Source organism: Acinetobacter sp. YH1901141, from assembly GCF_013416935.1.
GTDB classification, from domain to species: Bacteria; Pseudomonadota; Gammaproteobacteria; order Pseudomonadales; family Moraxellaceae; genus Acinetobacter; species Acinetobacter towneri.
The window spans coordinates 1-57,671 of record NZ_VPEY01000008.1 but is presented as its reverse complement, the minus strand read 5'-3'; the positions used below and the strand labels follow the sequence as shown (position 1 = coordinate 57,671).

Below are 57,671 nucleotides of genomic sequence, written 5' to 3'. Positions count from 1 at the left end.
CCATTTCCTCTAAGGACTTATCATATACATCACTTAGGGCTTTGGCTACATACGGAACGTATTTTGGCTCATTTGTCTTACCGCGATATGGCACAGGTGCCAAATATGGACTATCAGTTTCAATTAAGACACGGTCTAAAGGTACTTGCTTAGCCACATCACGTAAATCTTGTGCATTTTTAAAGGAAACAATGCCTGAAAACGACACATAATAACCGCAATCTAACACCGCTTTGGCGGTTGCCCAGTCTTCAGTAAAGCAATGTAATACACCATGTGTCGATTTTTCTGCACGGATAATATCTACCGTATCTTGCTTAGCAGCACGGGTATGTACCACCACAGGTTTTTTTACAGCTTGTGACGCATGAATATGCCGTGCAAAACAGGCTTTTTGCTCTGCGACAAAATCGGTACTGTGAAAATAATCTAGACCTGTTTCGCCCAAAGCCCAGACTTTGTCTGCTTGTGCCAAAGCAATCAGTTGCTCGGTGGTGGCGCGTGCCATATTTTCAGCGTTTTCACAAGGATGCACACCCACGCTATAACCGACATCGGCATGACGTGCTGCAATTTTTGACAATGCAATATGATCGTCTAAATCGACAGAGATACCCATAATTTTAGACACCCCCGCTAGGCGTGCCTGAGCAATTGCTGCGTCTAAGTCACCATCATAAGGGCTTAAATCCAGCATCGTTAAATGACAATGTGTATCTACAAACACGATTTTTTCCTAAAAGCAAACAACCTACATAGTGTAACTGTTACGGTTGTCAGACTTAAGCCCCGCAAGGATTCTTTCGGCTTCAGATTTGTAATAAACGCCTTTTTCACCGCTCAGTTGAATGCCAAAGCCCTGCAATTTAATGCCATTTTGCTTTTGCGAAATCCAGATGACTTTTCCTGTAAGTGGAATTTTTTGTGATTGTTCAGGCAAAGTTGCAAGTACGAAGATTTCTTCACCCATTTTTACAGGTTGTTTTGAGGGTACAAATAAGCCACCACCCACAACGTATGGCATATAACTTAAATATAGCGTTTCGACATCAGGAATATTGGCCTGAATAATACCGCCCATACGTGGTTGCATCATGTTCCCCTTAAATATTCATTAACTTAATACATAGCTGATCAAGCACCAGATTACTTTGCACGTTTTGCTCAAGCATTGGCTTGGCTTGCTGTAATTCTGCATATAAACCAAACAGACTTTCCAAGTCATATTGTTCAGCCAAATGCTGCAAAGCGGTGCTTAAATCCAAATTTTTAATGCTTTGATTTAGCTTGACACAAATTAAATCACACAACAAGTATTCAAACATCTGACTAAAATCAGTAAAGCTCAGCGCCTTGTTCCACTTGGTTGCGATTGCCAGCGGCATATTTTTTTGCGTCACCAGTTTATACCAGTCTTTGAGAAAATCTGTACGCTGTTCTAGCCATTCCACCTGAGCCAACTGTAAAGCCTGCAACGGCATTTGATTAGATAAATTCATCAATAATTGCTGCTTTTCCGCATCTACATCAGGTAAATGTTGCTGCAAATATGCCGTAGCCTGTGCAGCATCAATCCGGTCTAAAGCAAAGTGCTGTAAACGACTGCGAATGGTTGCAGGCAATTTAAGATAATGATCTGCCAGCAAAATAATCACGATGCGATCACCCGGTTCTTCGAGGGTTTTCAACAACGCATTGGAAGATGCAATATTTAAGGCTTCAGCAGGTTCAATCACAATCACCCGCCAGCCATCTACCGTTTGCTGGACAAAAGGTAATAAATCACGGATCTTCTCGATCTTAATTTTCGCGTTTTGCTTTTTATTCTCTTCATCGGTGCTGATATAGACATAATTTGGATGTGTATCTGATTTTAACCACTGACAACTACTACATTCACCACAAGGCTGTGATTGCACATCACGCTGCTGGCACAAAATCCAAGCCACAAATTGCTGTGCGAAGGCTTCTTTACCACAACCCTGTTTGCCAAAAAATAACAAACCATGCCCCATTTTGGGAAATCGCCCTGTCAGGTTTTCCCAAACTTGTTGCTGCCATGGATATACTTGTCCAATTACATCACGTTGCATGGTAGGTATTTCACTTACTCAAAATGCGCAATATCCATTGCATTCAAACGGTCTAAGTCTGCTTGGGTATCTACACCCGGTGGTAAATTGGCTTCTGCAACTGCAATGGCAATACGATGTCCATTTTCCAATACACGCAATTGCTCTAGGCTTTCCAGCTTTTCCAATGTTCCCATTTCCCAAGTCACATATTCTTGTAGCAATTCCACACGGTACGCATACAAGCCTAAATGACGATAAGCATGTGCATGCAATTGTGGTGTCGCTGCTTTTGCACCATCGCGGTCATAAGGAATCGTGGCACGGCTAAAATACAAAGCCTGATTGTGTTTAGACATGACCACTTTAACAATGCTGTCGCGAGTAAATTCATCTAGTTGCTGAATCGGCTCACATAGCGTAGACATCGAGCATTCAGGTTGAGCTTCTAACAACTGCGCCACTTGTTGCACCAATTGCGCAGGCAAAAGTGGCTCATCGCCCTGCACATTGACGATAATATCGTTTTTATCCCAACCTTTAATGCGCGCCACTTCACTTAAACGATCTGTACCTGATGGATGGTCTGCCGAAGTCAGCACTACATCTACACCTTCGGCACGGCATAATTCTGCAATACGAGCATCATCGGTCGCCACACACAAGTCATCAAAACCTGCCACTTTTTTTGCCTGATCAACCACACGTAAAATCATGGCACGACCATGAATTTCCAGTAAAGGTTTGCCTGGCAGGCGTGAACTAGCATAACGTGCAGGGATAACAATGTGCTTCATAATTTTCCTTATCATGGTCTTTCAGGCAGGTTTAAACCCAATTGTTTCAATTGTTGATGTAAGGTGACATAGCAGGCCGATGACAATACTGCATCTACAGGTACAACCCAAATTTCACGCTGAAAATCTGGATATTGTTTTAACAGAGGCAATAACTTTACTGCATCTTTTTCTGTGGTAATAATCGGTTGCGAATCTTCAAACTGCAAATCGGTAATTTCATAGTCATGGTGGTCTGGAAACTCATGGCATTGAAATTGGGTCACACCCATCGACTCTAAAGTTTTATAAAACCGCTCAGGAAAGCCAATGCCCACGACAGCATAAAAATTTTGGGTCGGATCAAAAATTAATTCTTGTGCGGGATGCAATAAGTATGGCGCTGCAACGGCCAAATGCATATTTAATTCAGAACTCGGTTGCGCTGCATGTTCAATCACCGTGGCATGCTCTAATCGAGATTTTGGTTCACGCAAATAACCTTCGGGCAATATTTTCTCGTTACCCAAACCACGATTATTATCTAAAACAATCCATTCCAATTGACGGTTTAAAGCCAAATGCTGCAAACCATCATCACTAATAATTAAATCCAATTCATGCTGTGCAAGTAACAATTCAATACTTTTTTGACGATTTGGCCCCACAGCCATCGGTACGCCTGTAGATTGCACAATCAAAGTCGGTTCATCGCCCACTACGTCAACATTAGCGTCAATGCTGACATAGGCTGGAAATGGGCCTTTTCCGCCATAACCACGGCTAATCACGCCAACACGAACATCTAAACTTTGTAGATATTTGACCAAGTGAATCAGCAAAGGGGTTTTGCCGCTGCCACCCACAGTAATATTGCCAATCACCATCACAGGTACGGGCGCGGTATAAGCGGTTTTAATACCTGAACGATATAAATTTTGATTGAGCAAACTCACACCACGGTACAATAAAGACAAGGGTCTAAGCACAACCAGCCATTTGGCCTGTTGCTGCCAAGCGTCCTGAATAAATTGTGCCAAAGCCATGAGTTAATGTTCCTCGAAGTTACGTTGATGCAACTGGAAGTACGCGCCTTTTTGCGCTATGAGTTCCTGATGAGTTCCTTGTTCTAAAATACGCCCCTGATCCATCACCACAATACGGTCAGCATTTTCAATGGTAGATAAACGGTGTGCAATGACAATGGTGGTACGGTCTTGCATGGCCGCATCAAATGCACGTTGAATAAAGTATTCAGATTCATTGTCTAAAGCACTGGTGGCTTCATCTAAAATTAAAATCGGTGCATTTTTCAAGATTGCACGTGCAATGGCAATACGCTGTCGCTGACCACCCGACAAATTCAAACCTTGCGCACCTAATGCTGTGTCGTAGCCTTGCGGTAAAGCCATAATAAAGTCATGTGCATAAGCCGCTTTGGCTGCAGCAATCACTGCTTCATCACTCGCACCTTCAAGCTGACCATAGGCAATATTTTCACGCACTGTACGGTTAAACAATACCACTTGCTGATTGACCATAGCAATTTGTGAACGCAGGCTATTCAGCTCAATGTCACGAATATCATGCTGATCAAACAAAATTTGCCCTGAAGATACTTCCTGAAAACGTACCAACAGATTGACCAATGAGGTTTTACCCGCACCTGAACGACCGACCAAAGCCACTGTCTCGCCTGCTTTGACATCTAGATTGAAATCATGAATGGCATGGTGTCCATCGGAATACACCAAATTCACATTTTTAAATTGCAAATTGCCTTTTAGGTCTGGTGTAAGCGTCCCGTGATTGTCTTCTTCAGGCATATCGAGCAATTCAAAAACCGAATGCGCTGCTGCCAAACCGCGTTGTAATTTTTCATTAATATCGGTAAGGGCTTTAATTGGTTTGCTCAACATACCTGCGGCAGTAATGTAGGCTACAAACTCGCCTGCTGAAATATCACGTAGAATTTCTGGGCGTAAGGCAATCCAGATAATAATTGCCAAAGCAATGGACATAATGAACTGCACCACAGGGCTGTTCAATTGCTGCACTGCCACCATCTTTAAACCACGACGCAGGTTTTCTAAAGAGTTTTCTTTAAATCGGCTTTGTTCATAGGTCTGACCACCAAAACCTTTGACGACCAAATTACCATTCACCGTTTCTTGCACCACGTGGTTTACATCCCCCATGGTGTCTTGTACTTGAATAGATAAACGACGCATGCGTTTTGCAGCTTTACGAATCAGCAAGCCAATTAATGGGCCAAATACCAAAATACAGAGGGTCAAACGCCAGTTGGTATACAGCAAATAGCCGAGCAAGCCGAGTGTAATCAAACCCTGTTGTACCAATGTACGCAGCGATTCTGTAGATGCAGCGGTCAACTGCTCTACGTTATACATAATTTTGGCAGTAATGTGCCCACTGGTATTATCTAAGTAATACTGTGCAGGTAAACGCAGCAATTTAGCAAAGACTTCCTGACGGATATTGAATACCAAATTACGTGAAATCACTGCGGTATAGTAACCGCCAATAAAAGTTCCCAAACCACGGAAAAACATCAGTGCAATGACTAATAGCGGAAATAGTGTGGTGAAAGATTGGTCACGCTCCTGAATGGCATTAATAATTTTTTCCAAGAGTTTTGCCACAGATACTTCTGTGGCTGCATTAATGGCGAAACCGATAATCACCAAGATTGCCAAGCCCCAAAATGGGAGCAAATATCTCAGAAGACGGCGATAGACCTGTAAATCCTTCTTCACTAATAACCTCGAGTTGGGACTTTCGTACTGATATTGATGTTGACGAAACCAAGTTGTCCTGCGACATCCATCACTCGAATCACATCTTGATGAGTGGCTTTGGCATCTGCAGCAATGATAAACATTAAATCACGTCGATCTTGAGAAATTTGTTTAATTGCTGTGCTTAAATCTGCCACTTCCTTAGTCGAAAGTGCCTGACCATTGACAGAATAATGCCCTGAAGAATCTACCACGACTTCAATTTTATGTTCATAAGATTTTGGTGGTACGCCTTGCGCATCTGGCAAAGTTAAATTCATACGGCTAAATTGGTTAAATGTGGTCGAAAGCAACAAAAACACCAAGATGAACAGTAAACAGTCAATCATTGGAGTCAGGTTAATATGAATATCTTCAACTTGCGAGCGTTTGAATTTCATAAACTCACCTTAGCTTACTTTTTTCACATCTTGCACATCCGCATCAAGCTGATGAGGTTGACTCTGATGAAATAATCCTGCGTGAAACAAAGTCGCTTGCTGCTCTAACTCAGCAGTATATTCTTGCACCAAACGCTGAAAATAACGATAGGCAAATAAGGCTGGAATTGCAATTAACATACCTGCAGCAGTGGTAATTAAGGCTTTAGAAATCCCTGGAATCATTAAGGTTGGATTACTTGCACCCACATCAATCACTAAAAATGATTCAATAATCCCAAGCACTGTACCCAATAAACCCAATAATGGCGCAACTGCACTGAGCGTACCCAAGAAGTTGATATTTTTTTCTAAATAACCAATTTCTTGTGAAGCTGTCGCTTCCATTTGTGCACGCGCATAGTGTTCTGATTGTTGTTTGTTACGCGCACCCGCCTCAAAAATACGGCCTAATGTACTGTTTTTTAAGTTGGCACTTTGATTCAGTTGTTGCAACACAGTCGCTAAACTTTGCCCGCGGTTGAGCAACAACGCATTGGGCAAAATACCTGCTCTCTTTAAACGCATAAAACGCTCAATGGTAATTGCAACGGTAAATACCGAGCACAATACCAACGGCAGCATCAGCCAGCCACCTGCTTTTACCAATTCCCACATTCGCTTTTCCCCAATAAAATACGAATTAAAATTAATCGGACAGGCAAATATTTAAAATACCATCCAGCTCTTCCAGAGAGTGATAACTGATGGTCAATTTGCCCTTACCTTGCTTGTTATAATCAATTTTAACATCTGCACTAAAACGCTCAGAAAGACGTTGCGTGAGTTGTTGAATATCAGGCGCAATAGCCGTTTTCGGCTTTTCTTGTTTTGGCGCATTAAAGTCACGTACCAACTGTTCGGTTTGACGTACCGATAAATTCTTTTCAATTACATGCTGCGCGACTTTGAGCTGATCTTTAGCTTTCAAAGTTAAAATAGCACGTGCATGACCCATATCTAGCAAGCCTTGCTGCATCAACTCTTTAACAGGCTCAGCCAAAGTGAGTAAACGCAATAAATTACTGACCGTGGTACGTGCTTTACCTACTGTTTCGGCAATTTCTTGATGACTCAAGCCAAACTCATCGTGAAAGCGTTGCAGCGCCATTGCCTGATCAATCGGATTAAGATCTTGGCGCTGAATGTTTTCAATTAATGCCAAAGCAATCGCGACCTGATCGGTCAAATCACGCACAATTGCTGGAATTTCAGTTAAACCAGCCAACTGTGCAGCACGCCAGCGACGTTCACCTGCAATAATTTCATAAGGATGTAGTTCGTCATCAATAGGACGAATCACAATTGGCTGCATTACACCATGTTTTTCAATAGATGCCGCCAGTTCCTGCAAATCTTGTTCTTGAATAAAACGACGCGGTTGATATTCACCACGTTTTAATAAATTGACATCAATTTGTTTGAGCTGACCATGATCTAAAGATTGCACTTCAAGTTGTAATTTTTCTTTCTGGATTGACCCCAATAAGGCATCCAAACCACGACCTTTGGCTAATCCGCGTTTTTTTGTGGTCATGCTTTACTTCCTTTTTTCACTTTGCTTTTTTTCAACATTTCAGCTGCTAAATTCAGGTAGGCAACTGCACCCTTCGAGCTTTTTTCAAAATAAATGACGGGTAAACCGTGTGCAGGTGCTTCTGCCAAGCGTACATTACGCGGAATCACGGTATCGTATAATTTTTTACCAAAATAGTGCGATAATTCTTCAGACACGTCACGGGTTAAGGCATTGCGCGCATCATACATGGTGCGTAATACACCAATAATTTCTAAATCAGGATTGAGTGCTTGTTGAATACGGTCAATGGTTTGCGTCAGGTCAGCCAAACCTTCAAGTGCATAATATTCGCACTGCATTGGAATGATTACACTTTGCACTGCTGCTAAAGCGTTTACTGTAATTAAGCTTAAACTTGGTGCACAGTCGACAATAATATAATCAAAGTCTTTGGCAACTTCTTGCAAGGCATTGCGCAAAATAAACTCACGCCCCTCTTGCTCAGCAATCACCAATTCAACCCCAGCCAAATCACGATTGGCACCCAAAACTTTATAACCAACTTCTGCCTTGCTAATTGCAGTTTCAATCGGCACTTCGCCCAACAATACATCGGTCACTGAATACAGCAAATCATTTTTTTGAATGCCTGAACCCATGGTGGCATTGCCTTGTGAGTCCATATCGACCAATAAAATGCGCTTTTTCAAAACAGCCAAAGATGCTGCCAAATTTACTGCGGTTGTGGTTTTTCCGACACCACCTTTTTGGTTCGCAATCGCAATAATTTGTGCCATGATCACCCAAGTCCTTTGAAAATTAGATACGTTTTAATAAAAGTAAATGACGTTGTTCGTCTAAGCGCGGAACTTTAAGCTCGATAATTTCACAGCTGAATTCATCTTTCAATGCCTCTACTTCATCGGCAGGAATCAAACCTTTCATAGATGCAATAATACTTTGCTCATGCATAAATGGTTTTGACGCGGCTACAAAGTCAGTTAAAGATGCAAAAGCACGACTGGTAATTACATCAAACTGACCTAACTCGCGGATGCTGTCTTCATTTTCAACACGGGTCTGAACTGCCACGACGTTTTTCAGTTTTAAATCGGCAATAAACTGTTTTAAGAAACGAATCTTTTTACCATTCGAGTCCAATAACACGCAATCGCGCTCAGGCTGACACAAGGCAATAATCATGCCCGGCATACCACCGCCAGTACCAATATCCAGTAAACGACCTGCAGGCAAATCTTTGAGGATGCTCAGACTATCTAGCAAATGCTTCACTAGCATTTCTTTCGGGTCACGAATTGCAGTGAGGTTGTACGCTTTGTTCCATAGCACCAAAGCATCTTGGTATTTGAGTAATAAATTTAAAGCCTCATCACTGAGCTCTAAACCTAAAGCCTGACTACCTTGCTTGAGTTCCTGAAAAAACGAATGCATCACAATTCACATCTCGAAAAAGTTAATGGAAGTATACCGATTTATAGTTGCAGTCATAGGGGCGAATGCTTAGTGAATATGCACTTAAGCGTACACACCCTGCTGAATTTGTTGATCTAGCGTATTTAATCGTTCAGGAGTGCCAACATCCACCCAAACGCCCTGCAATTTCTGTGCAGAAATTTTTTCTTGCTGCATGGCTTGTTTCAACAATGGCGCTAGTGGACGCTTGCCCGATTCTAAACCAACAAACATTTGTGGATGCATCACCGCGACCCCACTGTAAGTCAGATTTTCACCTGACTGTGCTTGCTCAAAGGTATAAGCCTTATTTTCAGACAAGGTAAAATCACCTTGTGGATGCTGCACGGGATTTTCAACCAAAACTAAATGTGCCAAGTCGTCTTGAAGCTGCAGATTTAATAGTGGCGCGAAATCCATAGTCGTCCAGACATCACCATTCACCAATATAAAAGGCGCATTGCCTAATAATGGCAGCGCATTGATGATTCCACCTGCTGTTTCCAAGCCTTCTCCTTCATGCGACCACAAAATTTTCACACCAAATTGCGAACCATCGCCCAAAGCATCTGCGAGTTTTTCACCTAGCCATGCGGTATTGATAACAATTTCCTGCACACCAATTTTTTGCAATTTTTCGATGTGCCACACAATTAAAGGCTTACCACCGACTTCCAATAATGGCTTAGGCGTATGCAACGTTAAAGGACGCATACGATTACCCATGCCCGCAGCAAGAATCATGGCTTTCATTTAGGCAACCACCTCATACTGACCATATTTGGCTGTAAATTTTGGCATTACTGTATTGTGAATGAATTGCATAAATGGTTGTAATTCAGGATATGGCTTGCTTTCTTCAAGCAAATACCACATTACTCTAGGTAGATCTTTGAGATAACCCGACTTACCATCACGTTCAAACAAACGCACAAAAATACCTAAAATTTTGATATGGCGCTGAATTGCCATCATATCGGCATCTTTTTTAAATTGCTCAAAGTCACGATCTTGCTTAGATGCTGCTGGCAACAAGTCATAGAACATTTTAAACCAGCGATACACACGCTCAGCATTCCACTGTACATACGCATCTCGTGTAATTGAAATCAGGTCATAGGTGTCTGCACCAATCACAGCATCCTGAAAATCAATTACTCCTAACTCTGCATCATCATTAATTTTCATTAAGTTACGACTATGAAAATCGCGATGCACAATCACTTGTGGCTGCGCCAAAGCAGCATTTGCCAAAATCGCAAATGTACGTTTAATTAATGCACTTTCTTCAACCGTTGGCTGAATCTGTAAAGCGGGCAATAACCAGTCGGTGAGTAGTTCCATTTCACTGATCAGTTTGTCATACGAATATTCAGGGAAATGTGCCGTACCATCAATCGCTTGTAATTGAATAAGTTGCTTAAAGCACTGTGCATAATAGTCATCTACTGTGTGTTCATTTAATAAGGTCGATAACAGCACATCACCAAAATCTTCCAACAACAAAAAGCCTTGTGTCAGGTCTTTGGCCACAATTTTGGGCACACGCACCGCATTGGCAGCAAAAAATTCATCAATCGTGACAAAAGGACCACAATCTTCTTTTTCTGGTGGTGCATCCATGAGCATAAATGTTTTATTATTCAATTTGATTCGTGCGTAACGACGGAAACTTGCATCGCCTGCTAAAAAATGAGTTTCAAATTGATCTGAACCAAGTACAGATGTTATCCATGTTTGTATCAATTGTTCGCGTTGTGTATTCATTTGCAATAAATTCTAATACAGGCTGAGTTTTTAAAGTGTTAAGTGTAGCTACTTCTGCGCTTTTTCTCTATGATGCGACAATAATTAATTGCGATTAAGCACTCTTGGTTGATGAGATAAATGAAGCATCAGTTTAAATTTAATCCTTTAGCGACTGCGGTCTTAACTCTGTTATGTGGTCACTCTGTTTCCAGTTATGCACAGACAGCAGATCAGGCTTCATCGGTCAGTCATATTGACAACCAACGGCTTAAACAAAGTATTCAAGAGACTTACCCAGGTCAGCAATTCTTTGAGCAATATTATGTTGATAAAGCAACGCCCGAAGCGCAACAACAATTTGGTAACACAGCCAGCTCGGCTTATTGTAAAGGTGCTTGGCTGACACCTATCAGTTCAAATACAGTTGCTGTAGACGCTGCAGAAGCAACCTCTACCGTTACTGCCGATTATGGTCACTATGACCCAAATGGCGATTCCGTCTTAGAAGGCAATGTCCTGATTGACCAGCAAGGCCGTCAAATTCGCGCCGATAAAATTACCATTGATCAGACCCAAACCTTTGCCAAAGCCGAAGGTCGTGTTCAAATGGCACAAGCTGGTTTACTTGCGCAAAGTGATGAAATTAACTACAACCTTAAAACTCAGCAAGGCGATTTAAATAACAGTTTTTATATTGCTGAAGAACAGCATGCTCATGGCATGGCAGAAAAAATTGCACGTACCTCAACCAATACCATGGTACTCAATAACGCCACCTACAGCACCTGCCCGCCCGAGCAAGCGCCAACCTGGAAAATTCAAGCCAACGAAATTAAGCTCAATCAGGAAACTGGACGCGGTGAAACACGCGGTACAAAACTATATGTAAAAAATGTACCGGTCATGGCTGTGCCTTATTTTAACTTTCCGATTGACGACCGCCGCACGACAGGTATTTTGACCCCAAGTTTTGGTTTTACCAATGATGGTGGTGTCGAACTTTCTGTACCTGTGTATTTGAACCTAGCACCTAATTACGATGCAACCGTTAGCCCGCGTTATATTGGCGATCGTGGTGCAATGCTAGAGGGTGAATTCCGTTATTTAACTGAAAATTTTGGTTCAGGCCAAATCTGGGGTGGTTATTTAGCTTCAGATGCCAAATATGATGATCAAGACCGTAAAGACTTGCACTTTTTACACAACTGGCAAATTAACAATCAGTTTTCGACTAATCTTGAATACAACTATGCTTCAGACAAAGATTACTTTGCCGATTTAAATAATAACCCTAACTCCAAAACCGATCTTAATTTACGTCGTGCTTGGGAACTTAACTATCGCAATGGTATCCCTGGCTTAAAAGCTCAGCTCAAAGTTGAAGATTTCCAAACGCTGGATCAATCTATTGCCTATGAAAAACGCCCTTATGCACGTTTACCACAATTCTTGTTGAATTATAAAACAGGTAATCCTCAAGGTTTCCAAGTCGAGTTTAATAACGACACGGCTTACTTCAAAAAAGACATTGGTGCATTAGATGTAGGCGAACCAAGCGGCACCCGTATTTATAACGACTTTGCAGTGCGTTATAACTACCGCAATCCGTGGTCATTTGTTATTCCAGAAGTGTCTTTACGCAACATTAACACCGTCTATGACAAAGACACTCGAAATGCGTTGAATCAATATAACTCATCTAGTGAAAGTGAATCTGTCACTGTGCCACAATTTGCATTGGACACAGGGATTACCTTTGAAAAAAATGGTCGCTTCCTACAAACGATTACGCCACGTGCATTCTATGCCTATGCACCGTATAAAAATCAAAATGATCACCCTAACTTTGATTCTGCAACAGCATCAATCAATTATGATCAATTGTTCAGTCCAAACCGTTTCTATGGACATGACCGTTTAGAAGATAATAATTTCTTATCTTTAGGCTTAAGCTACAGCCTGTTTGATGAAATTGGTTTGGAACGTATTAAGGCAGGCATTGGTCAAAGTTTCTATTTTGAAGACCGCCGTGTCACACTAGAAAATACCAGCGATGATTTTGACACGCAAAGCCGTACAGGGCCAATTGTCAGCCTCACCAGCCAATTAAGCCAAAATCTCAGCATCGGTGCCAATGCTGCTTGGATGTCTAATGGCGACAATGCTCAGCGTAATGTAAATCTGCTTTACGCTGGCGATCAGGGTAACTTATATAACTTTGGCTATATTAACCGTCGTTATATTCCAAACCGCCAAGACCATTATGATCAAGTGGTTGCATCATTCATTCAACCCATTCACAACAACTGGCGTATTTTAGGTCACGCACAATATGACTTAGATAACAGTGTGGCACGTGAGTATTTACTGGGTGTAAATTACGAATCATGCTGCTGGGGTATTTCAGTCTATGGTCGCTCTTACTATAACGACTTGGACGATGTGACAGATGCAGGTGTTAAACCAAAACGTGCCATTATGGCAGAGCTAAATTTAAAAGGTTTAGGCAGTTTCAATAATAAACTTGCTTCTTTGCTTGAAAACCGTATTTTAGGTTTTAATAAAATTAATCAATCTTGGACACAACGTTAATGAAGACAGTACAGTTAAAACGATTTTTAAAAGCATCTACCTTGGCACTGAGCATGGCTGTTAGCCTGCCTGCATTTGCCGCTGCGAATGATCAAATTGTGGCTGTAGTTGACAATAGTGTCATTTTAAAAAGTGATTTAGCGCAAAGCGTGGTTGAACTTAAGCAACAGCTTGAAATGCCAAAGCGCCCTGTTCCACCTCAACAAATTTTAGAACAACAAGCCTTAGAGCAATTAATTGTACGTCAGGCTCAATTAGAACAAGTAAAACGCTATAACATTAAAGCTGATGAAAAATCCCTGAATGAAGCTGTGTTAAAAGTTGCACAGCAAAATGGAAGCAATAGCTTAGAGGCTTTTCAGCAAAAGTTAGATAAATCATCTCCTGGCAGTTATGCATTTTTACGTAATCGTATTGCAGAAGATTTGGCCATGAATCGTTTGCGTCAGCAAGTGGTGATGTCACGTATTCAAATTAGCGATCAAGACGTTGATAACTTTCTGAAAACCCCACAAGGTCAGGCCGCTTTAGGCAACCAAGTCCATATTTTGCATGTGCGTGTTTCAGGAAAAGAAAATGCAGCTCAGGTTGCGCAACAAGTCAAAGCTGAACTGGCGCAGAACAATGACATTCAAGCCATCAGTAAAAAATATACAGGCAACGGCATAACTGTTCAGTCTGCAGACATGGGCTTACGTAACTTGACCGATATTCCTGCAGAACTTGCTGCACGTATTACGCCATTAGATGTGGGGCAAACCAGTGAATTGATTGAAGTCCGTGATGGTATTCATGTCGTAAAATTACTGGAACGCAAAAGTACTGAGCAACGTGCACTAGTTCCACAATACCAAACTCGACATATCTTGATTCAGCCAAGTGAAGTAGTAAGCCCTGAAAATGCGAAACACATGATTGACAGTATTCACAACCGTTTAAAAGCGGGTGAAGACTTTGCAACCTTAGCTTCGACTTTCTCTAATGATGCTGGCTCTGCACGTGATGGCGGTAGTCTAGGCTGGGTGAATCCTGGCGTGATGGTGCCAGAATTTGAAAATCAAATGAAAAACACTGCAAAAGGTGAAATTAGCGCACCATTCCAAACCCAGTTTGGTTGGCATGTACTGCAAGTGACCGATACACGCCAGCAAGATATGACTCGTGAATACCAAGAACGTATGGCACGTCAAATACTAGGTGAACGCCAGTTTGATACTGAATTGGATAGCTGGTTACGTGAAACGCGCAACAATGCTTTTGTAGAAATTAAAGACCCAAGCTTAGACCGCAAGAAAAACTAAGCTTAAGTTTTCTGCTATTTCCAAAATTAAAACCAGTGTAGCAACACTGGTTTTTTATGCTTTTTTACCATATGCACTTCATCTTAGCCACTACCAAAATACGACTTTGATAAAAAAACCATAGACATAAAAAAACCTCTCATTTCGAGAGGTTTTTTAAGAAGATCAATTAACGGTTGTTATCGTCTTCTGAAGATTCTTCAAATTTAGAATCGTTGTCAAAACCGCCAGTTGCTTGACCGCCACCGAAGCCACCTTGACCACCGAAGCCACCTTGACCACCGAAGCCGCCGCCTTGACCACCGAAACCACCGCCTTGACCACCAAAGCCACCTTGACTACCGAAACCGCCACCTTGACCACCAAAGCCACCACCTTGACCACCGAAGCCGCCTTGACCACCAAAGCCACCACCTTGACCACCGAAGCCACCGCCTTGACCGCCAAAGCCAGCGCCTTGACCACCAGCAGGTGCACCAGCAGGACGTGGATTACGTGCAGGAACAACTGTAGAAATTGCATGTTTGTAAACCATTTGGCTTACCGTATTTTTTAATAAAACAACATACTGGTCAAAAGATTCAATATGGCCTTGTAGCTTAATACCGTTCACAAGGAAGATAGAAACAGGAATACGTTCTTTACGGAGAGAATTCAAGAACGGATCTTGTAAAGTTTGACCTTTAGACATGTTATAACTCCAAAAATAATTAAAAATCAGCGCAAAAACTATCTCTATTTTTCAATTAAAAATTATAAAAAAGACAGTAGGTAAATTTTGCTTTATCCGTAACAGTTTCGCAAGTCTTCTTGAGCCTGCTTTATCGTAAAATATGTGTGAAATTTATGCGATTCTTGCAACGATCTGAGCCAAGTATATTGACGTTTCGCGAGTTGTCGTGTCGCGAATAGCGCCTTATCCTCCATTTCCTGCATTTTTTCGCGACTTTCATCACCGTTTTGCAAAAACTCTAAAGCTTGACGATAGCCAACTGAACGCATAGAGGGTAAATTAGCATCTAAATCGTAATTTTCAATAAGATGTCGCACCTCATTCAAAAAACCCATTTCCCACATAATCTCTAAGCGTTTTTGAATACGCTGATGTAATTCTACCCGATCAGGCATCAAGGCGTGGTTATGAAAAGTGTAACGATATGGTACATTTTTGGGTTGTTCCGCCTGAAGCTGGGTAATTGGCGTTCCTGTTAATTTATAAACTTCTAGTGCACGAATAATACGTTGTTTATCTGATACCTTAAATTTTTCACCCGCCAGTGCATCTACTGCACACAACTCTGCATAGACCGCTTCCCAACCTTCGCGTGCAGCTTTATCTTCAATTTCTGCACGGACGTCGTAATTGGCACTGGGTAAATTGGAAGATAGTCCTTCAAGCAAAGCTTTAAAATACAGCATGGTTCCACCCACTAAAATTGGGGTTTTGCCACGCGCGTGCATATCATCAATTAAGGCACAAGCATCTTCCACAAACTGTGCAGCAGAATAAACTTCAAGCGGGCTGATAATATCAATCAAATGATGCGGATAACGCGCCTGTTCCGCTTTAGTTGGTTTGGCTGTACCAATATCCATATCTCGATAAACTAGCGCAGAATCGACTGAAATCAGCTCAAAATGCCCCATTTCATACAGCTCACATGCCAAAGCAGTTTTACCGCTTGCAGTTGGTCCCATTAAATTGATGACCGGCAATTGATTTGACATGTAACGCTACTCTCCTCGAGCAAAAAGTTTATCTAGTTGTGCCAATGGAAAGGCACGCCAAGTCGGGCGACCATGATTACATTGGCTAGCAAATTCGGTTTGTTCCATTTGACGCAATAAGGCATTCATTTCAGAAAGACTTAACATCCGATGTGCACGTACTGCACTATGACATGCCATTCCCGCCAAAATATGATCACGCTTTTGCAGTAACGCCTGCGCTTCATCATTTGGGTCTAAATCATCAAGTAATTCAGGAATTAATTCGGCAAAATCTGCCTTATGCAAAATCGCGGGCACACCGCGCACAATGACCTGTTCATCGCCATATTGGTCTATTTCCAAGCCCAGTCGTGCCAATTGTTCTTTTAAATCATCCACCCGCATGGCTTGCATGCGGCTAATGCTGATAACTTTGGGGATCAGCAATTGCTGCGAAGTCCAAAACTCAGGTTTATCCCAAGCGGCTTTCATCTGTTGCAACACAATTCGTTCATGGGCGGCATGCATATCTACAATAATCAAGCCTTCACTGTTTTGCGCCAGAATGTAAATACCATGCAATTGCGCAATTGCAATGCCGAGCGGATGCTCATCCACCGCAGGTGTTGTGTTTGTTTGCGTAAGATTGGCTGAGTCTTGATCTAGATCACGTAAAGGCGCGAGATAGCTTTTTAAAGCATTGTTGAGCTGTTGCGAACCTTGATAATTACTCTGCACAGGTCGGTTATATTGAACTGTCTGCGGCTGACTCTGATTAAAATCGGTAAGTAACTCACTTCCCGCTTGTGAAGCAGGCTGCATCGTGTACGCATCTACTGCATCGTCAGCGGAATTGTAAGGATTTGCCTCGGCATGTTTGTGCAGTAAAAATTGTTCCTGATAACGCGGTTGCACCACATAAGGCGCAGCTTGTTCGATAGGATCGGCTTTCATGGCCGTAGCTAAATCTGCAGTTGCAGTTTGAAATTGCGCTAAGGTTTCTTTGGCGTAATGTCTTACAAACTCATGAACTTCTCGCTGATTTAAAAAGCGAATTTCATGCTTGGTCGGATGCACATTGACATCAATATTTTCAGGTTCTACTTCTAAAAATAGCAAATATGCAGCATGTTGATGTCCATGCAAAATACCTTCGTATGCCATACGCAAAGCATGGGAGATGGTCTTGTCTTTTACAATACGTCCATTCACATACACATACTGTAAATCGGCTTGTGAACGTGCATCGGAAGGATGCCCCAACCAACCCGATAAGCGCATGGTGACACTATCAGCATCAATCCAATAGGCATTTTCGACAAAGTTTCGTCCTAAAAGTTGCTGCACGCGCTGAAAACGCAATTCGCCACTGTCTGCAATGGGTAAATTCAGTTTAATGCTGTCGTTGTGTTCCAAAACAAAACGAATATCAAAATGTGTCAGCGCCAAACGACGGACAATTTCTTCAATATGTCCAAATTCTGTACCTGCTTTTTTCAGGAACTTACGTCGTGCAGGCACATTAAAAAATAAATCCTGCACCCGAATATGTGTGCCTTTTTGTGCAGCAACGGCCTGAATATCTTGATGGTCAAAGGCAGTGCCATTGACTTCAACCTGATAACCAACACCATCTTCAGTTTGGCTGCTGACCAAAGTCAAACGCGATACTGCTGCAATTGATGCCAGTGCTTCACCACGAAAGCCTAAACTGACAATAGCATGTAAATCATCAGCCGTTTGAATTTTACTGGTCGCGTGACGAGTCACCGCCAAAGGCAAATCTTCAGCATGAATGCCACGACCATTATCAATAATTTCAATGAGTGTACTGCCGCCTTGTGCCACCCGAATAATTAGCTCGGTTGCACCTGCATCAATGGAGTTTTCTAGTAGTTCTTTGACCACAGAGGCAGGACGTTCAATCACCTCACCTGCAGCAATTTGGTTGGCTAAGGCAGGTTCAAGCGTGTGGATCCGACGTAGATTTAACACATCATTAGGCATGATTAAATTGTTGCTCCAAAGCTTGTTGTAATGCAACCGAAGACGAACTTAGCGTTGCAGTACGGCTTAATTCATCTTCCGATTTTTTAATTTCAATGATCAGGTCTGCGGGCGGAATTTCATCGCCACCTTTTGATGGCCATTCAAATAAAAACAAGGCATTTGGGGTTTCTAAATAATCACGAATGCCCATCAGCTCTAATTCATAAGGATCATTTAAACGATATAAATCAAAATGAAAAATATCTTGTCCTTGTATTTGATAAGGTTCCACCAAGGTGTAAGTCGGGCTTTTAACCGCGCCCTGATGCCCCAAATGCTGTAGAAAATAACGCGATAAAGTGGTTTTTCCTGCGCCTAAATCACCAATTAAATAAATCACACCCGACCGAAAATGCGTTGCCAAAACCTGCGCCAGATTTTGGGTATCTTGCTCATTATTTAAAGCCAAATTAAATGAATACTGCATAACGCTCACGACATGATTCAAAAGACCAATTATGATAGCATCGCACTGCTTTAAAGCCTATGTACTGATGGATAAAACTGTGTAAATGTGGACAATTTATAACAAGTTTAGACAAGGCAATGAATCAAGATTATTAAGCTTAGCACCCAAACTGCTTAGGCTATTTTCAATATGATGAAAAAGAAACTCTCCCACCTGAATATGAGCAATTTGCAGATGAAGTCGACTCATCCCAACACCTTTGTTCCACCCATGCTAGATGGTGTGAGCGCCAGCAAATTGCATTTACCCAAATTAAGCACACAGCCTGAATCAATTTTTCGTTATTTATGTGCCCAGTTTGCCCATATTTCTGCACAGGAATGGCTGCAACGCTTTGAGGATGGTCTGGTTTATGATGCCGAAGGCAAGCGTTTAGATTTAGATACACCTTATAGCGCACATCAGGATATTTTTTATTATCGTTTTTTAGCGCATGAAGTTGCCGTGCCTTTTCAGCATCAAGTTTTATTTGAAAATGAACACTTATTGGTTGTAGATAAACCACATTTTTTGACCATGAGCCCTACAGGGCAATATGTACAAGAAACCCTATTAGTACGCTTAAAAAAACAAACACAGAATGAGCAGCTCACACCTATTCATCGTTTAGACCGCGAAACTGCGGGTGTGGTGCTGTTTTCCAAACAACCAGAAACTCGGGCGGTGTATCAGCAATTATTTGCAGAACGTCAGGTGCAAAAAACCTACCATGCCATTGCGCCTTATCAAGCTAATTTGTCACTACCATGTACTGTGCAATTACGCATGGAAAAAGGTGAACCTTTTTATTTGATGCACGTCGTGGCAGGCACACCTAACAGCGAAACAGAAATTCGTTTGCTTGAACATAATCAAACATGGGCAAAATATGAATTAAAGCCTACAACAGGCAAGCAGCACCAACTGCGTGTGCATTTAAATAGCTTAGGTATTGCGATTAAGAACGACCCGTTTTATCCCATTTTACAGCACAAACAAGCAGATGATTTTTCTGCACCGCTACAATTGCTTGCCAAGCATTTAAGTTTTTTTGACCCGATTAGCCAGCAACAATTCCACTTTAGCGCACAGCAAGAATTGACATTGTAATATGTTTGTCATTACAAAATAGTGGATTTTCGTTGTAGTCATATTGAAATTACAAATGAATTGTTTACAATATTGCTAAAATTTAAATCTACTTCCTTCTATTAAAAATTATGAGAAAAACTGAAGTCTATCAAGTACGCTTGGACTCTCAAGAGAAAAAACAAGCCTTTGCTGTGTTTAAACAGTTGGGGATTACGCCTGCGCAAGCGGTACGTTTGTTTTTTAAGCAAGTCGTGCTGACTAAATCAATTCCCTTTTCAATTGAAAATCAGAATATTAATCTGGAACAATTGATTAAGTTACGCAAATTAAAACAAGAGCAAAAAGCAACGCTAGTGGATGCAACCCCAAGCAATGAAGCATCTGTAACTGGCAATAATAGTGTTGAAGATTTTGAACTGGATGATGAACATCTAGACTTGTTTGATGAACTCAATGCAATTTTGGGTGAAACTGACAAAAATTAACAGTGTTGCATTTTTAAACAATTCTTTAAAAATTTACTTTAAAAACTTAGCTATGCTTCATGCAAGGACAATAAAAAAGCATGGAGTATCGTAATGATTGTAAGACGTGCCACTTTAGAAGACTTAGACCAGCTTGCTGTATTGTTCGATGAGTATCGTCAGTTTTATGGTGCATCCTCGAATTTAAGCCTTTCAGCAGCATTCTTAAAACAGCGTTTTGAAAATCAGGAAAGTGTGATTTTCATTCATATCAAAGATCAAAAAATCACTGGATTTGTATTACTTTATTTAGGCTTTTCTTCGGTTGCCTGCTCGACCTACTATATTTTAGATGACGTTTATGTCACCCCTGTTTTTAGACGACAAGGTTCGGCCAAACAGCTCATTGATACTGCAATTTTATTTGCACGACATGAAAATGCGCTACGGATTAGCCTTGAAACACAGAAAAGTAATTACCAATCCCACCAATTGTATGAAAAGATGGGTTTTGTCAAAGATGATGAATTTCAAACCTATCACTGCTTTTTAAAATAGTCATCTGATCTGACGATTGCAGAGTTAGACAATGGATTTAAATTTAACCTAGCCCAAGCCATTGCTCATAAGCTATTGATGAAAGCTCAGCTAAACTCATGTTATTCCATACGGCTTTTTGCCAACTCGACATGTTCAGGGCTTAAATACATCCATTCACCCACATCTAAAGCCAAATCAGTCAAGTTTAATGCACCAACTTGCTGACGATGTAATTGTTCTACTTTATTGCCCACTGCTGCCAGCATACGTTTAACTTGGTGATAAACACCTTGATGAATGGTCATCTGCAATTCATGTTCAGCAAGCTGTTGTACCTCTGTTGCAGCAAATGTCCCTGATTCATTGCGCAATGCGACACCCTGCTCAAGTTGCTGGATTTGTGTTGCATTAATCGGGTCTGCGGTGTGCATAGCATACACTTTTGCCACATGCTTTTTAGGATGGGTCAATGCTTGTAAAAACTGTCCATCATCCGTCAGCAATAACAGCCCTGTGGTGTCCTGATCTAAGCGTCCAACACACTGCAAACCACGATTCAGCAATACATCATCAAACAAGTCAAACACACTAAAATGATGGGTCGCCTGATGCGAACACTCATAGCCTTGTGGTTTATGTAAGGCGATATAGACCTTTTCACGATATTGATAATTTTCCCCATACACCGAAAATTGCAAAACCGTTTCAGGCGCAATTTTTATCGCGAATTTAGGATTGGTCTGGGTTTCGCCCATAATGGTGACTGCACCATTTTTAATGAGTTGTTGGCAATGTTTACGTGATCCAAAGCCTTGTGATTGCAACATTTTTTCCAACAACATGATGAGCGACCTAATGATAAAAAGTATAAATATATTTGCTGCTATTCTAAACCAAATACACCGTAAATTCTGAACACATTGCGTACCTTGCCCGCTTGTAGTTCAAAACAGTTACAATAACTGCACTTTTCCAATTTATTTCCCCTTTTATGGATCACCATGCTCTCTCAATTAGACCTTAACCTGATGGTGCTGATCGTTCTACTCGCATGCGGTATTTTTAGCCAAAATACGGCTGTGACCATTGCCGCAGCAGTACTGATTGTTTTTAGAATTACGCCGCTAAGTGAATTTTTCCCACTATTGCAGCAGCATGGCTTAAATCTGGGCATTATCATTCTCACCATTGGCGTACTGACACCCATTGCCAGTGGCAAACTTCCAGGCGAAGCAATTCTAAAATCTTTCCTGAGTTGGAAATCTTTACTTGCGATTGCAATTGGTGTTTTTGTGGCATGGTTAGGCGGGCGTGGTGTCAAGCTCATGACCAATCAGCCTGATGTGGTCGCAGGCTTATTGATTGGTACAGTCGCAGGTGTTGCTGTGCTACGTGGCGTGCCTGTGGGACCACTGATTGCAGCAGGAATTCTCACCTTGTTTATTGGCTATTCTTAACATAGATTTAGGGACGCTTGGTTTAGATGGTTTTGCTTGAATTCATCGTCTTGTATCAACCAATTTCAATAAAAACCATCCAAATCTAAGCCACTTTGCGAAACAAGATAGATGTTAATATCATTCCCATTGCAGATAAAACGGCCATTAAAATACCAACCCAAAGCCATGTTCCTGTGGCAGATACGATAGCTGCGACCACAGGCGGCAATAAAAATTGTGAAATTGCCGAGCACTGCAACACCAAACCTACGGTGGTACTAATCGCAATCGGTTGTGGTGCAAAATTAAGTACTTGCGCAAATACCACAGCTGCGACTAAACCACCAAATAAAGAGAAATGGATGACCAATAAAAACTGCACAATGAATGGTAAAACATCACGCAAAATATAAAAACTCAGTGCGCATAGCATCAATACCGCAAAACCCATTTGCATCAACACTTGCGCTCTCAGCCCACGCTGTAATAACAACCCACATACAAATGTACCCACCGCATTTGCCATTGCAACCATAGCTGTGAGCACACCTGCGGTTTGTAAAGATATTTGATATTGCTGATAAATGGTCGGCAAAAAACCCACCAAACTGAACCACTGCCCTGCATAAACACCAAAAACCAAAGCCAATATCCATGCGGGTGGATGGCTCAAAGTGCTTTTAATCAGTTCAAAGATGGCAATGGCTTGCGTGCTGATCTGCACACTTGGTACGGCTTTATAAATGATGATTGCGAGCGCAAAGGATAACAATCCCAAACACATCCACACGCCTTGCCAATCCAAGATGGGCAGTAAAAACGGCGTACTTAGTAAACCAATACCCATCCCACCGCCCATATAGGCACTCCACAGCCCCATTTTAGCAGGCAACTGCTCCACTGCAACCAGTTGACGAATAAATGCAGGGCCGCTGAGTGTAATCAGTAAAAAGCCAAAACCTTCAATTACACGCAGACTTAATAGTGCGGAAAAGCTATGTACAAAACCACCAACAAAACTTGCACCTGCCAATAAAGACAAACCCAAAAGTACACAGCGTTTTAAGCCAATTTTTGCGGTATAACTGCCTAGCAACAACGCCAAAGACATGCCCGCAGCTTGTACCAAAGACAGCAAAAAACCTGCCTGAACCAAACTAATTCCGAGTTCAGCTTGTAGGATGGGTACAGTCGGTGGCAACTTGCCAATATGCATTGCTGCCATAAAACCCGCAGCAACAATCCACAAATCCTTTGTCAGCCAACGTACCGAACTCACTGCGCTCTCCCTTAATTTTCGCAAGGCAAGCTTAGCAAGAACATCTCACTGTTTTTAGTGGAGATTTAGATGAGCTTAGTGTTTTTAGCGATAAATTAGCATTCTCTTTACGATGCTGATCGTACGATTTTTAACTTGAATAATACTGCGTGCGTTTTTGGGAAAATTTCTCTAATTGCTTCAAAAAGCCTTCAAAATAGCACTTTTCTTTTTCTTCGCTACGATAACCCGCATACAAGGTACGGCGTAATCCTCCCGCAGCAACGCAGTCTAAACGACGTGAAGTTACCCAGCCTTTTTGCTCATATTCATTCACCACCCAATCTGGCAATGCGCCAATCCCTCGCCCACTCGCCACCAGTTGAATCAACATTTGGGTTAAATCTGTAGTACGAATAGCTTTTGGCTGAATATTGGCTGGAATGAATAGCTTAGACATAATATCTAAACGGTGTTTATCGACAGGATAGGTAATCAGGGTTTCTTCTGCCAACTCCTGTACGGTAATGCGCTCGGCACGTACTAAAGGATGAGTATTTGACAACACCAAACGCGATTCATATTCAAAAATTGGAAAATATTCGATACCTTTTAAGGCAATCGGGTCTGCAGTAATCAATAGGTCAAATTCTGCGTTTTGCAATAATTCATGCGGATTGGCTTCAAAACCTGAAGCAAAATCTAAATCTACATCAGGGTATTGCTGACGATATTGATTCAGCAGCGGCATCAACCAGTCAAAACAACTGTGACATTCCGAAGAAAAAATAATCCGCCCCGTTTGCCCATGCACAATGCGGGTAATATCGGTTTGGGTAATTTGAATTTGTGGCAAGACATCATCCGCCAGTTTCAATAAACGCTGCCCAACATTGGAAAATGTCACAGGGCGACTACGACGGTTCACCACTTCTACGCCATACCAATGATCTAGTTCTTTGAGTTGATGAGAAATGGCAGATGGCGTCAGACATAAATCATTGGCGGCAGCAACCAAAGAACCATGTTCACGCAGGGCTGATAGCGTTTTTAAGTGGCGAATTTCAAGCATTGCTTGTTCCTAGTTTTTCAAGTTATTGACTGCATGTTTAGACCTAGGTCGCATTTTTATTTTGCAAAATAAGAAACAAAGCCAAACATGATTCAATTTAATAATGAATTAATTTAATCTTAGCATGTAAATAATGAGTTTTCTTCATCTTAGTTCTTATTCGATGATATTTACTACGAAATCAATACAATTCCATAAAAATAATATGGCTTTCAGCAAGCATGTTTTAGGCTTCCAACGTGCAGAGCCAAACTAGAATTGAAATTCTTAACCCAAGCCTCGCTTACTCCGACAACTTCTCTCCACAATGTGGGCAGTATTTATAAGGCTCCTGTTCTAAACGCAGCTCTTCTTCACGACGCTCACGAATTAACTGCAATAAAATATCTTGGGTTTGCTCAGTGGTTAAACCGACTTGTTTGCGTAAATCTTCAATTTTTTCTTGATCATTTAACAGATCAATCTCACTATTTTGCAATAGCTCTCTAAATTTCAACCCTAAATGCTGCTTACGTTGTTCAAGTTCGTTGGCTAAACCTGTGGCTAAAATACCTGCAGGCAATGCTGCCAAGCCGACACCCAATACCGTAATTAACGCACCTAAAATTCTGCCCCAAGGGGTAATTGGTGTGACATCGCCATAACCGACTGTGGTTAAAGTCACCACTGCCCACCACATCGAAGCGGGAATTGAGCTAAAGGCTTCAGGCTGTGCCTTGCTTTCCACCACATACACACCTGCGGCAGACATCACAATCATAATAGAGAGAATAAAAATGACTGCCTGAAATGATCCTTTTTCCCGTTCGATCACTCTTAATAAAATTTGCAATGATACAAAGTAACGTGTCAGTTTTAACAAACGCAGCAAACGTAAAATTCTTAGGAACCGTAAATCTAGATGCACAAAGAAGTTAATATAAGCAGGTAGAATCGCCAACAAATCTATAATTGCCCCACCGCTGGTAAGCCATTTTACACGCTGTTTCCACGGCGAAATAAACGGGTCTTTTTCGGCAATACTCCAAATCCGCAGCAAATATTCAAGCGTAAACACTGCGATGGAAAAGTTTTCAAAATGGTCAAAAAATACCTGATAGGCAAGATAGACATCATTCACCGACTCTAAAATAACCGCACTGGCATTGCCTAAAATCAGTAAAATTAAAAAATAGTTAATGCAACGACTAAACCATGTTTCATAGTCATCGTCGTGTAAGTTGTTATAGACAAATTTTCGAAATGTGTACCACGGTGTAAATGCCATACCGAATATTATATTTTAAGGCTTACAGTGATGGCAGTTTAACCGAAGTTTTTCTCAAAATGATAGTATTTTATGTGACGTTAAGCGGGCATTTTTAATGCAGAATTGCAGTATAAGTCATCATTATCCAAATGACTAAACTACTGAATAAACAGCAATGCTAAACGCACCTGATCATAGCCCATGCGTGGACTAGTCGCTTCAACAATCGGGCGCAGTTTAATTGCGCCATCATCGCTGAAGTGCTCTGCATTTTGACGCTTCATTAATCGCTTATAAATTTTACGGACCTCTTCCACCACTTCTTCACCTGGATGTGCCACTGAAATATCCAGATTTTGTTCTTTTTGCAAACGTGCCAAATGGTTGATAATAGTTGCAGGAGTTAAACCTCGCTCTACTGCAATATCCTGAATATCATAACCTTCTTCAAATAAAGCGCGGGTTTCATCTAACGTGGCAGTCGCATAATTGGTTTTTCCACCTTTGGCAATTTTCTTTTCATTGCGCAAAATTTCGGTTTCGTTCAACGTGCCACCACAGTGACGAATAAATGCATTATGTTGTGGTGTTAAATCCAACAGCTCATAGTGCGTTTCAGCTTCTTCAGACAATTCCTGAAAACGGCGGTCAGCCTTAATCGCTAAACTGTCGAGTTCCAAAGCTTGGCTATTAAATCCCAATAAACGCAAACCGCTTAACGATTTTAATCGTGACAACGCCACATAACCCTGCCCTTTTTCAAAAGTATGGCTAAGATTGATTTCTGCCGCTTCTAAGGTCATACCTTGTGATTTGTGGATGGTAATTGCCCATGCCAAACGCAGCGGAATTTGCTGGAAACTGGCAATGGTTTTGCCTGCATCATTATCCACCGACCAAGTTTCAGGCTCGACCAGTAATACTGTGCCATCGGTCAATTTTACTTTAGGCAAAATACCGTGATCGTCATCTTCTTCAAAGCCAATCACTTCGCCCAAACTGCCGTTGATATAGCCCATATCGAAGTTGTTTTTAACAAACATCACTTTGGCATGTTTTTTTAGATTTAAAATTTCAGGCGCACGTACGGATGATTTCAGCGTTTCAATCAACTTTTCATTGCCATCACACACGGCATCAAACTGCTTGCTCTCAGTTTCAATTTCATTCAGATGCTTAAAGTTGATATTGTCCACGTCCATATTGTGCGTATATAAACGTGTGAAAGTGTCGCCAATATCTTGATGGCGGGTGTGCTCCAAAGCCTGAATATGTTGATGATCAATACTTTGTGCACGAATTGCATTGAGAATGTCATTTAAATAATCGTCGCCCTGACGGTGCTGCTCAGTTAAATAACAGACTCGAAATTTAGCTTCGACCCACGCCTCTGACATAAAACAGAACTTGTCACGATTGCGCTCATCGTTTTTTCCTACAGGCGGTAACTGGAAAAAATCTCCTGCAACAATCACCTGAATGCCGCCAAAGGCTTCATCACTGTCTTTAAAATATTTTAAAACCTGATTGACTAAATTCAGTTGCTTGGCATGCAACATCGAAATTTCATCAATAATCAACACTTGCGCATTTTCTAAATGTTCTTTGAGATATTTGCGCTCTTTCATATTTTTTAGGTCGGCATCGGACAAAAAGTCTTTAATACCAATACCTGCCCACGTGTGAATGGTCATGCCATTCATATGCGTTGCAGCAATACCTGTAGATGCTGTAATGGCTACAGGTACTTTTCGTGCTTTTAAATAATTGATGTATTGATTCAGGGTATAGGTTTTACCCGCACCAGCAGAGCCTGTTAAAAAGACATTTTCGCCTGCTTTTAAAAGTTTAAGTGCAGTTTCCTGTTTCATAAGACCTATACCATTGCTGAACGGCTATAGCCTAACGAGTTTTTGCCTAAAAGTTAAGGCTCAAGTCTGCGAATACGACAACTGTTGTCTTATGCTTTAGCTGGCAATTGTGGATTCAGCCATGCAATAAACTGCTCTGCAATGGTCACCAGTAACTGTTCCGCTTTTTGATTATTCGGATATTCCAACTGATCAAATTCAAGTTGCCCCTGCCGAAAATGACAGCCCAGAGTCAATTGCTGCGCATAATGTGGCGATGCCATGTGAAAAGCCACATATTGCCCTTCACTCATTAGCTTGGCATAGCTAAGTGCCAAACAGTGTTTAAAGTTTTTCGATTCTTCAATAATACGGTCTAAATCGGTCAGTTCTTCAAAACACCAACCTGAAAAGTACAATATTTGCTGCGGGCTTTTCGCCTGCCATGTGCTACACGGAATTTCTTTTTTCAGTTTGGCAAATAGCTCTGCTTTATACACTTGTTGATGCCAACGCACCGCCTGATGAAACAGCCCCAACCAACTCAGACTTTTAGGAATATGCGTATGCGCTGCAAAATATTCCAGTAAATAGTCACGCACATAACTGTCAAACACTGAAACTCGCGTATGCTGCGCCCGTAAATAAAAACGCTGCCTAAAATCATCGGGTTGAAGCTGATAACGCTGCAATACCGTATAAAAGTCACGCTGCTGCTGACTCTCAGGCTGAATATAATCCAACAAAGCGGGTGGTAAATCCTGTGTGATTTGCTGTAAATACAACATATAACTTTGCATGACACGACTCAAACGTCTAAATACATGTTTCACCAAATACTCATCTTGCTGCGCCACTGTTTTTAGCAAACTCATCCATTCATCCAAATACAAAATGGAAGGACTAATCGCAACGCGTGGATCATCTACAGATTGTTTTTCACCATGTGGCATTAGGCTGACATTATGTGCATGCGCAAACCACGCCTGCTGTGTCGCATACACATTACAGCTTTGAATAAACATACGCGCCGCAGAATATTGAAAATATTGCAAAGTTGCCAAAATAATCCGTGGATGTGCCTGACTACAATCGACAAAACTGAGCGCTGTCACTGCGACCCGCACACTGGTGTGCTGCATATTTAAACTGAGCCAATCCAACACTTGTGCAGACTGTTTAAACAGCCAGTTCACCGCTCGTGGATAATCAAATAACGGCAGTTTGGCAACCTTCTTTTGCCAAATTAAAGGACAGGATTTTAAGAAATGCGGTTTTGCCAATGCATCGGAACGCTGCCACACTTCTCGGTGCATTAAACGGGCAAAACCCAGTAAATGACCATGTTCTTCGGCATGCCGATACAACAACTGAATATCATCCTGATGGTCAATTAAATCTTGTAAATTAAAACGCTCAGGAAAGGACACCGCCAAAATACGATACATGGCTTTAGGCAAAAACTGTGCTGCACTAAAACAAAAATCATCATAACTGTGCATTAAGGCTTGCACAGGCAAAAAGGTATCACCCTCAATAAATTCTAAAGCACACAATGCAGATAAAGCAGTCAAAGTTTCCTCTGGAATGACCGCACCATGCTGTACAGCACCTGTAAAAACAGCGTGTTGGGCATAATCAGACTGAATCAAGGCTTGATCTAAAATCTGAGCCTGTACACCATCTAAATGCAGCAGCAACTGTTGAACACGTGCAGCACCATCCACCCACATATAGGCTTGCTGCATAATCAGATGTCGTAATTGCTGCGCCTGATTACGCAAAAATAAGGAGTGTTGTGGCTTTAAATCGCCCGTGTGAAACTGTAAATCATGCAGAAAAAAATCTTCAAACGCTTCTTGATGGAGCCCCGCAAACTCAAACTGCGTCTGAATTAAACTAGGGTTAGATTTAGGCGGATAAAATTCAAGGCTAAATAGACCGTTTAGCAATTCAACCCGATGCTGCAAAGGATCGATCCGAAACAAATTTTGTGCTGTAAAATGTCCAACCAAATCCATTTGATCTTGATAGATTTCTGCGGCCACACTGGAAATACGAACCAATTGCTGTGCAACGGCATGCAACTGGCTATGCTGGCAAATTGGCTGCATATACGCTCCTCATGCTTAAGTGCGGTCTATCTAAGTGTCATCTTATTTTTATTTGATTGCACCGACTAGACCCATCACGTGATACATCCCTATTTTTTGTTTTTTATTTCCATCTGCAAAAAGTGGACAATTCTTCAATCGAGCTTAAGCCACTTATTAATTGAATTACACCTGAAATTTATGTGAACGGTATCTACACCTTAAAATTAGAGATACAAAAACACTATAAACAAGATTTAAGCCCTTGCCTATAGCCTGCGCACAACTTCAGAAAAAATAAAAACCCATTAAAAAACAAATAAATTTCAATTGATTAGTTTGCATTATTTACTCAGAAAATAGGGTTGGTGTTTGGTAGGTAGGATTTCACCACAAAGCATTGAATACTCAAATCACGGTTCAACACCGCGATAACAACACATTATTCCAATACCCAATGCAAGAAGGAATCTGAGCATGGCTTTTAAAAATATTGCAGATCAAACCAACGGTTTTTATATTCCTTGTGTGTCTCTCTTCGGCCCTGGTTGTGCCAAAGAAATTGGCGTAAGAGCGCAAAATTTAGGTGCTAAAAAAGCCCTGATTGTGACAGATGAAGGACTGTTTAAATTTGGCGTAGCCGATACCATTGCAGGCTATCTCACCGAAGCAGGCGTTGCTAGCCATATCTTTGCAGGTGCTGAGCCAAACCCAACCGACATTAACGTACATAAAGGTGTCGATGCCTACAATGCCAATCAATGCGACTTTATTGTGTCTTTAGGTGGCGGTTCTTCACACGACTGTGCCAAAGGCATTGGCTTAGTTACCGCAGGTGGTGGGCATATTCGTGATTATGAAGGCATTGATAAAAGTACCGTGCCAATGACTCCACTTATTGCCATTAACACCACAGCAGGTACAGCATCGGAAATGACCCGTTTCTGTATCATTACCAATACCGACACGCACGTTAAAATGGCAATTGTCGATTGGCGCTGCACACCACTCATCGCCATTGATGATCCAAAACTCATGATTGCCAAACCTGCAGGTTTAACCGCAGCAACAGGCATGGATGCCTTAACCCATGCTGTAGAAGCCTACGTTTCAACTGCAGCCAATCCTATTACCGATGCCTGCGCTGAAAAAGCTATTCGTATGATTAGCCAGTGGCTTAGCCCTGCCGTGGCAAATGGTGAAAATATTGAAGCACGTGATGCCATGAGCTATGCGCAATATTTGGCTGGTATGGCATTTAATAATGCCTCATTGGGTTATGTGCATGCCATGGCGCATCAACTCGGTGGTTTCTACAACTTACCGCACGGCGTCTGTAATGCAATTTTACTGCCGCATGTTTGCGAATTTAACCTGATTGCCTGCCCTGAGCGTTATGCAGATATTGCAGAATTGATGGGAGTCAATACTGACGGATTAACCACCACAGAAGCCGCCTATGCCGCAATTGATGCAATTCGTGAATTATCTAGCTCAATTGGTATTCCAACAGGTTTAGCAGAGTTAGGCGTGAAAGAAGATGACTTGGCGATTATGGCTGAAAATGCACAAAAAGATGCCTGCATGCTCACCAACCCACGTAAAGCCAATCATGCACAAGTGGTCGAAATTTTTAAAGCCGCGATGTAATTTGAATCTCCTGCTGAGTGAATCACGATTTGCTCAGCATCTCCCATCCTTTTTTCAATTTTCGTCTGTTGCTGTTTTATTTTTATCCTTCCCTTTGGCAGAACCATCTCAGATGCGTTCTGCTTTTTTTGCTGTTCAGAACAAAATGAACTCGCAGCCTAAAACTAAAGCGATTTAGATGCAGAGGGTTTGCATAATTCAATTTGACAAATGCGCACAGCTCATCAAGGATATAGTCAAAATAAAATGGATGACGAACACCTTATGCTGTTAAGTAAAAAACAAAAAACAACACCAAGCTATCAACCCGATATTTTGGGTGCCGATTACCAACAAATGACGCTGGATTTTCCTTCGGATTATGAAGGCAAAGTGATTGCTACCTTGGTACGCAAAAAAGCCGAACAGGAAACCCGTAAAGCCGTACTTTATATTCATGGTTTTATTGACTATTTTTTTCAAACAGAAATGGCAGACCAGTTTAATCAGCATGGTTATGACTTTTATGCCCTAGATTTACGTAAATATGGGCGTTCGCATTTGTCACATCAAAATTGGTACAATGTGCGCAGCTTGTCTGAATATGATGCAGAAATTTCCGCTGCACTTGAGCAAATTGCCACAGAAGAACATGACTCAGTAATTTTGGCAGGACATTCAACAGGTGGATTAATCACCACGTTATATGTGGCACATCATCCCAATCATCCACTGATTCGTGGTTTATGGTGCAACAGCCCTTTTTATGATTTCAATATGAGCGAGATTGAGAAAAAATTCGGCATTCCTCGTTTAAGCCAATTGGGCAAATTGCTGCCAGAAATGAAATTTCCAAGCCGCCTTAATCCATTTTATGTACCAAGTCTACACAAACAATATCATGGTGAATGGTTATTTAATTTGGAATGGAAGAAACCGCGTTATCCAAAAGTGCGATTAAGTTTTGTTCGTGCAATTCATGAAGCGCAAAAAGAAATTCATGCCAGTGTGCATTTGGGTGTACCAACCTTAATTATGCATGCGAGTCAAAGTAGTTATCCACGCCAATGGAATGAGATTGCGCAACGTACTGACGTAATTTTAGATGTTGCGGATATGCAAAAATATGGGCATCACATGCATGGTGATATTCAGCTTTGCCAAATTGAAGATGGCGTGCATGATTTGGTGCTTTCTGCGCCAGAAGTCCGCGCGGAAGTGTATCAGTCCTTGTTTGACTGGTTAAACCGCAAAGGGCTGTAAAAACTAAAAAAAACAGTAAGACTAAAGGACAGTGAAATGAAAGCCTAAAGACTTGATTCGTCATTTAGGCTTTGTATTTTAATAAAATTTGATGTGCAGGATGATGCTTTGGCATCAGTTCAATTAAACGCTCTACCGCATCAATCGCTTCAGGGCTATGCGCCAAATGTTTCAGCAATACATCGGTATCTTGTGCATTAAAAATGGCATCACTCAGGCGTGATTCTAAACAATCTCGCCATGCGCATAAAAATGGACTTTCAGTTTTCGCCAAAAATACCCCTGCACACGTTTGCAAGGCAGACTGCACATAACCTGCATCTAAAGCCTGCTCAGCTTGTAAAAAATCGGCTTCAATATGCGCCAAAACTCGGTAAGGACGCGAGCCGAGCATCCCCCCTAAAATATCGCGTAATTGCGACATTTCAGCTTTTAGCGTTCCCATGCTGACTTTACGCTCACCATATAGTGCTTGGTGTAAAGTGTCTAAACTCATGCCTTGTGGGCAAAGTGCCAAAATCACCAATATTTCAATTTGACGCGGTGTCATCACCACCACTTTGCCATTAAATAACACCTGTGGCACACGAAACGCGCGAATATAAAGCTGCTGTTTTTGCTGTTCCAGCAACGCATTTTGAATTAAAGAAGCACAGCGCTCTGCTGCCAACAAACCCAAACTGTTATGATTTTTCCAAGTGGTCGATAAATCAATCACGCCCAACACTTGTTTGGAATGTGGGTCTAAAATTGGTGCGGCATAACAAACCCAGTCATGTAACGATGACATATAATGTTCACTGGAAAACACACAACTGGCTTGCTGAGTTTTGAGTGACAAAGCCAAAGCATTGGTACCCACCAACTCTTCACGCCACTGTCCACCCTCTACAAAATGTACTCGTTCCGCCACATTACGCATTTGAGCGCTCGCTGCCGTCCAAATAATCGTACTGCCCACATCGCCCACGGCTGCCACCATGTCGGACTGCTGCGCGATATGTTTTAAATCTTCTGCGCAATTTTGCACAGCTCTCTGTAAAGCCGAACCGCCTTGCGGATGCGATAAACTGGAATTTAACGGAGCAGCCTGCCGATCTACAGGAATTTCTGCAATTTCAGAGCGTTGCCAAGAATTTAAAATACTCTGCTGAATTTGCTGCGCATGCAGCGGCGATAAACTACTGCTTTGTCTAAACCGTTCAATATGCAGTTTTTTTTCCAATAGATCTTGTTTTTTCATCATGACTGATTCTCACAATCCTGTGGGCATTACATCCATTGTACTGCTTACTTTTGTAAGGATTTGTTCGCTGCTTGTAAACCTGCAACTTTCCAACCTTTTTCCAACCTTATATTGGTATGCTAATCAAATAACGTACTAAAGTACCTTATACCTTAGCCGTAAATTTAACCTGATTTTAGACACAGGATTGTGATAAAAGGTAAAGATGACGGCAGATTATAAAAAACCATCAAAGGAAGAGAATTATGCGTTACGTAGATCCCAATCAACCCGGTTCAAAAGTTCAATTTAAAGCACAATACGAAAACTTTATTGGTGGCGAGTGGGTCGCCCCTGTAAAAGGCGAATACTTTGAAAATATCTCTCCTGTAGATGGCAAAGTATTTACCAAAGTCCCACGCTCATCGGCAGAAGACATTGAACTGGCTTTAGATGCAGCCCATAAAGCCAAAGCACAATGGAACAGCTCATCTCCAACCACACGCTCCAACATTCTGCTTAAAATTGCAGATCGTTTAGAACAAAATCTAGAATTATTGGCAGTGGCAGAAACATGGGATAATGGTAAGCCTGTTCGGGAAACATTGGCTGCCGACATTCCATTGGCGATTGACCATTTCCGTTATTTTGCAGGCTGTATTCGTGCCCAAGAAGGCGGAATTTCTGAAATTGATGAAGATACCATTGCCTATCACTTTCATGAGCCGTTGGGCGTTGTGGGGCAAATTATTCCATGGAACTTCCCAATTTTAATGGCAACATGGAAACTTGCACCTGCTTTGGCTGCGGGTAACTGTATTGTACTTAAACCTGCGGAGCAAACCCCTGCTAGTATTTTAGTTTTGGTCGAACTGATTCAAGATTTATTGCCAGCAGGCGTATTAAACGTAGTCAATGGTTACGGTGTAGAAGTGGGTCGCCCATTGGCAACCAATCCACGTATTGCCAAAATTGCATTCACAGGTTCAACCCAGGTCGGTCAATTGATCATGCAATACGCCACTGAAAACATCATTCCAGTGACTTTAGAGCTTGGTGGTAAATCTCCAAATATTTTCTTTGAAGATATTATGGCGCAAGATGACGACTACCTAGATAAAGCGCTTGAGGGCTTTGCCATGTTCGCGCTGAATCAGGGTGAAATTTGTACTTGTCCATCACGTGCGCTCGTACAGGAAAGTATTGCTGACCGTTTCCTTGAAAAAGCCATTGAACGTGTTAAACGTATTAAAACAGGTCACCCGCTTGATACTGAAACTATGATTGGTGCGCAGGCATCTCAAGAACAACAAGACAAAATCTTGGGTTGTATTGCGACAGGTCGTGCCGAAGGTGCTCAAGTCTTAACAGGTGGTGGTGAACGTCATGAAGTTGGCAGTGGTTTCTATATTGAGCCGACAATTTTCAAAGGCACCAACGACATGAAAATTTTCCAAGAAGAAATTTTCGGCCCAGTGCTTTCTGTGACTACATTTAAAGACTTTGATGAAGCCATTAAAATTGCCAATGACACCATTTACGGTTTAGGTGCAGGTGTTTGGTCACGTTCTGCGCACACTTCTTACCGTGCAGGCCGTGCTATTCAGGCGGGTCGCGTTTGGACGAACTGTTACCACATCTACCCTGCGCATGCCGCTTTCGGTGGTTATAAAAAATCAGGTATTGGCCGTGAAAACCACAAGATGATGTTAGAACATTATCAACAAACCAAGAACTTGTTGGTGAGCTACTCAACTAAACCTGCTGGCTTCTTCTAAGTTGGTTAATTCAACCTTAACATGATGAATGAAAATGCGAACTTCGGTTCGCATTTTTTATGTTTTGGATATACGAATGGACAAAAAGTAAAATAAAAAAGCCATTCATCCAAACAGATTTTAAAGCCATAGACCTCAAGTTGCTGACATTAAAATCATGGATAAAAATCACAGACATAAAAAAGCACCATTTTTAAAATGATGCTTTTTGATCAAATCATTACTACTTATTTTTTAGCAGCTACAGACGCTTCTGTAGTGATGTTGACAGTAATTTTATCACCTACGTTTGGTACATAGCTTGCGATACCAAATGCAGAACGGTTGAATGATGTTGTTGCATTAAAACCAACAGTCGCTGCCTGAGTCATTGGGTGTGGACCTTGTTTGTTCAATACTGCGTCAAGTACCACTGGCTTAGTTACACCTTTAACTGTTAAATCACCTGTGATTTTAAAGTTTTTCTTGTCTTGAGTTTCAACTTTTGTACTTTTAAAAGTAATGGTTGGATATTTTGCTGCATCAAACCAATCTGCTGCCATTAAGTGCTCATCTAAAGCTTTTACGTTGGTGTTGATGCTACTTAATGGAATCGTCACATTCACAGATGAGTTAGCAGGTTTTTTCTCATCAATGTTGATAGTACCTTGAATGTCTGAGAAGTTACCTGATGGCGTAGAAAAACCGAAGTGATCCCAAGTAAATACAGTAGCAGTATGCGTTGGGTCAATTTGATAAGCCACTGGTTTAGCCATTGTCATTGTTGCTGCAGACGCGATAGCCAAACCTAAAGCAATTGATTTCATGTTCATATTGTTCATCTCTAAAAGTGTTGATACGTTTCAATGAGGTTTAGTTTATAGATTTTTGCTGCAAATACAGGATTAAAGATAAAACAGTATGTTGCATGACTGAAACGATAAATTTGTAAAAATATGCATGCGCGTTTTACATCGCTGTTGCAGGGCTGCGATATTGAATAAAACCTGTTCTTTTTGCGACACGATCATACAACTGCCGTGCCTGTAAATTATCTTCATGAGTCAGCCAATATACCCGATCACATTCACGCTGTTGCGCTGTTTGATTCACCTGCTGAATAAGCTGCTGAGCAATTCCCATCCCTCTGTACTCAGGCAAGGTATATAAATCTTGCAAATAGGCATAAGGTTTAAGCGTCCAACAACTGTCATGTTCAATTACATGCACAATTGCCACAACTTGAGTTTGATATACGGCAGCAAAACCATAAATATGCGTACTGTGTGGATTAATTAGTTTTGACCACGTATTTTGCGTAACCTCATCACTTAATTGCACCTGATAAAATTGCTGATAACCCTGCCAAAGTGGTTGCCATTGCTCAAATTGGATTTCACTTAACGCGACAATGTCGATGTGCTTAAATTGACGATCTAATATAGTTGCCTGCATGCTTTGATATTGCCTGATTATTTTTGCATCGAATCATTTTATTGATTATGCATCATTCATATTATGCTTAGGCTATTTTATAAACTATTTTTCAGCAATAAAAAAAGCTTTACCCTACGCATAGAATAAAGCTATTTTTGACGATACACCATTTAATGCACCGCATTCATCGCAATAGATTAAAGCTTCTCAATCAAAATACGATCAACTTGCTTTAAGCCTGATTGCTTTTCATGGTTCTTACGGCGAATTTTGATTTGCTGATCTTCAGCCAAATCCTGTAACAACAACTCTACCGCCACCATAGCTTCAAGTGGTAAATCTTGTCCAATCCACTTTTGCTCACCCGCATCCATTAAAGTGACTTCATCATTAATTTGCTCGTACAAACTCATTTCTCATCTCACTCAATTACACAGAGGTTTATTCACAAACCTGACTTACACTGACAAAATTTGTTGGATCATCACATCGAATACCAAACAAATATGCAAAAATAAAAGACGTCCCTTTACAGGAACGCCTTTAAAAACACTGGATTAAAAAATTAAGCTGTTAATTCTTTTACTGCAGCAACAACCGCTTCAGTGGTAATGCCAAAGTACTGATACAAGTCTTTTGCAGGTGCAGATTCACCATAAGTTGTCATACCAATAACTTTACCGTCTAAGCCGACAAACTTCCACCAGTAGTCTACATGCGCTGCTTCAACCGCAACACGTGCACGAATATGTGATGGCAATACCGCTTCACGATATGCTGCATCTTGCTTCACAAATTCTTCTGCACACGGCATAGACACAACACGTACACCTTCAAGCTGCGCGTATGCTTCCATTGCCAAGCCCACTTCTGAACCTGTTGCAATAATAATGGCTTTCAATTCACCTTTTTCTTCAGCCAAGACATAACCACCTTTTGCCACGTTCTCAATTTGCGCTTGAGTACGAGTTTGGAATGGCAAGTTTTGACGTGAGAAAATTAAAGCAGTTGGACCTTCGCTGCGTACTAATGCAGATTTCCAAGAAATAGCCGCTTCAACGGTATCTGCAGGACGCCATGTATTTAAGTTTGGCGTACCACGTAAAGATGCAATTTGTTCAATCGGTTGGTGTGTTGGACCATCTTCACCCAAACCAATCGAGTCGTGGGTATACACATGAATCACACGTTGCTTCATTAATGCAGACATACGCACGGCATTACGCGCATATTCCATAAACATTAAGAATGTTGCAACGTAAGGAATGAAACCACCGTGAAGTGCTACACCATTTGCAATAGCAGTCATACCAAACTCACGTACGCCATAATGCACGTAGTTCCCTGCTGCATTGTCCTGAACGCCTTGGCAACCCTTCCAAAGGGTTAAGTTTGAACCTGCCAAGTCTGCAGAACCACCCAATAATTCAGGCAATAATGGGCCAAATGCTTGCAAAGTATTTTGGCTGGCTTTACGCGTTGCAATAGTTTCAGCTTTAGCATTGGTTTCAGCAATAAACGCATCTGCCTGCGCGATGAATTCTGCAGGTAGTTCACCGCTTAAACGGCGTTTAAGTTCTGCAGCTTCCGTTGGATATTTTGCTGCATAGGCATCAAAAGTTGTATTCCATGCTGCTTCTGCTTCTGCACCTTTCGCTTTAGCATCCCAAGCGGCATATACATCTTCAGGAATAACAAATGCTTCATCTGTCCAGCCTAATGCTTGACGCGTCAAAGCGATTTCATCATGGCCTAATGGCGCACCGTGACAGTCTTCTTTACCTTGTTTGTTTGGCGAACCTAAACCAATAACAGTTTTACAAATAATAATAGTCGGTTTTTGCGTTTCAGCTTTTGCTTCAACCGTTGCAGCACGAATTGCATCGGCATCGTGACCATCAACTTTTAAGACTTGCCAGCCGTAAGATAAGAAACGTTGTTCGGTATCGTCAGAGAACCAGCCTTCTACTTCACCATCAATAGAAATGCCGTTGTCATCATAATAAACAACCAGCTTGCCTAAACCTAAAGTACCTGCCAATGAACATGCTTCGTGTGAAACACCTTCCATTAAGCAACCATCACCCAAGAAACAGTAAGTGAAATGGTCTACAACCTGAATATCTTCTTTATTAAATTGTGCAGCCAGTGTTTTTTCTGCTAAAGCAAAACCAACAGCATTGGCAATCCCCTGACCGAGTGGACCAGTGGTGGTTTCAATCCCTGGTGCATAACCCAATTCTGGGTGGCCAGGTGTTTTAGAGTGTAACTGACGGAACGCTTTTAAATCTTCGATTGAAAGATCATAACCTGTTAAATGCAACAACGCATATTGCAACATTGAACCATGACCATTAGACAATACAAAACGGTCGCGGTTTGCCCATTGTGGATTGGTTGGGTTGTGATTCAAAAATTCACGCCACACCACATCGGCAATATCTGCCATCCCCATCGGTGCACCTGGATGTCCTGAATTTGCTTTTTGCACAGCATCCATTGCCAATACACGAATTGCGTTTGCAATACGACGTTCGTTAAGCGGGGTCGTCATAGGTCAGAGTCCACAAAAAATCGTTAAATAGAAGAAGATGAATAGAATTCAAAACAGCCGCTATTCTCTCAAAAAAACGCCTGAGGGGTAAAGCCTATGCAACAATATTTCCGCATTAATTCCCATTCAGGGTATTTTTCGTGCAAATTCAAAGACGTTTTCACGTTTATAACAACAAGAAAATAGCTAATTGCCGTGTTAAGCTCTATTCTTGGCAAAATTCTAAAGTATAGATATTTCAATTTATAGACGCAGGATGGAATTGTGATGTCGCTCTTGCAGCAACTCCAATCAAATGCCTAGCAACAAGTTAAAACACAACAGTATTCTGTAGAAATAATAGACAGATTTTAACACATCTTGAATTTTATTCACTTTTCACACAATAAATTGAATCACAGCCATCGTCCAAAATTTTAAAACAGCTTTTGAAAATGCAGCTTGATGCAGATAAAGTCAATTCAAAGTCTTTAAATTACCCATCTACAATATTGTTTTTAAAAATGATTCACCACTTAAAAACAAGGTGCTCCTTAGTTTAAAATTATGACAGCATACTTTAGCCAACATGAATATTTTTGAGTCACAATATAGTCATACCGATACTTTATCTATTTTTTAGCTAAAGATATGCGATAAAAAGTCATTGAATTGAAATAAATTCAGCCAATTTAGTCGTAATGCGCTAGTCCTAAAGTCTAACTCGATGTAACATATTGCGTCTTTTGAATTTAACTGTGATAGGACTTATGCGCGAGTACGCTGTATTTACCTCGGAATCTGTAAGCGAAGGCCATCCAGATAAAATGGCTGACCAAATCAGTGATGCCATTTTGGATGCAATCTTAAAAGAAGACCCTTATGCGCGGGTTGCTTGTGAAACGCTTGTAAAAACGGGTGCGGTTGTACTGGCAGGTGAAATCACAACAACTGCAAATGTCGATTTTGAAGCCGTTGTTCGTCAAACCGTAAATGGCATTGGTTACCATCATTCTGACTTAGGTTTTGATGGTTCAACCTGTGCGGTCATTAACATGATTGGTAAACAATCACCTGAAATTGCACAAGGTGTAGACCGTCAAAAGCCTGAAGATCAAGGCGCAGGTGACCAAGGTTTGATGTTTGGTTACGCCAGCCGTGAAACTGATGTATTAATGCCTGCCCCAATTTCTTACGCACACCGCTTAATGGAAAAGCAAGCTGAATTACGTCGCAGTGGTGCTTTGCCGTGGTTACGCCCAGATGCAAAAAGTCAGGTGACTTTTGCTTATGAAAATGGTGTGCCTGTACGTTTGGACGCGGTGGTGTTATCTACTCAGCATGATCCTGAAATTTCTCAAATTCAGCTTAAAGAAGCGGTAATTGAAGAAATTGTGAAAAAAGTGATTCCTGCAGAAATGTTCCATGCAGACACCAAATTCCACATCAACCCAACAGGTATGTTTGTGATTGGCGGCCCTGTCGGTGACTGCGGTTTAACTGGTCGTAAAATCATTGTCGATACTTACGGCGGCATGGCACGTCATGGTGGCGGTGCATTCTCTGGTAAAGACCCATCTAAAGTTGACCGTTCTGCTGCTTACGCAGGTCGTTATGTTGCAAAGAATATTGTGGCAGCTGGCTTGGCAGACAAATGTGAAATTCAGGTGTCTTATGCTATTGGTGTTGCAGAGCCAACGTCAATTTCAATCAACACCTTCAACACTGCAAAAGTGGCAGATGAGTTGATTATTGCTTTAGTACGTGAACACTTCGATTTACGTCCATACGGCATTACCAACATGTTGAACCTGTTACAACCAATGTATAAACAGACTGCAGCTTATGGCCACTTTGGTCGTCAAGGTTCTGACACTGCATTTACATGGGAAAAAACCGACAAAGTTGAAGCATTAAAAGCTTCTGCAGGTCTGTAATGTAAAACTTTTCAGTTTTATCAAGCTCACTTCGGTGGGCTTTTTTATGCCTAAAATTTAGCTGTCAAACCACAATATACAAAATACGAATATGTTATAGTGAATCATTCCTGAGATTTTTTAAATACTCATCTAAGATAATGATGTAGGAGTTTATTATGGCGGTTATTCTTCAAGTCGATTTCCCTTCTGAAGGCCCATTTGGCGAAAGCATGAGCCAAGCGTACCGTGAACTTGCAGAAAGCATTAACCTAGAAACTGGCATGCTTTGGAAAATTTGGACTGAGAACAGTCAAACACAGGAAGCCGGTGGAATCTATCTGTTTGATCATGCGGCCAATGCTGAACGCTATTTAAAAATGCACACTGCACGTTTAGAAAGTTTTGGCGTGAAGAATATTCGTGGCAAGATTTTTGAGGTGAATGCTGCACTGTCTGCAATCAACCAAGCTGACTTCTTAAGTCGCTAATCTTTTTAAATTGCTCATCCATATTGAAGAATAAAATGGTGAGTCTCTTCAATATTGAAAAAACAGTTGAATAAAATCCTGAGCCATTTAATGATTCAGGATTTTTTGAAATCTTGTATAGACGAAATAAGCGTTAAGCTTGGATGCAGCACTTATTGCGTACGAATCACCTCAAGCACCGATTGTTGCACGGGCACTTCTTGATGATCTTGCAAATAAACATGCACGACTTTAAACACAACGGCTGCTGCCAAGCATGCCAAAATACAGAATAACCAGAAACCATAAGGACTACGAATATTGTGTGAACCACAAGTACCACATTCTTTTTCTGATGATTCCACCACCCGATTGCAACATGCGCAACGATACTGATGATACAGCATAGGTATTCTCCTACTTCACTGTAATTCTTGTTTTTATTGTTACACCATCTACCCTGATGCAGTGTAATTTTGTTTAAGCAACTGTGACACTTTGTAGCCTGCATCCTTTGGATGATTTAACTGACACAATCGCTTGTGAATTAGAATGTCAAAGTTCTGCTATTCGCGCAAATCGTATTTTTGAATAAACAGTCACTTTATCCATCTAAAATAGGTATGCCATGCTAAAATTCTGCATGCTCGATTACTTGAAGTTTAGACTCAAGCTTGGCTTTCAGCACATATTTTTTTATTACACGGAGTAAAGTTAAAGTGGTGCAACTCATTAAAAAAGGTGGCTTGCGAGAACGTGCCAACCGTAGTCGTAAATACCAAGGTTCGGAAAATACCGAAGCAACTTTGCAATCAAACCGTACTTATCAGCCCAATCATTTAGATAAAACTGAAAACACGACTGCAACCGAAATACTGAATGAAAAATCGTCAAACTTGGCTTTGGACAACATCAAATCATCTAACTAATTGGCATCAAAACCTATGTTTTAAAACATACGCAGTGCATCTAACCACAACCACACAGCAAATAATAAAAATAATCCGCCCGAGACCATATCAATATAACTGCCTGAACGCTGATATAACTTTTTCATTTTTGGTGTAGAAAGTAGCAACATAAATAGTGTAAATGTCACAAAAGTTTGGATTGGAATAATCACTGCCAATTGGGCTTTCAAAGATGCACTTGCCGATGAACTCAACGCCAAAGCAAATACACTACTAAAATAAATTAAGGTTTTCGGATTAGATAAATTGGTGAATAGCCCCAATAAAAAGTAGTTTTTTGCGGCTGGAATTTGCACTTGAGTATCATCAAACTGTTTGCGCTGCTGCCAACTATGCCAACCGCCCGACAACATGCCCCATCCCATTTTGGCAAGAAATAAACCGCCAATCAGCATTAAGACTTGCTGAATCCAAGGAAATTGCTGCACCAAAACCGTAAAACCTAATAAGGTCAGCACCACCCACACCACAATCCCTGATGAAATACCCGCAATAATCTGCAAGGTATTACGGCGTGTATTGGTTGCTGCACTTTTAGCAATGAGTAGCACATCTGGACCAGGACTGAGCTGCGCAACAAAATGCAGTGCACAAATGGTCAATAACAATGACATAGATACATTAGGAAAAACTTAAAACAAGATTATAGCTTGCCTTGTCAGGCTATAGACGATGCTTTAAATATTTCACGTTAATTATCATTCAAAATGCGCATAAAAAACCGAATCAGCTCGATTCGGTTTTATAGAAAGCACAATTAATATTACTTAGGTTGATTGACATCTTTCATTTCAATTTTTTTAGCATCAGGGGTAATTTCACGTGCTTCACCATCAATGATACTAGAGTCACGACCACCCTGTTGATTTTGCATATCTTGCATTTGGCGCATTAAATCTGCGAATGGGTTTTGCCCTGCACCGCCCATGCCATTCATATCGCCCATCATGCCACCCATCATTTGATTCATCATCGCTTGCTGACGCTTCATCATGGCTTTCATCATTGCAGCTTTAAATGCATTTTGAACGGCAGGAATCATCACCAACAATGCCAAAACATCACTGATTAAACCTGGAATCATCAATAAAAAACCCGCAAAGATTTTAGGTAAATTATTGCTCAGCGCAAGATCGGCACTCATCTGCCCCATTTGCATTTGCTGCATTTGAGGCATCACACCAGCAGAATATTTACGAATCAAGTTCAAGCCAATGACAAATGCTGCAATAAACCAAAAGAACACGTACCACATGCTCCCTACTAGGTCACCCACACCAATCCAGACGAAGACTTCAAGAACTAAGCCAATTAGAACAATAAGAAATAATTTCATGAAAATTAATCTAATCTCAATTAAATAAATAAAATGCAGTAACCAAGTGCTTCATCGGGATCAAGCTTTTTTGATTCACTTTTCTTTCAATATGGGCAGTATTGTATTTTTAAAGGTCTAGCCTGTCATTAATATTTTCATCATCACCCAATTACAACCTATATGGTTGGGCGATATAGATAAATATAAGCCAGATATGCCACCCCCAACCACACAATAATAAAAACCAATGCTGCGATATAACTACTAGGTTTTTGACTCATTGCATCGGCTTGCAGACGACAACGCTGCATCACCTCTGTGGGCACTAAACGCAATACCAACATGATGCCCAAGGGCACTAAAATCAGATCATCCAAATAGCCCAAAACAGGAATAAAGTCTGGAATTAAATCAATGGGAGAAATGGCATAAGCAGCGACCAACAATGCCAAAAGCTTTGCCATAAACGGCGTTTCAGGATCACGTGCGACAAACCAAACCGCATAAACATTTCGTTTAATTTGCTTCGCCCACTGTTTTAGCCTATCAATCCACTTCATTGCCACTCTCATTTGCTACCGTATATAAAATATACACCTCAAAACTTAAAATAAAATGAAGTCCAAAATTGAAAATGTGGCAAAGGATACATGCTAATTGTTTAAACGGCAGCTTACTGACCGAATGTTTTGAAATTACTCCACACAAAAGAGATTTAAACTCCTATAATTCAACTTGATGTAATTTTTTAAGGCTTGGCATGTCACTTATTATTGGAATCGACCCTGGTTCTCGTCTAACGGGCTACGGCATTATTGAACGTGATGGCGCTAAATTACGTTTTGTAGATGCAGGAACCATTCGCACCGAAACCAGTGAAATGCCTGAACGCTTAAAACGGATTTTTGCAGGGATTGAACGGATTGTGAAATTTCATGGCCCGACTGAAGCTGCAGTTGAACAAGTGTTTATGGCGCAAAACCCAGACTCTGCCTTGAAATTGGGACAGGCTCGTGGTGCAGCGATTGCCGCTTTGGTGAATTTAGATTTACAAGTGGCGGAATATACCGCCCGTCAAATTAAACAATCTGTCGTGGGTTATGGCGCTGCCGATAAAGAACAAGTACAAATGATGGTCATGAAACTATTAAATCTATCCATTAAACCACAACAAGATGCTGCCGATGCTTTGGCTGCTGCAATTTGCCATGCTCATGCATCAGGCAGCATGACCAAATTGGCTGTGCTCAATGCCTTGGGCGGTATGGCTCGCGGGCGCAGTCGCTCAAGCTCCAGACGTCGCTAAATCAGCATCGCCATCGCTTATATTTTACCGATTCACAACCTGATAAATCGCTTGGCTCATGTGCTGTGCCTGTAAACCGCGCATGCCCTGCTGTGCCAATACATCCCCCGCCAAGGCATGTAACATGACAATTTCATGCAATTGAATTTTATGATGAAACTGGGCTTTTAAACTGGCAATCATGCCTGCCAACACATCGCCCATACCACCTGTACCCATACCAGGATTGCCTGCGGTACAAATCCACAATGAACTTGCTTGCGGTTCTGTAGATGCAGCTTGCAAAGTCAAACTACCTGAACCTTTTAACACCCAATCGCCTGCATAGCGTTGCTGCAATTGCTGAATCGCGGCAATACGGTCTGCTTCAATGGCTGCAACCGTAGTATTCAGTAAGGTCGCAGCCTCACCTGAATGTGGTGTGGCATAACTGTTCGGTTTTAGTTGGGCTGGATGATGCGATGAATGCGCTTGCTTCGCCAAAAACCATAAGGCATCGGCATCGTAAACTACTTCTACCTCGGACTGATTTAGTGCAGCAAACCAGTCTGCATAATGCTGTTCTGCCCAAGCATCACGTCCTAAACCCATCCCTAAACTTACGGCATCGACCTGTGAAATTAAGTGCTGAATTTCTGCGCCTGTCAGTGCGTCTATATCCCGCAACATTAAATTCGGCGCACGGCTTAATATCGCCACATGATGTTTGGCATGACAGACCACAGTCACTTTCCCTGCACCTGCGCTTGATGCGGCTTCTGCAGCCATCATCACCGCACCACCCATTTGCGCATGTCCGCCCACAATCAACACATGCCCATAACTGCCTTTGTGTCCAAAAGCCTGCCGTGCGGGTAATTGAATCAAATGTGGTGTGAGTTGGGCCAACGCTTTGAGTTCTGCATCGGCTGGAATCAAATCCAGCACATCGACCAGTCCAGTATATTCCTGTGCCTGCCCTGTAAATAACCCTGCTTTCAAACCCAAAGCTGTAAAGGTGTAATCGGCTTTAATTGCACATGGCAATGGCTGCCCCGTGTTGGCATTTAAACCGCTTGGAATATCAACCGCAATTTTTAAACCCGCTTGTTGATTCATTGCGTGAATAAGCGACTGCCACTCATCATTTAAAGGACGATCTAAACCAATACCAAATAATGCATCAATATAGCAGTCATAACTTTGTTGAAATGCAAAACCTTGAATTATATTGACTTGTTCTGTCTGAGCTTCTAAAAAAGCCTGATGTAAATCTGCCGATGAACCGCGTGTTGCGGCATAAATATCGACTTGAAAACCTGCTTGTTTTAAATATTTTGCAGTTAAATAGCCATCGCCTGCGTTATTGCCTTGTCCACAACACACAGCAATTTTTTGTATTGTAGATGGCTGTTTTGCAAAAATTTTGCGAATTTGTAAATGCAGTGTCCACGCCACTTGCTGCATTAAACCGTAAGAACTATTTTGACGGGCAAACCAGCGCTGCTCCCACGCTTGAATACTTTGACTATGATAAACAGGGCTATGGTACACTTGCTGCGGCATTTTCTTCCCTTCTATTTTGTTATGGCAACATCCACCACTTCAGCACATATTTCTCTGCATCAAGACGATCCAGCCGCCTTGAAAGCGTGGATTAAAGCTCAAGCTTTGGCGCTTGGTTTTGCTGATTGTGTCATTGCCAAACCAGATGCTCAAGCAGAATTAGCACGTTTTCAGGAATATTTAAAACGTGGCTATCATGGGGATATGAAGTTTCTGGAAGAAAATTTAGACAAGCGCGCCAATCCCACACTATTAGTCCCGAATACCAAAAGCATTATTTGTGTGCGCATGAATTATTTGGTGGAAACACCACGTCCACGACATATTCCCGATGCACCTAACTCTGCAATTATAGCCCGTTATGCACGTGGACGCGATTATCACAAAGTCATGCGCGGACGCCTAAAAACCCTTGCGACACGTATTCGTGAAAAAGTGGGCGAGTTTGAATCACGCCCCTTTGCCGACTCAGCCCCAATTTTTGAAAAGTCGCTTGCAGAAAGTGCAGGCATGGGTTGGACAGGCAAACACACATTACTAATTCATAAAAAATCTGGGTCTTTTTTTGTATTGGGTGAGCTGTTTACTTCACTAGATTTGCCTTTTGATCCACCTGCAACATCGCATTGCGGCACTTGCACAGCCTGCATCGACATTTGCCCAACGCAAGCCATTGTTGAACCTTATATGTTAGATGCGCGTAAATGTATTGCTTATTTGACCATTGAATATCAGGGTATCATTCCTGAAGAATTACGTCGTGGCATTGGTAATCGGGTGTTTGGTTGTGATGATTGCCAACTGATTTGCCCGTGGAATAGCTTTGCTCAAGTCACCACGGTGGAGGATTTTCATCCCCGACATGCCTTAGATCAGGTCAGCTTGCTAGATTTATGGCAATGGGATGAAAGCACATTTTTAGCCAAAACCGAAGGTAGTCCATTGCGTCGTACAGGCTATAAAAGTTTTATGCGTAATATTGCAATCGGGCTTGGAAATGCCCCATTTTCAGCACAGATTTTACAAATTTTGCAGCAAACGCGAACACAGCATGATGAGATTGTGCAAATCCATATGGATTGGGCCATTCAGGAACAATTGCTTAAACAGCCTAAAATTTAAACAAAAACTACCACCAAAATAGTGCGATATTTTAAGTGCAGTTTTCTTGCCAATTTATGCAAATAACTAAATTTTAGCAACCAATTCATCGCAAAAATAATAATCCATAAAATTTAATTTTGCAGCGAAATATCAGAAAAATTGCTTAAGTTTGCAACTAAATAGACTGCATGATTTTAATTCTATTCTGTCGAATATTTGCCACGAAATTGGGAGATTATGCCTTTCTGATTCAAACTATTTGTGTATGATACAGACTATGAATAATAGGGATGATGGACTTTTACTTATGTCAGTACGCAATGATTGGACTCGAGAAGAAATTCAGCAGTTATATGAACAGCCTTTTCTGGATTTAGTCTTTGAAGCACAGCGTGTGCATCGCCAACATTTTGCTGCCAATACTGTACAAGTCAGTACCTTATTGTCGATTAAAACAGGTAAATGCCCTGAGGACTGCAAATATTGCTCGCAGTCTGCGCATTATGATTCACAGCTTGAAGCTGAAAAACGCATTGCGGTTGATAAAGTCATTCAAGAGGCTAAAGAAGCTTTAGCATCAGGTTCTTCACGTTTTTGTATGGGCGCTGCTTGGCGTAATCCGCATGAACGTGATATGCCGTATGTTTTAGAAATGGTGCGTGAAGTCAAAGCTCTGGGCTTAGAAACTTGCATGACTTTAGGGATGTTGAATCAATCTCAGGCAGAACGCTTAAAAGATGCAGGTTTGGATTATTACAACCACAACCTAGACACATCGCGTGAATATTATCCGAATGTCATTAGTACTCGTAGCTTTGATGACCGCTTAAATACTTTGGATATTGTGCGTCAAACAGGTATGAAAGTGTGTAGTGGCGGCATTGTCGGTTTAGGTGAAGACACCCAAGACCGTATTGGTTTATTGCATGAATTGGCGACTTTACCGTTACATCCTGAATCTGTGCCGATCAATATGTTAGTTCCGATTGAAGGTACACCACTGGCTGAAGTCGAAAAGCTAGATGTGATTGAATGGATTCGTACTATTGCAGTTGCACGTATTATCATGCCAAACAGCTATATTCGTTTGTCTGCAGGGCGTGAATCGTTGTCTGATTCAGATCAGGCATTGGCATTTATGGCAGGTGCGAACTCGTTATTCTCAGGTGAAAAACTTTTAACTACACCAAACGCAGGCGAAGGCAAAGACAAACAATTGTTCCAAAAGTTAGGCTTAGTGCCTGAACGTGCTAAACCAACGGTTTCTGAATTGTCGGTAGATGCGATGGCAATGGCTTAAAGTTTTAGCATCCATCCAAATGTACAAAGTCCCGCAAAGGGACTTTGTTTTTTATGCAGCAAAATAAGTTTATGCGGCAATGCTTTTAAGAGGTGATTAAAATTCCGTAACTGGCATTTAAATACTGCCCTGTTTTAATAATATCTACCCCGTTGGCATGTTCTACCGTCAGTTGTTGCTGAATCGCATCATAATAAAACCGATCATAACAGTCCTGATGATGCAGCAACCACGTCAAAGTATCTGCTAGATTGTCATCTACAATATACGTTTTTTCTTGAAAGTTTTTAGCCATAAATACGGTCAGTTCAATATTTCTAGGTACTGGATTTTAAGCGGAATACCTTGTGGGATAAAGTGTGCGGAGGATAGAAAATTTAATTGTGCACTTGTATAAATCAAACTTCGTACAGCATGAGAAGTCTCCCCACCAAAAGAGGTGGGAATGATATATGTAGTTTTGAAGATGGATAAGTGCAGTCTAATCTATACATGCAGTCAAGACTAAGCAAAATATTCAGGCTATTAGCCTAAAATAAAAAAGTGAGTCATAAAGACTCACTTGGTTTTAATACAGATTCAATACTTAACATTATTGTGTCTTAGAATCCCCACACTTACGACACTCTAAATGCGCCCCGATTTCTTCCATTGCGTCATATTCATAAATATGGATACAGAAAATTTGCTTTAACAGTTTGATCATAAATGACATTCCTTTTGATTTTTATACATCACGTTTGTGATCTCATCCTGAGATACAAATGCCATCAAGGCTGATTGACATAAACTACTATTATCATATTTAAAAAAAATAGCAAATCTAATTTAGGAACTTTCCGACAAATGACAAATTCATCTGCATACTTGCTGAAATTGAGTGCATAAATAGCTGTAAATTCATTCGCTTATATTATTTCAATTTTCAGCGCACTTGAAACAAGAAAAACTGCTCAAAAGCTAATTTATTAAAAACCAAAGAATCGCAATAGCCAATAACATCATGCTTTCTGTTATTTCAATACTCGCACCAACGGTATCGCCCGTAATTCCACCTAAACGCTGCATAAATTTATATCGCAAATACAAGGTGCTAAGGATAAAAGTCAGAACGGTCACCAAACCCACCCATCCCCAAAGCACTCCTGCAAGCAAGGTCAATGCGATCACAATTTTTGTGCCTTTTTTAGGTAAATACTCCTGAATAGAAGTTCCTAAACCATTGGCACGTAAATAAGGCGTGCTTAAAAATAAAATCAAAGCACTTAACCGTCCCAATACGGGTACAAACAGCAAAAAGGCAAAATACTGTTGTTCAAGCAGTACATATAGCGCAGACCATTTTAATAAGCAGCAGATCAGTAAGCTCAACACTCCAACCGGGCCACTGCTTGGGTCTTTCATGATGCTTAAGCTACGTTCAGAATCGCCAAAACCGCCGACCCATGCATCGGCAGTATCCGCCAATCCATCTAAATGTAAACCACCTGTCAGCCAAATCCAGAGTACTAAAATTAAGCTGCTACTGAGCACCAAAGGCAGGAATTGCAATAGATGCGCCATTCCCCACAACACAGCCCCGATTAATAAGCCAACGAGCGGATAAAACAACAGTGATTGCGCATTTTGCACTGCAGTTGGTATCTGTTTTAAAGAAACAGGAAACGTGCTCAGAAATTGCAAGGCAATCCAAAAAGGTGTCATGTTTGCCCCTGCATGTGAATCTTGCCATTAGGATGTAACTGGAATGAACTCAATTGCCCCAACGCTGCAGACATTTTTAAAATATCGTCTAAAGGTTGTTTCTGCGCCATCACTTTGAGTAATTTAATTACCCCGCCATGCGTAACCAATAACACACGTTTAGGTTGTTGCTCAAGTTGTTGTAAATATTGGTTGAGATCAGACAGACCCTGCAAAACGCGCTGCTGAAAATTTGGCAAAGATTCTGCTTGTGGTGGACAAAACTGGGTTGGTGTCATCCAAAATTTAGCTAAATCTTCAGGGTATTGTTCATACAAAGTTTGGGTGGAAATAGCTTCCCATGCACCAAAATGCATTTCCTGAAATTGTGCATCAATATACAGTGGCAATTGCTGTGCTTGCGCAAAGGTCTGAGCAACCTGCAGACAACGCTGTAAAGGTGAACTTGCCACAACATCCCATCGCTGTCCTGTAGCTATTGCCGTGTTTAAAGTCTGCTGCATGTCTTGCCAACCTTTTAAAGTCAAAGCATCATCGGTTGAGCCACGCAAAGTATGACCCAATTCTGTTTCGCCATGTCTTAATAGGTCTAGCATGATCATAAAGATACTTTCTCACCAATAACCGCAGCTTCGGCAAAAGTCGCCATTTGATTATGCAAGGCACAGGCCAGTTGGATAATGCCCAATGCCGCGCCCGCACCGCTGCCCTCACCTAAGCGTAAATTTAGATGCAGCAAGGCTTGTGCACCTAATGCTTCTAATAAGCGACGATGTCCATATTCAGCCGATTGATGCCCAAACAACATCCATTCTCGGACTTGAGGATTTAAACGCACTGCAACTAATGCAGCAGCACTGCTGATAAAACCATCCACCACCATCGGCAAGCCCAACTGCGCACAGCGAATATACGCGCCCACCATTGCAGCGACCTCCAATCCACCAACTGCACATAAGGCTTTAAAAGCATCATCTTGCACATAGTTCTGATGTAGAGCTAAAGCAGCATCAATCACCTGTTTTTTATGTTGCAATTGTGCAGTGTCAATTCCTGTGCCTATGCCAGTCAAGGCTTCAGCAGGTTCTTGTAATAAAAAGCAAGACAAGGCTGATGCCGAACAGGTATTTCCAATACCCATTTCACCTGCGACATAAATCGAGGCCTGCTGTGCGATGGCATCTTCCACACTTTGACGTCCAAGTGCCATCGCATCTGCACACGCTTGTTCAGTCATGGCGCGGGTTTTAGCAAAATTCGCTGTGCCTGCACGAATACAATGCCGCTCTACTCCTGCATATTCATACGCTTCCCCGACCGAGCCGCAATCCACCACTTGTAAATGCGCCTGATATTGTCGGGCGATGACGCTGATACATGCCCCACCTGTGGCAAAATTTTGTAGCATTTGCCGAGTCACGGCTTGGGGATAGGCGGAAATATTTTCTTCCATCACGCCATGATCGCCTGCGAAAATACATATCCACGGACGTTCAATATTCGGCTGCGTTGTTCCTTGCAAAGCCGCCAGTTGAATCGCAATATTTTCCAATGCTGCCAATGAACCTGTTGGTTTGGTCAATTGAAGTTGTCGTGCAATTGCCTGTTGTTTCATCTGTTCATTTGGCTTTTGACACGCTGCAAACCACCAAGTCATTTCTTCTCTCCTTTTAAAAGCATTGGAAAACCTGCGACACAGAACTGCACTTTGTCTGCAATTTGTCCCAATTGCTGATGTAATCGCCCTGTTTCATCGACAAATTTTCGGGTTATTTCGCCCATCGGTACAACGCCCAAACCTGTTTCATTGCTCACTAAAATAATATCGGCTTGCAACTGAGGTAAAACTTCGAGCAATGCTGAAATTTGTTGTTCGGCAAAGCTTTCTGCAGATTGCATCAACAAATTACTCATCCACAAGGTCAGACAATCTACTAAAATCACAGCATTCGGATGATCCAGCATCTTTAACTGCTCCGCCAAATACAAAGGCTCTTCGCACAATTGCCAAGTCTGCGGACGCTGTTGTTGATGATGCTGAATCCGCGCCTGCATTTCTGCATCGCCCGCTTGTGCAGTTGCTACATAAATGACGGATTTGCCAAGTTGCTGCGCGGTTTGCTCAGCCATACGGCTTTTACCCGAACGCGCACCGCCCAAAATAAGTTGAATCACATGTGCTCCAAAGGAAATTGATGCGTGCTAAATAGCTGACCTTGTAAAGTGTGTGCCTGATAATAACCAAAATTTAAATGATGGATATCTAAATCGAAATATTGCACGGGGAGATTTTGAATACGCTGCAAAATCAAATTGGTTGAACACGCTGTTTGATATAAACCCAAAGTAATATGTGGATGATACTGTAAAGCTGCGATTTCAGCCCCGCCTACGCTAAGTGCCTGACGTATACGCGCCAGTTGCTGTGATTGATCTTGCACTTCTACAAATAAAGCACTATCAAAACTATTGATGCCGCCCACTTTCAGTTGAAAAGGCTCTAGTTGCAACTGCTGTAAGGCTTGAACTTGTTGTTGAAATTGTGACTCGAGAAAGTCATCTTCCCAATATTTTTTTGCTGCATAAAATCCACAAATATATAAAGTGATATGAAACTGACGTGTATTTGGGCGAAATAACACGTCTGAAAATTGCTGTTTTAATTCTTTTAAATAGCGCTCTAAATCTAGATTTTGAACAGTCAAATACCAAAGTGCATAACGCTCACGCCCACGATGCCATTCAGGATAATCGTGCTGCTCTGTTGGAATAACGTACTGATTGGCTTGAATAAACACGGAATAATTCAATGAATTTAAACGGCTTATGGTAAAACATTCACAACTGAATAGACATGAAAATCATACAATTTATGGTGAATATTTTTTCAGTTTAGTATTTTTAGCGGTAATCCCCCCTAAAAATAATTTTAGTTTTAATGAGATGGATAAAATTCATAAGATGGCTGAAACAGGTCTGCAATGTTATGCTGAAATGAAGATGATATTTTCTAATCTACATAAGACATTACATTAATGTGAAGTTATATCCCATCAGGATCGGTACAACTGGAGTTTATGATGCAACAAGAATTGATCTGTTATAAACAACTTCCTATTTGGAATCATGACTCAATTCCACAAGGGTTTAAAAAACAACATAATACCCAAGTCGGCACATGGGCGAAGTTGACTATTTTAAAAGGTGAATTGCATTTTTCGATGCTGCATGAATCTGGTGAAGTACATTCTGAGCATGTTTTTTCTGTGGAAAATCAACCACCTTTTATTGAACCGCAAGCGTGGCATAAAATTGTATCAGCCAGTGATAATATTGAGTGTCAGCTCAGTTTTTATTGTTTGCCTCAAGATTATTTTGTTAAAAAATACAAATTAAGCCCAACACATTCTGAAATTTTAATGGCACTTCCACTGCTAACCGTGGGTAAAGCTTTGGATGTTGGCTGTGGTACAGGCCGAAATGCACTGTATTTGAGTCAAAATGGTTTTCAGGTGGATGCTTGGGATGTGAATCCGAGTAGTATTCAAAAACTGAATGAAATTATTGCTGCAGAACAGATTTCATCTATTCAAACTGCTGTGCGGGATTTCAATCAGGATGCCACTATTACAGGTGAATATGACTTCATTAACTGTACAGTGGTGATGATGTTTTTGGCACCTGAGACCATTCCTAAGCTTATTCAGCACATGCAGCAAGCGACCAAACCACAAGGCTTTAACTTAATTGTTTGCGCTATGGATACTGAAGATTACCCTGTGCAACAAGACTTCCCTTTTAGTTTTAAAGCGGGTGAGTTAAGTGCTTATTATGCTGATTGGGATATTGTGAAATACAATGAAAATGTCGGTGAGTTGCACCGCACAGATGCAGATGGCAATCGCATTAAACAGCGTTTTGCGACGTTGTTGGCGAGGAAGAAGTAGATGTGCAAGTGGAATCTTAAATGAATAAGCTTTTGAGCTGCTCACAGACTACATTTCAATTGCTGACATAAAGCTTAAAATAAAAAACCACTTAGGATTAGTACACCTAAGTGGTTGTTTTATATGGTGGGCCCAGACGTTACCATACTCAATTTTAAGTATATGTTTCATATATATTTATTATTATTGAATGAAATATGATACAAACTCGGATACATACATTATTTATGTTATTTTTTTGTAATTATTTTCATTTAATTTCCCCGCAAACCGAATTACATTTTTTCAGGCTAGTTAATTAAATAACATTTACATTAGACTTCTTGCGTTAGTCAAAATTTAAACAGCAGCAAGCTATATTTTAGAAGGTTTAGCTGATTCAAAAATTAGGTATAAGCATACTTTTACAAGAGATCTAATGTATAGGATCTTTAAACCAAATCCTCGCTTACAGAAACACTCTCGTCTAAACGATACATTTCATCATCTATAATAGCTACTTTTGTAAACTCCCCCCAAAAATCTACAGTTGATGCATCGTATGACTCGACTTCCCATCTAGAACCGTCATCTAAAACAACCACTCTGCCCTCGTATTTAATCTCGTGTATATCACCGACTTTGTGCTGTCCCATCCCAAATAAACGTAAGCCCCACTGTAATATAGCCTGCTGTTCAGATTCAGAAAGACTATAAATACCAGATGCCGCAATTTCCTCAGCTCTCATTAACTTTTCTATTTCAAAATTCATATTTACCACCATTGTTAAAATTTACTTAAGACTTAATGATCTCTTTCACTGTGATTTTCACATCACCACTTGGCAAAGATAAGGTTGTACTGTCATCTATCGTTAGTCCCATTAATGCTTGACCTAAGGGACTATTAACATGTGTAATACCTTCCTGGAAATTGTTAAGATTATTAGAAATCTTAACATTCATTATTTTTTCAGGATGCCTACTATCCAAATATCTCACCAGATCACCCGCCTCTATTATTTCAATAATATTATCGTGTGATTCATTTTCTGTTTCAGATTCAAGTAAATATTGCTTCTCAATATTAATGCTTGTTGGCCGTGTTATTTGGGTATTAATAGTATCTTGTATATCAACAGCCGGTTTTAATACTCTCAATTTTTCCAACAAAATTTGCATTTGTTCTTGCGAATTTTTAAACCAGTCTGTTGACCAAATCCGATGTATATTCCAACCCAAACTTTCTAGAATTTGTTGGCGTAAACGATCACGATCTCTACTAGATTTTGCAGAATGATAAGTTGCACCATCGCACTCAACTGCTAACAAATATTCTCCTGGATTAGCTGGATTTTTGACAGCAAGATCTAAAAAGTATCCTGCAACACCAAGTTGAGGTTCACATTCATATCCATGCTTCTCAAGCGCTTTAATGACTGCTATTTCAAAGTCACTATCAGGTGCTTTGCCAGTTACTTTTTCTTCATGTAAAAAACCAGTTTCGCAGTATCTTAAGAATGCCTTTAATGCAGTTACACCTTTACTACTTGATTCAGATGATAAAATATCAGATGAATTCATAGATGAAATTACATGCATTCTCTTCTTTGAACGGGTAAACAGTACATTGAGTCGTCTCCAACCTGAACTTTGGTTAATCGGACCAAATCTTTGAAATACTTTACCCCCAACCTGTGACGGCCCATAAGTCATGGATATGACAATAACATCTCTTTCATCACCTTGGACATTTTCAAGATTCTTAACAAATACAGGTTCATGAGATTTCATTTTTTTATCATAAAGATCCTGCAACCTAGAATCTTTTGATAGTCTGAGTTCTAATTGACTTTCGATTTCATCCCGTTGCTGACTATTCATCGCAACTATACCAATTGACTCTTCTTTATCTTGAAGAATTAATTCACATACTTCATCTACAACACTTTGTGCTTCTTTATAGTTTCGCCCTGAATCAAATATGCCAGATGCCTTCTTATATCGGATACCAAGTTCTGGAGAACTTTGAATAGGTGATGGGAACAAAACAAGGTCAGAGTCATAAAAGTATTTATTAGAGAAGGCAATTAATGATTGATGACGCGAGCGATAATGCGGTAATCCTCCCTAAAAATAATTGAGTTTAAAAGTAGAAAATCGAATAACCTTGATTTAAGGAGATTTTCTATGAAAACATCTAAGTATTCAGACAGCTTGATCATGAGTATCTTGAAGCAAGCTGAAGCAGGAACACCCATACCGAACTTGTGCCGCGAACAT

Annotated in this window: 57 protein-coding genes (1 of these 57 running past the window's edge); 16 read left to right on the top strand and 41 right to left on the bottom strand. The window is 41.1% G+C overall.

The annotated features are described in order from the left end of the window. The 13 genes from FTV52_RS06420 to FTV52_RS06360 all read right to left on the bottom strand — a co-directional run. Positions 1 to 727 carry the 5' portion of a TatD family hydrolase gene (locus tag FTV52_RS06420; protein ID WP_004976800.1) on the bottom strand. Its footprint begins 47 nt before the window's first position, so 727 of the gene's 774 nt are visible here — the first part of the coding sequence; the start codon lies at positions 725 to 727; its stop codon lies beyond the left edge, outside the window. Positions 728 to 751: 24 nt separating this feature from the next. Continuing rightward, positions 752 to 1,093, bottom strand: coding sequence for a PilZ domain-containing protein (locus FTV52_RS06415; protein WP_026438361.1), 342 nt, complete (start codon positions 1,091 to 1,093; stop codon positions 752 to 754). A gap of 10 nt (positions 1,094 to 1,103) precedes the next feature. Continuing rightward, positions 1,104 to 2,093: a DNA polymerase III subunit delta' C-terminal domain-containing protein gene (locus FTV52_RS06410; RefSeq protein WP_131261482.1), complete on the bottom strand. Its 990-nt coding sequence runs from the start codon at positions 2,091 to 2,093 to the stop codon at positions 1,104 to 1,106. 14 nt (positions 2,094 to 2,107) lie between these two features. Continuing rightward, positions 2,108 to 2,869 (bottom strand): 3-deoxy-manno-octulosonate cytidylyltransferase, encoded by a 762-nt coding sequence (gene kdsB, locus FTV52_RS06405; protein ID WP_004976805.1) that lies wholly within the window; start codon positions 2,867 to 2,869, stop codon positions 2,108 to 2,110. An 11-nt stretch (positions 2,870 to 2,880) separates the two neighbouring features. Beyond that, the gene (gene lpxK, locus FTV52_RS06400) at positions 2,881 to 3,894 is read right to left on the bottom strand and encodes a tetraacyldisaccharide 4'-kinase (RefSeq protein ID WP_179990275.1); all 1,014 of its coding nucleotides are present in this window, start codon (positions 3,892 to 3,894) and stop codon (positions 2,881 to 2,883) included. A 3-nt stretch (positions 3,895 to 3,897) separates the two neighbouring features. Next, a complete protein-coding gene (gene msbA, locus FTV52_RS06395) occupies positions 3,898 to 5,625 on the bottom strand; it encodes a lipid A export permease/ATP-binding protein MsbA (protein WP_179990134.1) in 1,728 nt (575 codons plus the stop codon). Further along, the gene (locus tag FTV52_RS06390; protein ID WP_004976812.1) at positions 5,625 to 6,047 is read right to left on the bottom strand and encodes a biopolymer transporter ExbD; all 423 of its coding nucleotides are present in this window, start codon (positions 6,045 to 6,047) and stop codon (positions 5,625 to 5,627) included. The genes msbA and FTV52_RS06390 overlap by 1 nt, the downstream gene beginning before the upstream one ends. 9 nt (positions 6,048 to 6,056) lie before the next feature. Then, positions 6,057 to 6,704, bottom strand: a complete 648-nt coding sequence (locus FTV52_RS06385) for a MotA/TolQ/ExbB proton channel family protein (protein ID WP_004976814.1) — start codon at positions 6,702 to 6,704, stop codon at positions 6,057 to 6,059. Positions 6,705 to 6,735: 31 nt separating this feature from the next. Continuing rightward, a complete protein-coding gene (locus tag FTV52_RS06380) occupies positions 6,736 to 7,623 on the bottom strand; it encodes a ParB/RepB/Spo0J family partition protein (RefSeq protein WP_131261484.1) in 888 nt (295 codons plus the stop codon). Beyond that, a complete protein-coding gene (locus FTV52_RS06375) occupies positions 7,620 to 8,402 on the bottom strand; it encodes a ParA family protein (RefSeq protein WP_096901175.1) in 783 nt (260 codons plus the stop codon). The genes FTV52_RS06380 and FTV52_RS06375 overlap by 4 nt, the downstream gene beginning before the upstream one ends. Before the next feature lie 22 nt (positions 8,403 to 8,424). Then, positions 8,425 to 9,057 (bottom strand): 16S rRNA (guanine(527)-N(7))-methyltransferase RsmG, encoded by a 633-nt coding sequence (gene rsmG, locus FTV52_RS06370; protein WP_131261485.1) that lies wholly within the window; start codon positions 9,055 to 9,057, stop codon positions 8,425 to 8,427. Positions 9,058 to 9,141: 84 nt separating this feature from the next. Beyond that, positions 9,142 to 9,831: an N-acetylmuramate alpha-1-phosphate uridylyltransferase MurU gene (murU, locus tag FTV52_RS06365; protein WP_179990273.1), complete on the bottom strand. Its 690-nt coding sequence runs from the start codon at positions 9,829 to 9,831 to the stop codon at positions 9,142 to 9,144. Further along, on the bottom strand, positions 9,832 to 10,845 hold the full coding sequence (locus FTV52_RS06360; protein ID WP_179990271.1) for an aminoglycoside phosphotransferase family protein: 1,014 nt from the start codon (positions 10,843 to 10,845) through the stop codon (positions 9,832 to 9,834). A gap of 120 nt (positions 10,846 to 10,965) precedes the next feature. Here FTV52_RS06360 and FTV52_RS06355 point away from each other — a divergent pair, with 120 nt between their 5' ends. Both FTV52_RS06355 and FTV52_RS06350 read left to right on the top strand, forming a co-directional pair. Beyond that, positions 10,966 to 13,419, top strand: a complete 2,454-nt coding sequence (locus FTV52_RS06355; RefSeq protein WP_179990269.1) for an LPS-assembly protein LptD — start codon at positions 10,966 to 10,968, stop codon at positions 13,417 to 13,419. After that, the gene (locus tag FTV52_RS06350; RefSeq protein WP_179990267.1) at positions 13,419 to 14,720 is read left to right on the top strand and encodes a peptidylprolyl isomerase; all 1,302 of its coding nucleotides are present in this window, start codon (positions 13,419 to 13,421) and stop codon (positions 14,718 to 14,720) included. Before FTV52_RS06355 ends, FTV52_RS06350 begins: the two co-directional genes overlap by 1 nt. A 169-nt stretch (positions 14,721 to 14,889) precedes the next feature. Here FTV52_RS06350 and hfq read toward each other — a convergent pair whose 3' ends face one another. From hfq to tsaE, 4 genes are all read right to left on the bottom strand, one after another. Beyond that, the gene (gene hfq / locus FTV52_RS06345; RefSeq protein WP_104851882.1) at positions 14,890 to 15,411 is read right to left on the bottom strand and encodes an RNA chaperone Hfq; all 522 of its coding nucleotides are present in this window, start codon (positions 15,409 to 15,411) and stop codon (positions 14,890 to 14,892) included. A 92-nt stretch (positions 15,412 to 15,503) separates the two neighbouring features. Then, on the bottom strand, positions 15,504 to 16,448 hold the full coding sequence (gene miaA, locus FTV52_RS06340; protein ID WP_167845959.1) for a tRNA (adenosine(37)-N6)-dimethylallyltransferase MiaA: 945 nt from the start codon (positions 16,446 to 16,448) through the stop codon (positions 15,504 to 15,506). 6 nt (positions 16,449 to 16,454) lie between these two features. Continuing rightward, positions 16,455 to 18,437 (bottom strand): DNA mismatch repair endonuclease MutL, encoded by a 1,983-nt coding sequence (mutL, locus tag FTV52_RS06335; RefSeq protein WP_154320806.1) that lies wholly within the window; start codon positions 18,435 to 18,437, stop codon positions 16,455 to 16,457. After that, positions 18,430 to 18,906: a tRNA (adenosine(37)-N6)-threonylcarbamoyltransferase complex ATPase subunit type 1 TsaE gene (gene tsaE, locus FTV52_RS06330; RefSeq protein WP_096901184.1), complete on the bottom strand. Its 477-nt coding sequence runs from the start codon at positions 18,904 to 18,906 to the stop codon at positions 18,430 to 18,432. Before tsaE ends, mutL begins: the two co-directional genes overlap by 8 nt. A 216-nt stretch (positions 18,907 to 19,122) precedes the next feature. Here tsaE and FTV52_RS06325 point away from each other — a divergent pair, with 216 nt between their 5' ends. The 3 genes from FTV52_RS06325 to FTV52_RS06315 all read left to right on the top strand — a co-directional run bounded on the left by FTV52_RS06325 (position 19,123) and on the right by FTV52_RS06315 (position 21,041). Beyond that, complete coding sequence (locus FTV52_RS06325) at positions 19,123 to 20,037, top strand: pseudouridine synthase (RefSeq protein WP_154320807.1); 915 nt, start codon at positions 19,123 to 19,125, stop codon at positions 20,035 to 20,037. Positions 20,038 to 20,147: 110 nt separating this feature from the next. Then, positions 20,148 to 20,504, top strand: coding sequence for a type II toxin-antitoxin system RelB/DinJ family antitoxin (locus tag FTV52_RS06320; protein WP_004976848.1), 357 nt, complete (start codon positions 20,148 to 20,150; stop codon positions 20,502 to 20,504). Between the two features lie 93 nt (positions 20,505 to 20,597). Continuing rightward, positions 20,598 to 21,041 carry a GNAT family N-acetyltransferase gene (locus FTV52_RS06315; protein WP_004976850.1) on the top strand — a complete coding sequence of 148 codons (444 nt, stop codon included), beginning with the start codon at positions 20,598 to 20,600 and terminating at the stop codon, positions 21,039 to 21,041. A 101-nt stretch (positions 21,042 to 21,142) separates the two neighbouring features. Here the strand turns inward: FTV52_RS06315 and FTV52_RS06310 are convergent, their stop codons facing one another. Beyond that, a complete protein-coding gene (locus FTV52_RS06310) occupies positions 21,143 to 21,865 on the bottom strand; it encodes a pseudouridine synthase (protein ID WP_131261624.1) in 723 nt (240 codons plus the stop codon). A 159-nt stretch (positions 21,866 to 22,024) separates the two neighbouring features. On the opposite strand from FTV52_RS06310, the gene FTV52_RS06305 reads away from it, so the two are divergent. Next, a complete protein-coding gene (locus tag FTV52_RS06305; RefSeq protein WP_004976854.1) occupies positions 22,025 to 22,480 on the top strand; it encodes a DUF441 domain-containing protein in 456 nt (151 codons plus the stop codon). 85 nt (positions 22,481 to 22,565) lie between these two features. Here FTV52_RS06305 and FTV52_RS06300 read toward each other — a convergent pair whose 3' ends face one another. The 5 genes from FTV52_RS06300 to FTV52_RS06280 form a co-directional block, all read right to left on the bottom strand. Continuing rightward, positions 22,566 to 23,741 (bottom strand): CynX/NimT family MFS transporter, encoded by a 1,176-nt coding sequence (locus FTV52_RS06300; protein ID WP_154320808.1) that lies wholly within the window; start codon positions 23,739 to 23,741, stop codon positions 22,566 to 22,568. A 130-nt stretch (positions 23,742 to 23,871) separates the two neighbouring features. Then, positions 23,872 to 24,792: a LysR family transcriptional regulator gene (locus FTV52_RS06295; RefSeq protein ID WP_131261626.1), complete on the bottom strand. Its 921-nt coding sequence runs from the start codon at positions 24,790 to 24,792 to the stop codon at positions 23,872 to 23,874. A gap of 283 nt (positions 24,793 to 25,075) precedes the next feature. Further along, positions 25,076 to 26,059, bottom strand: coding sequence for an ion transporter (locus tag FTV52_RS06290; RefSeq protein WP_096901190.1), 984 nt, complete (start codon positions 26,057 to 26,059; stop codon positions 25,076 to 25,078). A 140-nt stretch (positions 26,060 to 26,199) separates the two neighbouring features. Then, complete coding sequence (locus tag FTV52_RS06285; protein WP_179990130.1) at positions 26,200 to 27,912, bottom strand: AAA family ATPase; 1,713 nt, start codon at positions 27,910 to 27,912, stop codon at positions 26,200 to 26,202. An 89-nt stretch (positions 27,913 to 28,001) separates the two neighbouring features. Next, complete coding sequence (locus FTV52_RS06280) at positions 28,002 to 30,005, bottom strand: hypothetical protein (protein ID WP_131261628.1); 2,004 nt, start codon at positions 30,003 to 30,005, stop codon at positions 28,002 to 28,004. Between the two features lie 456 nt (positions 30,006 to 30,461). Here FTV52_RS06280 and FTV52_RS06275 point away from each other — a divergent pair, with 456 nt between their 5' ends. Further along, complete coding sequence (locus tag FTV52_RS06275; RefSeq protein ID WP_004976867.1) at positions 30,462 to 31,634, top strand: iron-containing alcohol dehydrogenase; 1,173 nt, start codon at positions 30,462 to 30,464, stop codon at positions 31,632 to 31,634. A gap of 246 nt (positions 31,635 to 31,880) precedes the next feature. Continuing rightward, entirely contained in the window at positions 31,881 to 32,876 is a 996-nt protein-coding gene (locus FTV52_RS06270) for an alpha/beta hydrolase (protein WP_004976869.1), read from the top strand. A gap of 64 nt (positions 32,877 to 32,940) precedes the next feature. Here FTV52_RS06270 and FTV52_RS06265 read toward each other — a convergent pair whose 3' ends face one another. After that, complete coding sequence (locus FTV52_RS06265) at positions 32,941 to 34,122, bottom strand: hypothetical protein (protein ID WP_004976871.1); 1,182 nt, start codon at positions 34,120 to 34,122, stop codon at positions 32,941 to 32,943. A gap of 245 nt (positions 34,123 to 34,367) precedes the next feature. Here FTV52_RS06265 and FTV52_RS06260 point away from each other — a divergent pair, with 245 nt between their 5' ends. Beyond that, positions 34,368 to 35,879, top strand: coding sequence for an aldehyde dehydrogenase family protein (locus FTV52_RS06260; protein WP_016658247.1), 1,512 nt, complete (start codon positions 34,368 to 34,370; stop codon positions 35,877 to 35,879). A 227-nt stretch (positions 35,880 to 36,106) separates the two neighbouring features. Here the strand turns inward: FTV52_RS06260 and FTV52_RS06255 are convergent, their stop codons facing one another. From FTV52_RS06255 to tkt, 4 genes are all read right to left on the bottom strand, one after another. Next, positions 36,107 to 36,691, bottom strand: a complete 585-nt coding sequence (locus tag FTV52_RS06255; RefSeq protein ID WP_004976875.1) for a YceI family protein — start codon at positions 36,689 to 36,691, stop codon at positions 36,107 to 36,109. Between the two features lie 136 nt (positions 36,692 to 36,827). Continuing rightward, the gene (locus tag FTV52_RS06250; RefSeq protein WP_167845954.1) at positions 36,828 to 37,313 is read right to left on the bottom strand and encodes a GNAT family N-acetyltransferase; all 486 of its coding nucleotides are present in this window, start codon (positions 37,311 to 37,313) and stop codon (positions 36,828 to 36,830) included. Positions 37,314 to 37,492: 179 nt separating this feature from the next. Then, positions 37,493 to 37,708: a hypothetical protein gene (locus FTV52_RS06245; protein ID WP_004976879.1), complete on the bottom strand. Its 216-nt coding sequence runs from the start codon at positions 37,706 to 37,708 to the stop codon at positions 37,493 to 37,495. 152 nt (positions 37,709 to 37,860) lie between these two features. Then, the gene (tkt, locus tag FTV52_RS06240; RefSeq protein ID WP_004976881.1) at positions 37,861 to 39,849 is read right to left on the bottom strand and encodes a transketolase; all 1,989 of its coding nucleotides are present in this window, start codon (positions 39,847 to 39,849) and stop codon (positions 37,861 to 37,863) included. A gap of 749 nt (positions 39,850 to 40,598) precedes the next feature. Between tkt and metK the strand changes: the two genes are divergently transcribed. Next, positions 40,599 to 41,765 (top strand): methionine adenosyltransferase, encoded by a 1,167-nt coding sequence (gene metK / locus FTV52_RS06235; protein ID WP_004976883.1) that lies wholly within the window; start codon positions 40,599 to 40,601, stop codon positions 41,763 to 41,765. A gap of 158 nt (positions 41,766 to 41,923) precedes the next feature. Continuing rightward, positions 41,924 to 42,235, top strand: coding sequence for a monooxygenase (locus tag FTV52_RS06230; protein ID WP_004976884.1), 312 nt, complete (start codon positions 41,924 to 41,926; stop codon positions 42,233 to 42,235). Between the two features lie 152 nt (positions 42,236 to 42,387). Here FTV52_RS06230 and FTV52_RS06225 read toward each other — a convergent pair whose 3' ends face one another. Then, on the bottom strand, positions 42,388 to 42,618 hold the full coding sequence (locus FTV52_RS06225; RefSeq protein ID WP_372238839.1) for a hypothetical protein: 231 nt from the start codon (positions 42,616 to 42,618) through the stop codon (positions 42,388 to 42,390). A gap of 315 nt (positions 42,619 to 42,933) precedes the next feature. On the opposite strand from FTV52_RS06225, the gene FTV52_RS06220 reads away from it, so the two are divergent. Then, complete coding sequence (locus FTV52_RS06220; RefSeq protein WP_154320816.1) at positions 42,934 to 43,143, top strand: hypothetical protein; 210 nt, start codon at positions 42,934 to 42,936, stop codon at positions 43,141 to 43,143. Positions 43,144 to 43,163: 20 nt separating this feature from the next. On the opposite strand, the gene FTV52_RS06215 is transcribed toward FTV52_RS06220, so the two are convergent. The 3 genes from FTV52_RS06215 to FTV52_RS06205 form a co-directional block, all read right to left on the bottom strand. After that, the gene (locus FTV52_RS06215; protein ID WP_167845953.1) at positions 43,164 to 43,799 is read right to left on the bottom strand and encodes a LysE family transporter; all 636 of its coding nucleotides are present in this window, start codon (positions 43,797 to 43,799) and stop codon (positions 43,164 to 43,166) included. Positions 43,800 to 43,948: 149 nt separating this feature from the next. After that, positions 43,949 to 44,521, bottom strand: coding sequence for an FxsA family protein (locus FTV52_RS06210; RefSeq protein WP_179990265.1), 573 nt, complete (start codon positions 44,519 to 44,521; stop codon positions 43,949 to 43,951). Between the two features lie 158 nt (positions 44,522 to 44,679). Continuing rightward, on the bottom strand, positions 44,680 to 45,063 hold the full coding sequence (locus FTV52_RS06205; RefSeq protein WP_179990263.1) for a YkvA family protein: 384 nt from the start codon (positions 45,061 to 45,063) through the stop codon (positions 44,680 to 44,682). 200 nt (positions 45,064 to 45,263) lie between these two features. Here FTV52_RS06205 and ruvC point away from each other — a divergent pair, with 200 nt between their 5' ends. Next, the gene (gene ruvC, locus FTV52_RS06200) at positions 45,264 to 45,809 is read left to right on the top strand and encodes a crossover junction endodeoxyribonuclease RuvC (protein ID WP_004976895.1); all 546 of its coding nucleotides are present in this window, start codon (positions 45,264 to 45,266) and stop codon (positions 45,807 to 45,809) included. A 24-nt stretch (positions 45,810 to 45,833) separates the two neighbouring features. Here the strand turns inward: ruvC and FTV52_RS06195 are convergent, their stop codons facing one another. Then, positions 45,834 to 47,354, bottom strand: a complete 1,521-nt coding sequence (locus tag FTV52_RS06195) for an NAD(P)H-hydrate dehydratase (protein ID WP_104851865.1) — start codon at positions 47,352 to 47,354, stop codon at positions 45,834 to 45,836. Positions 47,355 to 47,375: 21 nt separating this feature from the next. On the opposite strand from FTV52_RS06195, the gene queG reads away from it, so the two are divergent. Both queG and bioB read left to right on the top strand, forming a co-directional pair. After that, positions 47,376 to 48,476 carry a tRNA epoxyqueuosine(34) reductase QueG gene (queG, locus tag FTV52_RS06190; protein ID WP_218950458.1) on the top strand — a complete coding sequence of 367 codons (1,101 nt, stop codon included), beginning with the start codon at positions 47,376 to 47,378 and terminating at the stop codon, positions 48,474 to 48,476. Positions 48,477 to 48,765: 289 nt separating this feature from the next. Next, positions 48,766 to 49,758, top strand: coding sequence for a biotin synthase BioB (bioB, locus tag FTV52_RS06185; RefSeq protein WP_104851863.1), 993 nt, complete (start codon positions 48,766 to 48,768; stop codon positions 49,756 to 49,758). Positions 49,759 to 49,843: 85 nt separating this feature from the next. Here bioB and FTV52_RS06180 read toward each other — a convergent pair whose 3' ends face one another. From FTV52_RS06180 to FTV52_RS06155, 6 genes are all read right to left on the bottom strand, one after another. After that, positions 49,844 to 50,053 (bottom strand): hypothetical protein, encoded by a 210-nt coding sequence (locus FTV52_RS06180; protein WP_004976903.1) that lies wholly within the window; start codon positions 50,051 to 50,053, stop codon positions 49,844 to 49,846. A 665-nt stretch (positions 50,054 to 50,718) separates the two neighbouring features. Then, positions 50,719 to 51,462: an adenosylcobinamide-GDP ribazoletransferase gene (locus FTV52_RS06175; RefSeq protein ID WP_179990261.1), complete on the bottom strand. Its 744-nt coding sequence runs from the start codon at positions 51,460 to 51,462 to the stop codon at positions 50,719 to 50,721. Beyond that, the gene (locus FTV52_RS06170; protein ID WP_179990259.1) at positions 51,459 to 52,064 is read right to left on the bottom strand and encodes a histidine phosphatase family protein; all 606 of its coding nucleotides are present in this window, start codon (positions 52,062 to 52,064) and stop codon (positions 51,459 to 51,461) included. Before FTV52_RS06170 ends, FTV52_RS06175 begins: the two co-directional genes overlap by 4 nt. After that, a complete protein-coding gene (gene cobT / locus FTV52_RS06165) occupies positions 52,061 to 53,119 on the bottom strand; it encodes a nicotinate-nucleotide--dimethylbenzimidazole phosphoribosyltransferase (RefSeq protein WP_004976913.1) in 1,059 nt (352 codons plus the stop codon). Before cobT ends, FTV52_RS06170 begins: the two co-directional genes overlap by 4 nt. Then, positions 53,116 to 53,637 (bottom strand): bifunctional adenosylcobinamide kinase/adenosylcobinamide-phosphate guanylyltransferase, encoded by a 522-nt coding sequence (cobU, locus tag FTV52_RS06160; protein ID WP_096901203.1) that lies wholly within the window; start codon positions 53,635 to 53,637, stop codon positions 53,116 to 53,118. The genes cobT and cobU overlap by 4 nt, the downstream gene beginning before the upstream one ends. Then, on the bottom strand, positions 53,634 to 54,260 hold the full coding sequence (locus FTV52_RS06155; protein WP_179990301.1) for a 2'-5' RNA ligase family protein: 627 nt from the start codon (positions 54,258 to 54,260) through the stop codon (positions 53,634 to 53,636). Before FTV52_RS06155 ends, cobU begins: the two co-directional genes overlap by 4 nt. 282 nt (positions 54,261 to 54,542) lie before the next feature. Here FTV52_RS06155 and tehB point away from each other — a divergent pair, with 282 nt between their 5' ends. Continuing rightward, a complete protein-coding gene (tehB, locus tag FTV52_RS06150; RefSeq protein WP_179990299.1) occupies positions 54,543 to 55,409 on the top strand; it encodes an SAM-dependent methyltransferase TehB in 867 nt (288 codons plus the stop codon). A 431-nt stretch (positions 55,410 to 55,840) separates the two neighbouring features. Here tehB and FTV52_RS06145 read toward each other — a convergent pair whose 3' ends face one another. After that, positions 55,841 to 56,161 carry a hypothetical protein gene (locus FTV52_RS06145; protein ID WP_127801373.1) on the bottom strand — a complete coding sequence of 107 codons (321 nt, stop codon included), beginning with the start codon at positions 56,159 to 56,161 and terminating at the stop codon, positions 55,841 to 55,843. 25 nt (positions 56,162 to 56,186) lie between these two features. Next, positions 56,187 to 57,437, bottom strand: coding sequence for an AAA domain-containing protein (locus FTV52_RS06140; RefSeq protein ID WP_218950454.1), 1,251 nt, complete (start codon positions 57,435 to 57,437; stop codon positions 56,187 to 56,189). Positions 57,438 to 57,671: the final 234 nt, after the last annotated feature.

Bases quoted from the DNA above. Each gene is read 5' to 3' on its own strand.
- FTV52_RS06415 (WP_026438361.1), bottom strand. From the start codon at position 1,093: ATGCAACCACGTATGGGCGGTATTATTCAGGCCAATATTCCTGATGTC.
- FTV52_RS06410 (WP_131261482.1), bottom strand. From the start codon at position 2,093: ATGCAACGTGATGTAATTGGACAAGTATATCCATGGCAGCAACAAGTT.
- kdsB (WP_004976805.1), bottom strand. From the start codon at position 2,869: ATGAAGCACATTGTTATCCCTGCACGTTATGCTAGTTCACGCCTGCCA.
- lpxK (WP_179990275.1), bottom strand. From the start codon at position 3,894: ATGGCTTTGGCACAATTTATTCAGGACGCTTGGCAGCAACAGGCCAAA.
- FTV52_RS06390 (WP_004976812.1), bottom strand. From the start codon at position 6,047: ATGAAATTCAAACGCTCGCAAGTTGAAGATATTCATATTAACCTGACT.
- FTV52_RS06385 (WP_004976814.1), bottom strand. From the start codon at position 6,704: ATGTGGGAATTGGTAAAAGCAGGTGGCTGGCTGATGCTGCCGTTGGTA.
- FTV52_RS06380 (WP_131261484.1), bottom strand. From the start codon at position 7,623: ATGACCACAAAAAAACGCGGATTAGCCAAAGGTCGTGGTTTGGATGCC.
- FTV52_RS06375 (WP_096901175.1), bottom strand. From the start codon at position 8,402: ATGGCACAAATTATTGCGATTGCGAACCAAAAAGGTGGTGTCGGAAAA.
- rsmG (WP_131261485.1), bottom strand. From the start codon at position 9,057: ATGCATTCGTTTTTTCAGGAACTCAAGCAAGGTAGTCAGGCTTTAGGT.
- murU (WP_179990273.1), bottom strand. From the start codon at position 9,831: ATGAAAGCCATGATTCTTGCTGCGGGCATGGGTAATCGTATGCGTCCT.
- FTV52_RS06360 (WP_179990271.1), bottom strand. From the start codon at position 10,845: ATGAATACACAACGCGAACAATTGATACAAACATGGATAACATCTGTA.
- FTV52_RS06355 (WP_179990269.1), top strand. From the start codon at position 10,966: ATGAAGCATCAGTTTAAATTTAATCCTTTAGCGACTGCGGTCTTAACT.
- FTV52_RS06350 (WP_179990267.1), top strand. From the start codon at position 13,419: ATGAAGACAGTACAGTTAAAACGATTTTTAAAAGCATCTACCTTGGCA.
- hfq (WP_104851882.1), bottom strand. From the start codon at position 15,411: ATGTCTAAAGGTCAAACTTTACAAGATCCGTTCTTGAATTCTCTCCGT.
- miaA (WP_167845959.1), bottom strand. From the start codon at position 16,448: ATGTCAAATCAATTGCCGGTCATCAATTTAATGGGACCAACTGCAAGC.
- mutL (WP_154320806.1), bottom strand. From the start codon at position 18,437: ATGCCTAATGATGTGTTAAATCTACGTCGGATCCACACGCTTGAACCT.
- tsaE (WP_096901184.1), bottom strand. From the start codon at position 18,906: ATGCAGTATTCATTTAATTTGGCTTTAAATAATGAGCAAGATACCCAA.
- FTV52_RS06325 (WP_154320807.1), top strand. From the start codon at position 19,123: ATGAAGTCGACTCATCCCAACACCTTTGTTCCACCCATGCTAGATGGT.
- FTV52_RS06320 (WP_004976848.1), top strand. From the start codon at position 20,148: ATGAGAAAAACTGAAGTCTATCAAGTACGCTTGGACTCTCAAGAGAAA.
- FTV52_RS06315 (WP_004976850.1), top strand. From the start codon at position 20,598: ATGATTGTAAGACGTGCCACTTTAGAAGACTTAGACCAGCTTGCTGTA.
- FTV52_RS06310 (WP_131261624.1), bottom strand. From the start codon at position 21,865: ATGTTGTTGGAAAAAATGTTGCAATCACAAGGCTTTGGATCACGTAAA.
- FTV52_RS06305 (WP_004976854.1), top strand. From the start codon at position 22,025: ATGCTCTCTCAATTAGACCTTAACCTGATGGTGCTGATCGTTCTACTC.
- FTV52_RS06295 (WP_131261626.1), bottom strand. From the start codon at position 24,792: ATGCTTGAAATTCGCCACTTAAAAACGCTATCAGCCCTGCGTGAACAT.
- FTV52_RS06290 (WP_096901190.1), bottom strand. From the start codon at position 26,059: ATGGCATTTACACCGTGGTACACATTTCGAAAATTTGTCTATAACAAC.
- FTV52_RS06285 (WP_179990130.1), bottom strand. From the start codon at position 27,912: ATGAAACAGGAAACTGCACTTAAACTTTTAAAAGCAGGCGAAAATGTC.
- FTV52_RS06280 (WP_131261628.1), bottom strand. From the start codon at position 30,005: ATGCAGCCAATTTGCCAGCATAGCCAGTTGCATGCCGTTGCACAGCAA.
- FTV52_RS06275 (WP_004976867.1), top strand. From the start codon at position 30,462: ATGGCTTTTAAAAATATTGCAGATCAAACCAACGGTTTTTATATTCCT.
- FTV52_RS06270 (WP_004976869.1), top strand. From the start codon at position 31,881: ATGGATGACGAACACCTTATGCTGTTAAGTAAAAAACAAAAAACAACA.
- FTV52_RS06265 (WP_004976871.1), bottom strand. From the start codon at position 34,122: ATGATGAAAAAACAAGATCTATTGGAAAAAAAACTGCATATTGAACGG.
- FTV52_RS06260 (WP_016658247.1), top strand. From the start codon at position 34,368: ATGCGTTACGTAGATCCCAATCAACCCGGTTCAAAAGTTCAATTTAAA.
- FTV52_RS06255 (WP_004976875.1), bottom strand. From the start codon at position 36,691: ATGAACATGAAATCAATTGCTTTAGGTTTGGCTATCGCGTCTGCAGCA.
- FTV52_RS06250 (WP_167845954.1), bottom strand. From the start codon at position 37,313: ATGCAGGCAACTATATTAGATCGTCAATTTAAGCACATCGACATTGTC.
- FTV52_RS06245 (WP_004976879.1), bottom strand. From the start codon at position 37,708: ATGAGTTTGTACGAGCAAATTAATGATGAAGTCACTTTAATGGATGCG.
- tkt (WP_004976881.1), bottom strand. From the start codon at position 39,849: ATGACGACCCCGCTTAACGAACGTCGTATTGCAAACGCAATTCGTGTA.
- metK (WP_004976883.1), top strand. From the start codon at position 40,599: ATGCGCGAGTACGCTGTATTTACCTCGGAATCTGTAAGCGAAGGCCAT.
- FTV52_RS06230 (WP_004976884.1), top strand. From the start codon at position 41,924: ATGGCGGTTATTCTTCAAGTCGATTTCCCTTCTGAAGGCCCATTTGGC.
- FTV52_RS06215 (WP_167845953.1), bottom strand. From the start codon at position 43,799: ATGTCATTGTTATTGACCATTTGTGCACTGCATTTTGTTGCGCAGCTC.
- FTV52_RS06210 (WP_179990265.1), bottom strand. From the start codon at position 44,521: ATGAAATTATTTCTTATTGTTCTAATTGGCTTAGTTCTTGAAGTCTTC.
- FTV52_RS06205 (WP_179990263.1), bottom strand. From the start codon at position 45,063: ATGAAGTGGATTGATAGGCTAAAACAGTGGGCGAAGCAAATTAAACGA.
- ruvC (WP_004976895.1), top strand. From the start codon at position 45,264: ATGTCACTTATTATTGGAATCGACCCTGGTTCTCGTCTAACGGGCTAC.
- FTV52_RS06195 (WP_104851865.1), bottom strand. From the start codon at position 47,354: ATGCCGCAGCAAGTGTACCATAGCCCTGTTTATCATAGTCAAAGTATT.
- queG (WP_218950458.1), top strand. From the start codon at position 47,376: ATGGCAACATCCACCACTTCAGCACATATTTCTCTGCATCAAGACGAT.
- bioB (WP_104851863.1), top strand. From the start codon at position 48,766: ATGTCAGTACGCAATGATTGGACTCGAGAAGAAATTCAGCAGTTATAT.
- FTV52_RS06180 (WP_004976903.1), bottom strand. From the start codon at position 50,053: ATGGCTAAAAACTTTCAAGAAAAAACGTATATTGTAGATGACAATCTA.
- FTV52_RS06175 (WP_179990261.1), bottom strand. From the start codon at position 51,462: ATGACACCTTTTTGGATTGCCTTGCAATTTCTGAGCACGTTTCCTGTT.
- FTV52_RS06170 (WP_179990259.1), bottom strand. From the start codon at position 52,064: ATGATCATGCTAGACCTATTAAGACATGGCGAAACAGAATTGGGTCAT.
- cobT (WP_004976913.1), bottom strand. From the start codon at position 53,119: ATGACTTGGTGGTTTGCAGCGTGTCAAAAGCCAAATGAACAGATGAAA.
- tehB (WP_179990299.1), top strand. From the start codon at position 54,543: ATGCAACAAGAATTGATCTGTTATAAACAACTTCCTATTTGGAATCAT.
- FTV52_RS06145 (WP_127801373.1), bottom strand. From the start codon at position 56,161: ATGAATTTTGAAATAGAAAAGTTAATGAGAGCTGAGGAAATTGCGGCA.